The sequence below is a fragment of the Winogradskyella litorisediminis genome, from assembly GCF_042675765.1.
Taxonomy (GTDB): Bacteria; Bacteroidota; Bacteroidia; order Flavobacteriales; family Flavobacteriaceae; genus Winogradskyella; species Winogradskyella litorisediminis.
Genome location: NZ_JBHTJL010000003.1, coordinates 60,578 through 118,248 on the forward strand (window position 1 = coordinate 60,578; position 57,671 = coordinate 118,248).

The window sequence follows — 57,671 nt, forward strand, 5'->3', positions numbered from 1 at the left end:
AGAAACTTATACTTCATTTTAAGGCGAAAACTCTATTGATTGTTGGCGATTTGTTTCATGCCGAAACCAATGTTGACATGACAACGTTTAAAAAGTGGTTGAGTCAGTTTGAAGATTTAAAATTGGTTTTAATAAAAGGCAATCACGACAGACAGTCTAAAAAATTAATGACTGATTTACAAATTGAAGTTGAAAAAGAATTGAATTTAGAACCTTTCACCTTAGTTCACGAACATTTAAAATGCCATTCAGAAGTTTTTACCATTTCTGGACACACACATCCAGGTGTTTTAATCAAAGGAAAAGGCAAGCAAAAATTAAAATTACCTTGTTATCAAATCAGCGCTGATCAAATAATATTACCTGCTTTTAGCTTGTTTACCGGTTTAAATACTGCGAGTCAACCTAAGGATTCGGTTTGCTATGCGTTTACGGATGAATCAATAGTTAAATTTTAGAACAGACTAAAATTATCTTTTCATCCTTTATGTTTGTAGTGTAAAACAAATAGATATTTCCACCATCTTTAATTTTTAGTTTTTTTCGGATATCTCCAACGGATAAAGGAAAATTACGTGTGGTGACGTTAGCTTTTGAGATTTTTTCTTTAGAGAAAGCTTTCTTGTTGAAAGGTATTTGTTTTTCAATCTTAAAGCGTCTTCCGGGAAACTCAACTAAACTATCAGAAGTGTATAAATGCGAGTGTTGATGCAATTTAGGAATATTCAACTCTGTACTAATTACATTAAAAGCTCCAGCTTTTAAAACCGAAACATTCGGCTCGTACAAATAGGCGAGTGGCAAGCTATATTCGGCTTTACATTCGGGTTCTTCATCTATATTAAAGTCGAAAGATTGGTTAGTTTCTTTCTGAAGATTTACAGTTTTTACAAGAGTTTCGCCTTCATAATTTCGCTTTAAAATCCAGAGTAGCTCTTTTACTTCGTTATTCAGGGCTACTATATGAATTTCTTTGACGTGATTTAAATCTGTTAACGTTGCTTTTAAATCTAGTAATGGCGAAGTCTTGACCATTACATTTTCAGCATATTTCAAAAATAAACCTTGAAATGTTTTAATATTTGGCGTACAATCAGATAATAGAAACACTTTTTGTTTGGCGTCATCTCGCCGCGATGGGTCAATATAAATCCAGTTGAATTGTTTATCGATTCTTTTTAAAGCGTCTATACCATTTTCATTTAAACAATCAATATTATCAGCTTTTAATTGTTGGTAATTGTGTTTTACAATTTTAGAAAGCTCTGCATTAATTTCGCAATGTGTAATTTTTTCAAAATGTTTTGAAAAATAAAAGGCATCTATACCAAAACCGCCAGTAAGGTCAATAAGAGATTTGCCTGAAACTAAGTTAGCTTTGTAATTTGCTGTGGCTTCAGAAGACGTTTGTTCAATATTTAACTTGTTCGGAAAGTAGATGTTTTCAGCATTAAACCAAGTCGGCAATTTCTTTTCCGACCGTTTTTTGGCTTCAATTTGTTCTACAATTTCTTGTACGCTAATCCCTTCAAAATCTATTCCTTTTAATAATAATTTAGAAATGTCTGATTTTAAATTAGAAGAAATAAAATCCTGAACTTCATCTGTTAAAACCGCTTTATTAAACTGCACGATTATAAATTTTCAGTTAATTTTTTTACAACCCGATATTCATTAAAAAATTCTTTTGCAATAACCTTAATTGCTGTGTAAATTGGAATGGCCACAATGAGCCCAGGTATACCAAATAACAATCCAAAAATTATGATAACTAGAAAAATTTCAAGCGGATGAGACTTTACACTTTTAGCAAAAATAATAGGTTGGCTGAAAAAATTATCTACCAATTGGGCTATAACAAAACCAATAATTACATAGATTGTTTTTGGAAGTATAACGTTTAAAAAATCTTCGCCAATATTACTACTTATAGTGAGTAAAACGATTAATATTGAACTAATTACTGGTCCTACGTAAGGAATAATATTAAGTAATGCACAAAGTGTTGCAATGACTAATGCGTTTTCTATTCCGAAAATAACAAGCGTAATAGAGTAGATAGTAAAAAGAATTAGTATTTGTAAAATTAAGCCTGAAAAATATCGCGACAATAAATCTTTAATTTTTGCGAAAGAGCGTTTAAGTCGTCCATCTTCTGATTTTGGGAAAAGCGTAATTATAGATTTTGTAAATAACCTGTTGTCTTTTAAAAAGAAAAATAAAATAAATAATACAGAAAAAAGTCCGATTGAAAATGAACCTAATCCAGTAATAATTGAATTTAAGATTGCAGGAATAAAGTCAAAATTTAACTGAGACATGTATTTAGAATCCTTAATTTTTGTCTCAACATCTGAAGGTGTAAGCCCTAAATTTTTAACAACCTCGTTGTAAATAGTTTCAATATTAGATTGTAAAAGTTCTATATCTAAGAGTTGTAAATTTTCGCTTTGCTCTAAAACTAAAGGGATAAATAAGCCAATAACGCCAAAAATAATAAGTACAAAAACAAGCATTGTAATAATGACCGCTAAAGTTTCATTCAATTTTAACCTTAATTTTAAAAATCGCATAATAGGTCTACCCACAAGAGATAAAAATCCTGCTATTAATAAATAGATTATTACAGATTGAATTTTATATAGAAAAAAAAGCAGTACGCAAATACCAACAATAACACCAACTGCTTTTAAAATACCGTTTGAAATAATTTTAGATGTCATTGATTGAAATTTAGTTTATCAAAGATGCTGAAATATATTCAAGGGCGCAAATATAGTCTTATAGCTGTATTCAATTTATAAAAAATAGGCAATGAAATTTTTGCAATTACATATTTTTTGTGAGGTGTTTTACGATTTTATACTCTGATAAAAATTCTTTAGAAACGACTTTTAAAGTTGTATAAACTGGTACTGCCAAAATCATTCCTGGTATTCCTAAAAGAAGACCACCCATAAAAATAACCATAAATATTTCTAGAGGATGAGACTTAACGCTTTGTCCGAATATTACTGGTTGAAAAAACAGATTGTCCATAAGCTGAATTATAGATACACCAATAAAAATTATTATAAATTTAGGCAATAAGTCTGTAGAAAAATTTGCAGCTAAGTTTGTCGAAACAACAATTAGAATTATAAAAACCCCACTTATTAAAGGCCCTAAATAGGGTATAATGTTTAAAAACGCGCATACAATTGCAATTGCTAAAGCATTTTTTATTCCCATAGAAAGTAACAGTATTAAATACAAAATTGCTACAAGTAAGGTTTGTATTGTAACACCAACAAAATACCGTGTTAATAAGTGTCTAGATTTATGCAATACCAAAAGAAATCTTTGTTCTTTGCCTCTGTCTGCAAAAGCTGTAACTGCATTTGGAATTAATTTTTTATCTCTAAGTAAAAAGAATGATATAAATAAAACGGCAAACGAACCAATTATAAAGTTTACAAAATTATCAAATATAGTTTCAGTTACATTTGAAAAAGATTCAGAATTAAGATTCTGAATTGTATCTGTCTCTTTTATAGCTTCAACGAAATTAATTTTATCTACACCTAAATACTCACTAGCTTGGATGTTAAGTTCATTTAAATCAGTTTTTACACTATTAAAATCAATTTCTGATATTGTTTTTCCGTGTTCAATTACAATAGGAAAAAACGTCCAAACCATTAAAACTACAAAAGATATCATTAACAAAAGAGCTAATACAGCTGATAAAGAATTTGATAATTTTAAATAGTTTTTAGCCATGTTTACTAACGGTCTACATATAAGCGTTAAAACACCAGCTATAAATGTAAAAAGAAGTAGAATTCTTATCTTGTAAAGAATAAATAGAAGTATAAAAATTCCTAACAAAACAGCTAAAGTCTGTAAGTTACTTTTGGTTTGTTTTCTGGCTTTTATCATTTAAACATTAATTGGCTGTGTTGCAATATAGTAATTGTTTTGATAGCAATTTTATACGCTTTTAACTGCTTAAGTTTTGAGATTAACTTAATTGATTTGTCACCTCGTATAGGGCGATACTAATGGCCTGGACTACATTCATACTACTATTTTCGCCGTACATATTTATATGAATTGTCTCATCACAAAGACTCAAGACCTCTTGCGAAATACCAAAATTTTCGTGGCCAATAAGTAAAGCAATTGGTGACGAATTTTCAATTTTTAATTTGCTTAAAGCAGTACTGTTCTCAGTAATTTCTAAGGCAATAATTTTATAACCATTAGATTTTAAATCGTTTATGGTTTTTGTTGTATTTTCTTCAAGATGATATTTAACGTATTTTTCAGTAGAACGCGATGTCCGTTTCATACGTTTACCAAGCGGAATGTCTTTACCACAGAAAATGAGCTCTTCGACTCCAAAAGCATCAGCAATACGGAATAAGCTACCAATATTTGGTGCATTATTGACATTATCACAAACAATTGTAATAGGAAAAGTTTTCTTTTGAAAATTTGAATTATAGTGGTTGAGTTGCAAGATTAACGTAGACTTTTACAATAATAAGATAGGTGAGTTTTATCAGCATCTAATGTCTTTAAGCAACTAAAAGCATGTACTTCTACACCACCAATGTTATAAGTGTGCCAATTTATAGAAGCCATAGTTTGAAATGTAAAAGCCAAAGTCAACATGATAGCAACTATTTTAAGTCTCATTTTTTTATTATTTATACCTCTAATTTACAAAAACATATTTCATGATATTTGCGCCCATTTTTAAGGCTTTAAGTCTAACATCTTCTGGGTCATTGTGCACTTCTTGGTCTTCCCAACCGTCACCTAAATCGCTTTCAAAAGTGAATAAAAGTACCAATCTGTTTTCGTGAAAAATTCCTAACGCTTGAGGCGCTTTGGCATCATGTTCGTGTATTTTTGGCAAACCATTTGGGAACTCGTAAGCCACATTAAAAATAGGATGCGTTTTGGGAATTTCTACTAAATCTTTATTCGGAAACACTTTTTTTAGTTCTTTTTTAATAAAAGGTTCCATCCCGTAATTATCATCAATATGAAGAAACCCACCTGATAACAAGTATTTTCTCAAGTTTTCTGCATCATCTTCGCTAAAAAACACGTTGCCATGACCTGTCATGTGCAAAAACGGATATTGAAAAATATCAATACTTCCAGCTTCAACCGTTTCAATACTTTCGTTAATATTGGTTTCAATATTATCGTTACAAAATTTCACCAAATTTGGTAATGCGGTTGGGTTACTATACCAATCTCCACCACCATCATATTTTACAACAGCAACATCCTGCGCAAATACTGTAAAACCAGCAATGAAACAGGCCGTAGTTATAATTGATTTTATATGTAACAGACTATTTTTCATATTTCAAATTTAGCAAAAGAATCCTTTATTAATTTAGGTATTAACACAATTTAGATTGTTAATATTGTTAGCTTTTATATTTATAAAGTTTGTCAAATAAAATGGATACAAATTGCAACTTAAATTTTCTACAGAAAAATGGATGCACTTACCAATGTTTTTTAAAAAGCTTGTAATTATTCGTTAGAAAACACGACAGAATGACAAGCTGCAATTGCCGCAGTTTCAGTTCTTAAGCGAGTTTCCCCCAACGTTACAGGAATAAAACCAGAAGCAATTGCAGTTATTATTTCATTTTCTGAGAAATCACCTTCCGGGCCAATTAAAATTGTAATATCTGTATGAGGTTTAATTTGAGATTTTAGGCTTTTTCTGTCGGTTTCTTCGCAATGTGCTATGAATTTTTGTCCAATAAATTCTTGAGAAATAAAATCTTTAAAAGTTGTTAATGGCTTTAATTCTGGTAAATAAAACTGAAGCGATTGTTTCATTGCTGATTGCAAAATCTTTTCAAAACGCTCTGATTTTATGAATTTGCGTTCGCTATGGTCACAGAGAATTGGTGTAATGGTTTCAATACCTATTTCGGTAGCTTTTTCTAAAAACCATTCAAAACGGTCATTCATTTTTGTAGGTGCTACTGCTAAATGTAATTTGTAATTTCTAGGTGCGTGATGCTTTTTATCAACAATTGCTGCTATGCAATGCTTTTGCTCGGCTGTAATTAGTTTTGCAGTAAATAACCAGCCATTTCCATTGGTAATATGTAAAATATCGTCAACAGATTTGCGTAAAACTTTTATTATATGCCGACTTTCATCTTTATCAAAATTGATGGTAGTGTCGTTTTCAGAAATATTTGGATTGTAAAATAATTGCATTATTTAATCTCTGTAACTTTAAGGATTTTTACGGTTTCCATCGTTTTATTTTCTTCTGTTTTAACAATAATGTAATGCTTTTTTTTTCGATGTTCATCAAAACTAAAAGCTTGTCCTACGCTTTTATCAGCAATTGCCTTCTCAAATCGTGAAGAAAACGTGCCTTGCGCTGTCCATCCTAAATCGCCTCCTGTTTTTGCTGTAGGATGAGATGAATACACACGTGCTAAATTTTCGAATTTATGTTCTTTGTTTTTTAAGCCTTGTAAAATAAAAGCTCGTAAGGAGTTAATTTCTGAAATGGGCAATTTATTACTATCAAATTCCATAATACTAGCTCTGTATTTGCTTGACTTACTTTTTGATTTGTCTAAAACTTTATAGGTAATTTTTCCTGCAATGGAATTTTCAACCTTTGTATCACCAATAGGCGCCTCAGAAAGTTTTAAATTTTTGTAAAGAATATCTGAAGGATTAAGAGATATAATTTCTCCATTTACATCAGCTTGAAAACGTTTTATAAATATTTTGGCTTGACTTTCAGAGTTTACTCTTTCTAGCATGGATTTGTAGTCTCGCTGAGAAAATGCGGTAATTGAGAAGAGAAATATGAATAGGTATGCGAAATTCATAAAGTTTAGTATGTTATAATAACGAACTAATCAATTGTTGTGCCTTTTTTTATAATGTAACACTGAACTGATTATAAGGTTAAATATAAATAGAATTTGTGCGAAAGCGAAAACTGAAATCAGAATAAGAATTAAAAGAGTCAAATTTTCAGAATTATCATAAGCAGTACTTTCAGAATTTATATTTAATTTATAGGTAAAAAATAATTCATAAAATAAAATAGCACCTATGATTATAAAACTATAAAATATGGTTAGCCATTTAATAAGTGGAATGTTAAATTTGAAAAATCCATAATGAATTAATCCAATCAAGGCAAAAATTATACTCAGTACAATTGATACATAGAAATTTGAAATAATGAAATATGTATCATAAACATTAAAATCTACAATAGAACCTTGAAAAATAATAAAACTTAACAAGCTAGAAACTAATTGATAAATCGCAATTATAAAGAACCAAACATGAGCTCGTAATTTCAAAATCTGCTTCATCATTAAATCTTCAATCTCGCAGTAGCCATAACATCAAAACCCGAAAAATCGTTTTCCAAATACTTCAAATACCCAACAATAGCAATCATTGCGGCGTTGTCTGTGGTGTATTCAAATTTTGGGATGTAGGTTGTCCATCCAAATTTTTGCTCTCCATTTTTTAAAGCGGCTCTAATGCCAGAATTTGCAGAAACGCCACCGCCAATAGCAATTTGTTTAATACCGGTTTGTTTTACAGCAAGTTTCAGTTTATCCATTAAAATCCCGATGATTGTATATTGAATAGACGCACAAATGTCTGCCAGATTTTCTTCAACAAAATTTGGATTTTTTTTCACTTCGCGTTGAACAAAATATAATATCCCTGTTTTTAATCCTGAAAAGCTAAAGTTTAGACCAACAACTTTTGGTTTGGTAAATTTGAAAGCTTTCGGGTTTCCAGTTTGAGCCAATTTATCTATTTGTGGGCCAGCAGGATATCCTAATCCAAGTATTTTTCCGCTTTTGTCATAAGCTTCACCAACGGCATCATCGATAGTTTCGCCGATAACTTTCATTTCAAAATAATTTGTCACTTTGACAATTTGCGTATGTCCGCCAGAAATGGTCATTGCCAAAAATGGAAACTTTGGTTTTTTATAACCATCTTCATCAATAAAATGTGCTAGAATGTGTCCTTGCATGTGGTTTACATCAATTAAAGGAATATCTAAACCAAAAGCTAAGGATTTAGCAAAGGAAGTACCAACTAAAAGCGAACCCATTAAACCTGGACCGCGTGTAAAGGCAATAGCATGCAGCTGTTCTTTATTGATTTTTGCTTGTTTAATAGCTTGGTCTACGACAGGTACAATATTACTTTGATGCGCTCTTGAGGCCAACTCTGGTACAACGCCACCATATTCTTTATGTATTTTTTGGCTAGCCACAACATTGCTGAGAATGCGGTCATTACATAGTACTGCAGCCGATGTATCATCACAAGACGACTCAATTGCTAAAATGTATATATTTTCTTTTGTCATTGACTGTAATTGGGCACAATAATTGTTAATTTTGAAGACTAAGTCTAAAAACCTTAAACAAAACGTACAACAAAGTGCAAATATAAAGGTTTTATACGCATCTAATAATCTAAGAACAGTATCAAAAAAGCACTCAAAATATTAGCTAAAATTCTAGGGATTTTCCTTTTGCTGTTCATTATTTTGGTATTGATACTTTCTATTCCGGCAGTTCAGACCAAACTCGGTAAGTATGCCACCAATCGTATTAACGAAGATTACAAAACAAATATTAATATTGGTAAGGTTGGTCTTCAATTTAATGGTGATGTTGAATTGAAAGAAATTCTTATAAAAGATTACAAATTAGACACACTTTTTAGAATCACAGAATTAAATACATCTATATTAAGTGTAAGTAATTTAATGAATGGTAAATTAACTTTTGGTGATATTGATGTACAAGATTTTGTTTTTAATTTAAAAACATACAAGGATGCAACAGATACCAATCTAGATATTTTTGTAGATAAGTTTGAAGACGATAACCCTAGACAAGGACCTAGCCAATTTCTTCTTTCATCTAGTGATATTTCTATTTATAACGGTGCATTTCGATTAATAGATGAAAACAGAGAAACGCCAAAAATTATAGAGTTTACAGATTTATATGCTAACGCCACAAATTTTTTAATAAATGGTCCAGAAGTAAAAGCGCGTTTCAATAAATTTAGATTTAAAGATTCTCGTGGTGTTGCTGTTGAAAATTTAATGGCAAATTTTGAGTATGCGCTTGACCATATGAGTTTTAATCAACTAAATATTAAAACCGAAGCGTCTAATTTGGTAGGAAATCTTAGGTTTGATTATAAACGTGAAGACCTGAAAAATTTTGTAGATAAAGTTAACATCACAGCAGATTTTAAAGAATCTTACATTCAACTCAGTGAGCTTAATGCCTTTTATGACGAATTTGGTCGTAATCAACGTGCCGATTTAGATGTTTCGTTATCAGGAACTTTAAATAACTTACTGGCTAAGGATTTAAAAATCAGTACTACACGCAACACACGAATTTTTGGTGATGTTAATTTTAAAAATATTTTTGATAGTTCAACCACCGGCTTTGCTATAGAAGGTAATTATAGGAGTTTATCTTCTAATTACAATGATTTAACCGCTTTAATGCCAAATATTTTAGGTAATTCTGTGCCTTCTATATTAGCAAAAGTTGGTAATTTTAGAATGAGCGGTACTTCTTTAATCACTAATAAAATAGTTGAGGCAGACTTAAATATTACAACGGATATTGGTGTTGCAAAATCAGATTTAAAACTTACAAATATTAATGATATTGATGATGCAAATTACGTAGGAAATATTATCCTAGAAGATTTCAACATAGGCAAATTACTCAATGACCCATTAGTGCAAAACACCTCACTAAATTTAGACGTTGAAGGTTCTAGTTTTAAATTAGAAAATCTAGAAACTAACGTAAAAGGAACTATCGATTATTTAGAATACAACAATTACAAATACACAAACATTGTAGTTTCTGGAGATGTTGGTAAAAATATATTTAATGGAGAGTTAACAGCAAAAGACCCAAATGTTACTTTAGATTTTAATGGTTTAGCGGATTTCTCTGAGGCAGAACGAAAATTTGATTTTACAGCAGATGTGACTTACGCTAATCTTAGAGCACTAAATTTTATAACCAGAGACGACATTTCAGAATTTAAAGGTTTGGTTAATCTTGCAGTGACAGGTTCTACAATTAATAACCTTGTTGGGAAAATTGATATTAAAAATACTACCTATAAAAATCAAGACCAGCTTTATGAGTTTAAGGATTTCTCCATAATATCTAGTTTTGATGGCGATGTTAGAACTATTAAAGCCAACTCAGAGGATATAATTAGCGGTCAAGTTCAAGGTAAGTTTAAATTTGAAGAAGTTTTAAAACTTGGCGAAAATGCTTTAGGTAGCATTTATACCAATTACAAGCCTTACGAGATTTCAGAAAATCAGTATTTAGATTTCAATTTCATTATTTATAATCAAATTGCTGAGATTATTGATAAAGATTTAAAACTCGCTCCAAATACTCGTATTAAAGGCCGCATAGAAAGCGATTCAAAAGGGTTTGATTTGGAGTTTCAGTCTCCGCAGATTTCTTACAAAAAGTACATTGCGACAAACGTAGATTTAGAGATAGACAATAGTAATCCGGTTTATAACACTTTTATTCAAATTGAAGATTTTGACTCTAGCATATATAACATTTCAGATTTTAATCTTATTAATGTTACCAGACGAGATACGCTGTTTGTAAAAACTGAATTTAAAGGCGGAGAACAGCAAGTAGATAATTACGATTTAAGCTTTTTTTACACCATTAATGAGGCTAACAATTCTGTCGTTGGTTTTAATAAATCAAAATTTAAATTTAAAGGATTTGATTGGTTTATAAATGAAGAAAAAAACAGAAGAAATACGATTGAGTTTGATAAAGAATTTCGAAATTTTACTCTGGATGATATAAAAATTAATCAGGATGATGAAGAAATTTTGTTAGCAGGTGTTTTAAGAGATTCGACTTATAAAAACTTAAACTTAGATTTCAATAATGTACAGCTTAACAAAATAACGCCTCGTATTGATAGTTTAGCTCTCGGTGGACGCGTTAATGGTAAACTTAATTTATTTCAAGAAAACGGTACATATTTGCCAAAATCTGACGTTGTTATTAATCAATTAAAAGTCAACGATTATGATTTAGGAGACTTAAAAGCTGTAGTAAAAGGGAATAATTCTTTAACGGCTTATAATGTAGATTTAAGTCTTAAAAATGACAATATAAAATCTTTAGACGCAAAAGGAAGTATAGATGTTAGTAACACTAATCCTAACATCGATTTAGATGTTATGTTTGAAGATTTTCCACTAGATCCATTAAGTCCTTTAGGCGAAGGTGTTATAAGCAATATAAGAGGTTTAGTTTCTGGAGACGTGCTGGTTAGCGGAAGCTTAAAAAATCCGAGTATTGACGGTGAGTTGCTTTTAGATAAAGCAGGTTTAAAAATACCTTATCTCAATGTAGATTTAAATTTTGATTTTGACTCACGCGTTACGCTTAAAGAACAACGTTTTAGGTTTAATAAAGTAGCCATAACAGACACAAAATATTTTTCAAAAGGTACCATTGACGGAACAATTGACCACAATAATTTTAGCGACTGGAAACTAGATTTAGATTTAGTAACCCAACGCTTACTAGTGTTAGATACAGAAGAGTCAGAAGACCAACCATTTTACGGTACAGGATTTATTTCAGGAAAAGCAGATATTTTTGGATATACAGATAACTTAACCATACGTGTTGATGGAACAACCGAAGACGATACCGAATTTTATATACCATTAAATGATTCTGAAAGTTTTGGTGACAATTCTTATATTAAGTTTTTAAGTCCAGAAGAAAAAGTTAAACGAGCTAAAGGTGAAGCAAATTTGCAAACCGAAATTAAAGGTCTCAATCTCGAATTTGACCTTAACGTAACCCCAGAAGCTCTTATAGAAATTGTAATCGATAAAAATTCTGGAAGTACAATTCGTGGGCGAGGAGAAGGAATTCTTGGTATTTTTATAAATACAAATGGTAAGTTTGAAATGTTTGGTGATTTTGCCATCTATGAAGGACTATATAATTTTAAATACCGCGGTTTGGCAGAGAAAAAATTTACAGTAGCTCCAGGCGGAAGTTTAGTTTGGTCAGGTGACCCATTAGGAGCAGAAATTAATCTTAAAGCGCTTTACCGTACAACTACAAATCCATCAGTATTATTAGACGCACCAATTAATAGGTCAATTCCTGTAAATCTCGAAATTAATTTAACAGGAAAGTTAGAACGTCCAGAACCCGATTTTAGATTTGAGTTTCCAACAGTAGGTTCAACCATAAAATCAGAATTAGATTATAGATTGTCATCAAAAGAAGATAGAGACAACCAAGCATTATACTTGTTGGCAACTGGTGGTTTTGCTGGTGGTATAGCAGATGTAAATGTCTCTGGTACAATTTCAGAAAGATTAAATGGTATTATAGGAAGTATTTTTGGAGATGGTAGCGAAAACTTTAAGGTTGGTGTAGATTTAGATTTAGCACAAAACAATGCTAATTTCGATACTGAAAATAGAGTAGGTGTTACGCTTCAAACCAAATTGTCTGAAAAAGTGCTTATCAACGGAAAAGTAGGTGTCCCGTTTGGTGGCGCTAGGCAAACAACCATTACTGGTAATGTACAAATTGATTGGTTGTTAAATGAAGACGGAACGCTACGTGCAACGGTTTTCAACAGAGAAAATAATATTCAGAATTTTGGAGACCGAATTGGTTTTACACAAGGTATAGGTTTAACTTATAATGTCGAGTTCGATAATTTTAAAGAGCTGATACGTAAAATCTTCTCAAAAAAAGAAAAAGACGAAAAAACAGAAAAGCCGATGGAGAAAAAAGAAAATGAAGACGTAACTCCAGAATTCATTTCTATTAAGAAAAAACAAAATTAATCAGGTAAAATTTGCTGAATTTTCAATAGATAGCATAAATATTTATTAACTATAACGTTTGAGATGCTTTTAGCATCTTTTTTTTATGATTTTAGTTATATTATTGTGTTCTCTGTTTCATAATTTTACTGTAAACAAAATTATAAATGCAAAAAACGATTAAAAAAATTGGTGTTTTTACGTCTGGTGGAGATTCTCCAGGCATGAATGCAGCTGTGCGTGCTGTTGTAAGAGCATGTGCCTATCATAATATTCAATGTTTCGGAATTTACCGAGGTTATGAAGGAATGATTGAAGGCGATTTTGTAGAAATGGATGCCCGAAGTGTAAAAGGTATCATTAACAAAGGCGGTACAATTTTAAAATCTGCAAGATCTAAAGAATTTAGAACTGTCGAAGGTCGAAAAAAAGCACATGAGCAATTAATTAAAGCAGGTATTGATGCGTTGGTAGTTATAGGTGGTGATGGAAGTTTTACTGGTGCTATGATTTTCAATCAAGAATTTAATTTTCCAGTTATGGGAATACCTGGTACTATTGATAATGATATTTATGGCACAACGCACACTTTGGGTTACGATACCGCACTAAATACAGCTGTTGAAGCTATAGATAAAATTAGAGATACCGCAAGTTCTCATAACCGTTTATTTTTTATTGAAGTAATGGGTCGAGATGTTGGGCATATAGCGCTTAATGTTGGCGTTGGCGCTGGAGCAGAAGAAATTCTTATTCCTGAAGAAGATTTAGGTTTAGATAGACTTTTAGAATCTTTAAGACGAAGTAAAAAATCAGGTAAATCATCGAGCATTGTTGTAGTAGCAGAAGGTGACCGAATCGGCAAAAATGTTTTTGAATTGGCAGATTATGTTGAAGAAAATAAAACAGAATATGAAGTACGTGTTTCTGTATTAGGACACATGCAGCGTGGCGGTTCGCCATCATGTTTTGATAGAGTTTTAGCAAGCCGAATGGGTGTTAAAGCTGTAGAATCTTTACTTGATGGAAAAAGTAATTATATGGTTGGTCTTAAAAATGACGTTATGAATTTAACGCCATTTGACCAAGCCGTAAAAGGAAAATCAAAAATAAATATGGAACTTATTAGAGTTTCAGATATACTAACAGTTTAATACAATTAAAAAAAGAAGATAAAATGGCAAATTTAAAATTAGGAATTAACGGTTTTGGAAGAATAGGAAGAATCGTTTTTAGAGCTACTGTAAAGAGAAATGATGTAGACGTTGTAGCAATTAACGATTTATTGGATGTTGATCACCTAGCATATTTATTAAAATACGATTCCGTTCACGGACGTTTTGACGGAACAATTGAAGTAAAAGATGGAAATTTAGTTGTAGATGGTAAAACCATTAGAGTTACTGCAGAGCGCGACCCAAAAAATTTGAAATGGAACGAAGCTGGAGCAGACGTTGTAGCTGAGTGTACAGGTATTTTTACAACTTTAGAAACAGCGCAATACCATATCGATGGAGGTGCAAAAAAAGTAGTTATTTCTGCACCTAGTAAAGATGCTCCAATGTTTGTTATGGGAGTTAATGATGACACTTTACAATCTAGTGATGTAATTGTGTCTAACGCATCTTGTACAACCAATTGCTTAGCGCCTTTAGCTAAAGTAATTGAAGATAATTTTGGTATTGAAGAAGCATTAATGACAACAATACACGCTGCAACATCTACACAATTTACAGTAGATGCACCGTCTAGAAAAAATTACCGATTAGGACGTTCGGCATTGAATAATATTATTCCAACTTCAACTGGTGCAGCAAAAGCTGTAGGTAAAGTAATTCCAGAATTAGACGGAAAGTTAACAGGTATGGCATTTAGAGTACCAACTGTAGATGTTTCTGTAGTTGATTTAACTGTTCGTACTAAAAAAGAAACGTCTTTAGAAGAAATTAAGGCAGCTGTTAAAAAAGTATCAGAAGGTAGCATGAAAGGTGTTATGGGATATACTGAAGATGCTGTAGTATCTCAAGATTTTGTGAGTGAAGTACAAACTAGTGTTTTTGACGCGGATTCTGCAATTGAGCTTAATTCAAAATTCTTCAAATTGGTATCTTGGTACGATAATGAGTTTGGTTATTCAAACAAATTAGTTGATTTAGCACAAAAAATTAATTCACTTTAATTTTTAAATATTAAAATTTTAAAATTCCGTAGTAATGTTTTTTTAATATTCTGCGGAATTTTTGTTTAAATTCAAGATTATGATTTTAATTACCGACGGTGGCTCTACCAAATGCGATTGGATTGCAATTGATAAAAACGGACAACAAGCTGCAGAAAAAATAAGAACTAAAGGCCTAAACCCTGCTATTATTGAAGAAAAAAAGCTCAATAAGATAATAAGCAAGAAAAAAGCACTCAAAAAAATAGCTTCCGAAGTCACTCATATTTTCTTTTATGGTGCAGGTTGCGGCACCGAGAAACCAAGACAATTACTTAAAAATATACTTCAATTAAATTTTCCAAATGCATTAGTTGAAGTAAGAGAAGATACTTACGCTGCCGTGAGAGCAACAATAAATACAACAGATGAAGCAGCTGTAGTTTGTATACTAGGAACGGGTTCTAACTGTAGTTATTTTGATGGTAAGCAATTACATCAACGTGTAGATAGTCTTGGATACACGCTTATGGATGACGCCAGCGGCAATTATTTTGGTAAGCAATTGATACGCGATTACTATTTTAATAAAATGCCAGAAACTATTAAGCTAGCATTTGCACATAAGCACAATCTTGAAGCTGATTTTATAAAATACAATCTGTACAAACAAGCAAATCCAAGTGCGTACTTGGCAAGCCATGCAGAATTTATGTTTTTAAATAAAGATTCTGAATACATTCTTGAGGTGATTAAACAAGGCATTCGCGTGTTTTCAGAAAATATGATTCTTCAATTTAAGGACGAATTAAAATCTGTTCCGGTTCATTTTGCAGGATCGATAGCATTTTTTGCTAAAAAAGAAATTAAAGAAGTTGCCGAAGAATACGGTTATAAAGTCGGAAATTTTGTGCGCAGACCAATTGAAGGTTTAGTAGACTACCACGTTAATAATCTTTAAAATGGAAATTGCCTTAATTGCACACGATGGAAAAAAAGCTGAAATGGTTCAGTTTTTAAATAAGCACATTGAAATTTTACAGCAAAAAAATGTAACCTTAGTTTCAACAGGTACAACAGGAAAACGTGTTAGGGATGCTGGTTTAGAGGTTGAAGCATTGTTGTCTGGTCCACTTGGTGGCGATGCGCAAATTGCAGCGCGTGTTGCCGAAGGCCAATGCAAAATGGTATTATTTTTTAGAGACCCACTGGATAAGCATCCGCATGAGCCAGACATTTTAATGCTAATGCGTTTATGCGATGTTCATGATATTCCATTAGCCACAAATCCTGCAACGGCAGAGTTATTAATTAAGGCATTATAGAAATGTTCATTTTCTGTTAATAAAACTAATATTTGCTATTGTAAAACACATATTTTGGTTTTATCTTTGCAATGCATAAAAATTAAAAACAACACTTATGTTCGAATTTGACCAGTATTTAGGATTTTTAGCATTCTTAACCATTCTTACAATTGGATTTTGGTTAATGATATTCCTTTTAACTTTTGTAATTCCTTATTGGGTATTCGGTTCGGCAATGGAGCGTTTTAAAGAAATTAGAGAAGAAAAAAAGGCTAAACGCGAAGCTTCCCAAGGCTAATAGTCATTTTAGATAATAAAAAAGAGTTCCATCACGGAACTCTTTTTTTATGCAATATACCTACTATTGGGTATTGAATAAGACCTTGATTGGCCATAGTTTTACTAATATTTCTAAATCAGTTTAATTATGAAAAAAATTACTATCGTATTTCTCTTTTTATGTCTAACATTTTCTTCGTTTGGGCAACAACTTTTATCCACTAGAGACCAATTATTTAATTTTGGGACAAACACTTGGGAAGATAACTCGGGCGAAAATTATATATACGATAGTAATGGTCGTCTAATTTCTAGAACAGAATTATTCTTTTTTAATAATGTTTGGGAGCCGACAAATAGAGATGTTTATACATACAATACAAGTAATACTATTGAAACATTTCAAAGCTATGATTCTAATTCACAGACTTTTATAAATGATTTTCGTACCATTTACAATTATGATAGCAATGGTGTTATACAAAATTTAGTAGATGAAAATTGGAATGGCACAAGCTGGGAAAATGATGCGATATTTATTTTTAATTATGTAAATAACAGGTTAGATACAGCAATTTTTCAGTTTTGGAATGGCACAACTTATGTAAATGAAGAAAGAAACCGTTTAGAATACGATGTCAATAACCGTTTAGAAAACTTAATTTTTGATGATTGGACAGGCAACTCATGGTCCCTTGGTGGTAGAGAGCGTGTAGAATATGATGCCAATGGATTTATTAATTTATCTGTTGTTGAAGATTGGAATGGAACCGCATATGTTGAAGACGAACGAGAGACATTTACTTATAGTGCTTCTGGAAATCGCTTAACTGAAGCTATAACATTTAATAATATAACTACGACTTATGATTATACCTATGATAATAATGAGCAAATAAGTAATATAGACAATCCTTTTATAGACTTAGACGGACTCACATATCAGGTGCAAAGCTTCCCATTTTTTAATAAAGTTCTTATGAGAGAGAATATCTCTTTTGGTAACGAAAGAACTCTTTATGATTATCAAAATAGTATAGCATTGAATACTGAATTATTTCAAGATGAATCAAATTTAATAGTACATCCAAATCCAGTATATTCGACATTAAATATCTCTTCAAACTCTATTATATCTGAAGTTAAAATATTTGATTTGCTAGGCAAACTCGTTATAGAAACTAATGAAACAACTATCGATGTTAGTAATCTGTATGAGGGAGTTTATCTATTAAAAATTTCCGGTGATAATAAATCATCTATAAGAAAATTTATAAAAAAATAAATTATATAATCTTTCTAAAAAGGGCTTCTTTATTGAAGCTTTTTTTATGCAGTCTATTTAAGTAAATTAGTAGTCTTAAATAAGTTATTATGAAATTCATTTACATATTTCTTTTTTGCTTTACTTTAGGTCTTCATGCCCAGCAAATCTTACCAGAACGGCAACGCGCTGAAGTTGTAGATAATATTCTAAAGGATAGATTCGATAACTTACTACCACAGCTAATGGATGACACAGGCTTTGACATGTGGATTCTGATTTCTAGAGAATATAACGAAGACCCAGTGCTTAAAACGATGTTGCCCGCTACATGGTTAAACGCCAGACGTAGAACAATTTTAGTGTTTTATAGGAATAAAGCTCAAAACACAATTGAAAAATTAGCTGTAGCGCGTTATAATTTTGGAGAAAATATAATTTCTGCATGGGATAAAGAAAAAGAACCCAATCAATGGAAACGTTTAATACAGATTATTGAAGAAAGAAAACCAAAATCAATTGGACTTAATTATTCAGACAATTTCAATATTTGTGATGGCATTGTAAAAACAGATTACGAAGCGTTTATGGCTAATTTGCCAAACGCCTATAGTAATAAAGTAAAATCTGCTGAAAAATTAGCCATTGGCTGGATTGAAACTAGAACAGAAACTGAAATGGTTATTTACAACCAACTGGTGGATATTACGCACGACATTATTGCAAAGGCATTCTCGGAAAAAGTGATTACGCCAGGCGTAACCACCACAACTGATGTAGAGTGGTGGATGCGAGATAAAGTGACAGCTCTCGGCTTAGAAACTTGGTTTCATCCTACAGTAGATGTGCAACGCACTGCCGAAAAACTCGGAAATCACTTGTATGCGTTTTCAAATCGCCCTGAGGACATGGTAATTCTTCCAGGAGATTTACTGCATTGCGATTTTGGAATTACCTATTTAAGACTCAATACCGATTGCCAAGAATTAGCTTATGTTTTAAAGCCAAATGAAACTGAGCCTCCTAAATTTTTACAAAACGCTCTTAAAGATGGTAATCGCGTTCAGGATATTTTTACCAGTAATTTTAAAACAGGAAAAACTGGAAACCAAATCTTAGCAGAGTCACTAAATGAAGCAAAATCAGAAGGATTAAGACCTGCAATATATACGCATCCATTAGGTACTTATGGCCATTCGTCTGGTACAACATTAGGAATGTGGGATTCTCAGGAAGGCATTCCCGTAAATGGGGATTATCCGTTGCACGAAAATACGGTTTATGCTATCGAGTTAAATACAACAGTTAAAATACCAGAGTGGAAACGGGATATTAGAATAATGTTAGAAGAAGCAGGCTTTTGGGAAGAAAATGGGTTTAGATATGTTAATGGGCGGCAAACAAAACTACTGACAGTTCCAAGAGTTAAAGCGCATCAAGGCAATTAATAGATGTATATTCGCTAAATGAGCCACCATTTTTATAAAAATATTAAAGCAGTTACTTCATCTTTACAGTCAGTTCTTCAAAAAGAATCAAAGTTTAAAGATGTTCCTAATTCATGGTTTGTTGTTGTGACTGATATTGAGAATTCTTCAAAGGCTGTTATAGACAATAGGCATAATGATGTCAACCTTGCAGCCACTGGTTGTATTGTTGCCGTTTTAAATAAAATAAAAATAATTAAGGAGGCTACAAAAATACCTTACTTTTTTGGTGGTGATGGCGTTACTTTTATTGTACCTCCAAAATTGATAGATAAAGTTTATGAAGTGGTCGAGAATTATAAAATTCATGTTTTAAAACAGTTTCAGCTAAACCTTAAAATTGGAAAAGTAAGCGTAAAATCTATATACGAAAATGGTTACAAGCTAAAAATCACAAAGCTTCGGCAGAATGAGTTAATGACAATTCCAGTAGTTTTAGGAAATGGTTTAAAATATGCTGAAGCACTAGTGAAAAGTAAAAATGCGACGTTTGAAGATGAGCAACTAATAGTACCTATAAATTTAAAAGGTATGGAGTGTAGATGGGATGAAATTAAACCGATTAAAGAAACTTTAAAAGTATTTTGTTTAATTGTGGTCTGTGAAAATGAACAAATTCAGGCAAAAATATATGCTAGTATTATTTCTAATATTGATAAAGTTTTTGGAAATCTAGAAAGCCGAAGACCAATTAATCCTTTTAACCTAAAATTAAAACCCACATTAAAAAAAATTAAAGTGGAAATGTATAAAAAGATAGGCAAATACAACATATTTTATTTAGTCCAAAATTGGCTCCTTACCTCAATTGGTGTTTATTATTTTAGATTTTTTCCATCTGGAAAAAAATACTTATCACAAGTTACACAACTGTCTGATACAATAATGGTTGATGGCTCATTAACTACAGTTCTTTCTGGAACACAAAAACAAATGAATATTTTGAAAAAATATCTAGAAAGTATTGAAAAGAAGGGAAATATTCTTTTTGGTTTACATACTACCTACGCTTCAATAATGTCTTGTTATGTTGAAGACATGGAAAAAAAACATATTCATTTTGTGGACGGTACAGAAGGTGGTTATACAAGTGCGGCTACCATTTTAAAGATGAAGATAAAAGCTTCTAAACCTAGTTAAGTTTTTTTGGAAAAATTGTAAAATTTAAATGCAGCAACACATCCAATTAGCGAAAAAATACCCATGACTCCAAATACGATTTGATGACCAACAACTTGATTGTAATTATCTAAAAAATAGCCATTGATTAGTCCTATAAAAATATCTGGTGTGTAACCAATCACAGATATGAAACCAACAGCAGTGCCTGTAACAGCTATTGGAATCTTTGCTTCTTCTAATGTGGCGAAATATAAAACTCTTGCTGAATATACGCCAATAGCCATTAGGCCAATGGAAAGGACAAATAATAAATTTGTTGAGTTAGTAATAATTCCGGATGCAAATAGTAGACTTGTTATTGCCATTAAAAAGAAACCAACAATTATCCATAAACTTGCTCTAGTTCTATCAGCTAAAAGTCCAATAACAACTCCAATAATTGGACGAAGATATAGCAAATAAGTTCCGACCTCTGCAGCCTCAATTTTATCATAATACATGACTTGTTCTGCATACTGACTAAAAAGATTGGTCATTTTATATCCGGAATAGGCGCATAAAATGATTATCATTAATAGCCAAACTGCTTTGTATTTGATAACGGTTTTAAAATTTTGAAGTGTAATGAGTTTGGCATTAGACTCTGTTTTGTTAGAATCTTCTATATTAAGTTTTAAAAATAAGTAAACAATAATTCCTACTTCGATTACCGCATAGGATGTATAGGTTATTACTTTTTCAAAAGCAATACGGCGTTCTTCAATAGTTGTCAATTCAATATCTTTTGTTATAAATAGTGAAAAAATTACAACACCGACTGAGCTAAACAGAGCAGCAACTAAACCACGACCACCATCTAAAAACCCAAAGGCAATCCCTTGTTTGTTTTTTCCACCCCAAATTCTTGTTGCCTTAATCATCGCTGCCCAAAATAAAAATATGGTTGTAAATCCCCAAAATCCATAAAGTATCTGTAGTTTGTAAAGACTTGGATATGTGGCTAAATACAATCCACCTAATCCTGTAAGAATAAGTGCTACAGACATTATTTCGTTTGGCTTAAACTTATCAGCGAGTGGACCACCAAACAAATAAGAAAACAAGGCGACAATACCATAAACCGAAAAACAAACACCGAGTTGTGTTTGTGTGATATTAAACGATTCTAAAAACGTTGTTCTAAAAATACGTTGTAGAACAAATGGTAAAATAAAAATAGCCTCTGCGGCAAATATTAATAATAATATAATGTACAGAGGCTGTTTTTTTTCGGTTTGAATATTTGTCATTTTAAACTTGTAAAACCCCTAAGTTAAAAGGTTTTTTAATAGGAGCGTGGTTTGCAGCCTCAATTCCCATACTTATCCACGTTCTTGTATCTAATGGGTCTATTACGGCATCTGTCCACAAACGCGCTGCCGCATAATAGGGTGATACTTGTTTATCGTATCTATCTTTAATTTTATTAAATAACTCTTCTTCTTTTTCTTTGGTTATTTCTTCGCCTTTCTTCTTCAATGATGCTTTTTCAATTTGTAAAAGCACTTTAGCCGCCGATTTTCCGCTCATTACAGCTAATTCAGCACTTGGCCAGGCAACAATGAGATTTGGGTCGTACGCTTTTCCGCACATAGCATAATTACCAGCGCCGTAACTATTGCCAATAACAATTGTAAACTTCGGAACGACCGAATTGCTTACTGCATTAACCATTTTTGCACCATCTTTAATAATTCCACCATGCTCGGATTTACTTCCAACCATAAAACCGGTAACGTCTTGTAAGAATACTAACGGAATTTTTTTCTGATTACAATTGGCAATAAAACGTGTAGCCTTATCTGCAGAATCGTTATAAATCACACCACCAAATTGCATTTCAGCAGGTTTGGTTTTTGCACCTTTTGTTTTAACAATTTGTCTTTGGTTGGCAACTATACCAACTGCCCAACCATCTATACGAGCATAACCCGTAATAATAGTCTGTCCGTAACCTTTTTTATACTCCTCAAATTCAGAATTATCCACTAAACGACTTATAATATCATTCATATCGTATTGGTCAGAGCGACTTTTTGGTAAAATACCATATATGTCATCTTGATTTTTAGAAGGTTTTACACTGTCAATTCTATTGAAACCAGCTTTATCAAAGTCACCAATTTTATCGACGATATTTTTAATTTTATCTAAAGCATCTTTGTCATCTTTGGCTTTGTAATCGGTAACTCCAGAAATTTCGCAATGTGTGGTCGCACCACCAAGCGTTTCATTATCAATGGTTTCGCCAATTGCTGCTTTAACTAAATAACTTCCTGCGAGAAAAATACTTCCTGTTTTGTCTACTATTAAAGCTTCATCGCTCATAATAGGTAAGTAGGCGCCACCAGCAACACAACTACCCATAACAGCAGCAATTTGTGTAATTCCCATACTACTCATCACCGCATTATTTCTAAAAATGCGACCAAAATGTTCTTTATCAGGAAAAATTTCATCTTGCATAGGTAAAAACACACCAGCACTATCAACTAAATATATTATGGGTAATCTGTTTTCTATCGCAATTTCTTGTGCGCGTAAGTTCTTTTTTCCAGTTATAGGAAACCATGCTCCAGCTTTTACAGTAGCATCATTTGCAACAACAATACATTGCTTTCCTTTGACATAACCAATCTTTACAACAACGCCGCCAGAAGGACATCCGCCGTATTCTTCGTACATATCTTCGCCCGCAAAAGCTCCAACTTCAATGGATTTTGCTTTTGGGTCTAGTAAATGATTAATACGCTCACGAGCGGTTAGTTTTCCATTGCTATGGTGCTTTTCAATACTCTTCTCGCCACCGCCAAGTTTCACTTTAGATAAGCGTTTTTTTAAATCTGAAACTAAAAGTTTATTATGGTCTTCGTTTTTATTGAATTTTAAATCCATCAGTGCTTTTTCTTTTGCACGAATTTACAAAACAATATGCTTTTGTTTTAATTGTTAATTCTTAATGAAAGGTTAAATAATAATTACATGGAAATATATTCCTTGGAACATAAATATTTTTTAATTACTTTTGAACTATCAAATTATAACAACTATGAAAAAAATAATAGTACTTGCTGGAAGTTTAAGTAAAACTTCAATAAATCAACAATTAGCAATATACGCGTCAACTTTAGTCAATAACGTAGAAATAAAACTTCTAGATTTAAACGATTACGAAATGCCACTTTATAGTCCTGAACGTGAAAACGAAAACGGAAAGCCAGAAGAGGCCTACAATTTTGTAAATGAAATTAAGAATGCAGATGGAATAATTATATCACTTGCCGAATATAATGGTTCTTACACAGGGGCTTTTAAAAATACTTTTGATTGGGCATCTCGCGTAGAAGGAAAGACCTTTCAAGATAAACCAATGCTATTAATGGCAACATCTCCAGGTGCTAGAGGCGGACAAAATGTTTTAGCGGCTGCAACCAATCGTTTTCCTATTCATGCTGCTAACATTGTAGCTAAGTTTTCTTTGCCATCTTTTGGGGATAATTTTGAGGACGGAAAAATTACGAATGAAGAACTAAATAATGATTTAAGTAAGCAAGTACAAACTTTTGAAAAATCTCTATAAAATGGAAATAAAACACCAAAATTTTGAAACTAAAGGACGTTTTTTTATAGAATATCAATCAAAAGTTTTAGCAGAAATGACTTATAGTAACGCAGGGAAAGATAGAATCATAATAGACCATACAGAGGTTAATGAGTCTTTACAAGGACGAGGTGTTGGTTACAAATTGGTTGGTGAAGCTGTTGCTCATGCAAGAAAGAATAATCTTAAAATTATACCTCTTTGTCCATTTGCTAATGCTGTATTTAAGAAAAAGTCAGAATTTAAAGATGTATTACAATAAACAGTTATGGGTGATTTTGCAAAAGATATCAATTCAAAATTTGACAATCAGCGCATAAAAGCATTACTCAATATTATTTATACGGCAAATTGGGTAAGTAGTTGTCAAACAGAGTTTTTTAAACCTTACGGTATTTCTCCGCAACAATACAATATTTTACGAATTTTACGAGGAGCCGGAGAAGCTTTAAAAGTGCAAACCATTAAAGAGCGAATGATAGAACGTTCACCCAATGCTACTCGGTTGATGGACAAATTATGCACCAAAGGTTGTATAGAACGTTTACCATCAGAGCATGATAGACGAGTGGTTAAAATAGCGATTACGAAACAAGGTTTAGAACTACTAGACGCTATTCCACATAATTTTAATAAAAATCTTTTAAAGAATTTAACCGAAGCTGAAGCAGAACAATTAAGCCAATTATTAGATAAAATTAGATAAAAATTTGCACAATTATATTCCATGGAATATATAAAATTCAATAAAATGAAACTTAACTCCGTAAAAACAATAGGGCAGAGTAATTTTGTAAATATGGGACCAATTAGGTTAAGACAGCCTTTGCCTACTCGTCAAATTGAAATGATTGACCCATTTATATTGCTTCATCATTACGGGCCATATAAAATCGATGAAACCAATAATCCGTTTGATTTGGGTCCGCATCCGCATCGTGGTTTTGAGCCCGTAACATTTTTGTTTCAAGGAGAACAGTTACATCGCGATTCTTTAGGCAACGAGAGTATCGTTAAAGCAGGCGATGTACAATGGACGACTGCTGGTCGTGGTATTATTCACGCAGAAAAACCAACAAAAGAGTTTGTAAAAAAAGGTGGTTATATAGAAGGTATTCAATTATGGTTAAACTTGCCAGCTGAAAAAAAGATGATTCAACCTAATTATCAGCATGCAAAGCACGAAGATTTTAACATCGTTTATTCTGAAGATAAGAAAATAGAAACTCGCATAGTAGCAGGTGAGTTTAAAGGTAGTGCTGGTAAAATTGCAACTCAAACTTCTGTTAATGCATACATAATCACAGCTAAAGATGGAGGTTTAGATTACTTTAATATTTCTAATCAACACCAGAGTTTGTTGTATTTGCTAAAGGGAAAAGTAACTATTAATGATTCCGAAATATTAGAACTTAACGCCAATCAATTGATTCAGTTTAATCAAGATGGTGAAGGTTTTAAACTCGAAGCGAATAAAGATAGCTTGCTATTGTTTCTTTCAGGTGAGCCTTTTAATGAACCTGTTGCAACATATGGACCTTATGTTATGAATAATCAAACAGAGCTTATGGAAGCTATGCGAGATTATCAAATGGGAAAAATGGGATTTCTTCCCGCTAATTAAAAATAAAAAAAATTATGAAAACTATAATTCACAAAGCAAATACTCGTGGATACGCTGACCACGGCTGGTTAAAATCTTATCATACATTTAGTTTTGCAGGTTATCAAAATCCGGATCGAATGAATTTTGGTATGCTTCGCGTACTAAACGATGATGTTGTACAGCCTAATATGGGTTTTGGCACACATCCACACCAAAATATGGAAATCATTTCTATTCCACTTAAAGGAGCATTATCTCACAAAGATAACATGGGTAATAAACGTGCTATTGAAGTTGGAGAAGTACAAGTAATGAGTGCAGGAACAGGTTTAACACATTCAGAATTTAACGATAGTAAAACAGATGAAGTTAATTTTCTTCAATTATGGATTATTCCAGAAGAAATGAGTGTAAAACCAAATTATGAGCAACGAAAATTTCCAATTCAAGAACGATTAAATCAACTGCAAACTGTAGTAGCTCCAAAAGATAAACTTATAGGTACTGCTTTGCCCATAAGTCAACAAGCCTATATATACAGAAGCACTTTAGATACAAATAAAAAGATTGAATTAAAACCACGAGACCAAAACAATGGCTTTTATATTTTTAATCTAAAGGGAAGCTTATCGGTAGCAGATTTTACTTTAGAAAATCGAGATGCTTTAGGTGTTTATGATTTAGATTCAGTTACAATTAAAGCATTACAACCTTCAGATTTAATTATTATTGAAGTGCCAATGTCTCAATAATAATATTATTTTTTGGTTCAAAAAGCGTTCTTTCTAAGGATGCTTTTTTCGTTTAAAAATACGATATTTGTTTTCCCTTAAAATTGAAATTATGGCAATGAATAAAAACACAGTGTTAGCTTGGGCTACCACTATAATGATAATTGTAGGATTAAGTTTAATAGCTCTTGGTGCTTTTAGATATGACGATGTAGCTGGTTGGGGATTTGCTGCCGTAGGTGGCGGATTCTTTTGTATTGCATGGGTCTTTAATGCTTTAAAAGGGCGTGTTTAAAGATTTTAGATTTATAAATGAATCTAAGTTTTCAAACAGAATCATATATCAACTAATCAAAAATCGTATATCATATGAGTGACGATAAAAAAATAATTTTCTCAATGTCTGGTGTTACTAAGACATTTCAGTCTGCAAATACGCCAGTTTTAAAAAATATTTATCTCAGCTTCTTTTATGGAGCAAAGATTGGAATTTTAGGTCTCAATGGTTCAGGTAAATCTACATTACTAAAAATTATTGCTGGTGTAGATAATAATTACCAAGGTGATGTGGTCTTTTCTCAAGACTACTCTGTTGGATATCTCGAGCAAGAACCTCAGTTAGACGAAAATAAAACTGTACTCGAAGTTGTTAAAGAAGGAGCTGCAGAAACAGTTGCAATCTTAGATGAATACAACAGTATAAATGACCAATTTGGTTTAGAGGAAGTCTATAGCGATCCGGATAAAATGGAAAAACTCATGAATCGTCAAGCGGTATTACAAGACCAAATTGATGCTTCAAACGCTTGGGAGCTTGATACTAAGCTAGAAATAGCTATGGATGCCTTAAGAACTCCAGAAGGTGATAAAAAAATTGCGGTACTTTCTGGTGGTGAAAGACGTCGAGTTGCTTTGTGTCGCTTGCTACTTAAAGAGCCAGATGTGTTATTATTGGATGAGCCTACAAACCACTTGGATGCAGAGTCTGTACACTGGTTAGAGCATCATTTAGCACAATACAAAGGAACAGTAATTGCCGTAACACACGATAGATACTTTTTAGATAACGTTGCGGGTTGGATTTTAGAACTCGATAGAGGTGAAGGTATTCCTTGGAAAGGTAATTACTCATCTTGGTTAGACCAAAAATCAAAGCGTTTAGCACAAGAAAGTAAGTCTGCATCAAAACGTCAAAAGACTTTAGAGCGTGAGTTAGAATGGGTTCGTCAAGGAGCTAAAGGCCGTCAAACCAAACAAAAAGCACGTTTAAAGAACTACGATAAATTAATGAGTCAAGATCAAAAGCAATTAGATGAAAAGCTCGAAATTTATATTCCTAATGGACCTAGATTAGGAACAAATGTTATTGAAGCTAAAGGTGTAAGTAAAGCTTATGGCGATAAGTTATTATACGAAGACTTAAACTTTAATCTCCCACAAGCAGGTATTGTTGGTATTATTGGGCCAAATGGTGCTGGTAAAACCACAATCTTCAGAATGATTATGGGCGAAGAAACTCCAGATAAAGGCGAATTTATTGTCGGTGAAACTGCTAAAATTGCATATGTTGATCAAAAGCATTCTAATATAGACCCAAATAAAACAATTTGGCAAAATTTTAGTGACGAACAGGAATTAGTAATGATGGGCGGAAAACAAGTTAACTCTCGTGCATATTTAAGTCGTTTTAATTTCTCTGGAAGTGAACAAAACAAAAAAGTAGATTTATTATCTGGTGGAGAGCGTAACCGTTTACATTTAGCAATGACATTAAAAGAAGAAGGTAATGTATTACTTTTAGATGAGCCAACTAACGATTTAGATGTCAATACATTAAGAGCGCTAGAAGAAGGCTTGGAAAACTTTGCAGGATGTGCTGTAGTTATATCTCACGACCGTTGGTTTTTAGACCGAATTTGCACACATATTTTAGCGTTTGAGGGCGACTCTCAAGTTTATTTCTTTGAAGGTGGCTTCTCTGAATATGAAGAAAATAAGAAGAAACGTTTGGGCGGAGATTTAATGCCAAAACGTATTAAATATAAAAAGTTGGTTAGATAATTACACTAATTAATAAAAAAAAGCAGCCCTTAGGCTGCTTTTTTTGTAATGTATTTTTATTCGTCATAAAGGTGACTACTCGTAAAATCTTTATAAGATTCATCTACATCCTTAAATGCATTGGTCTCCATTAATTTTTTATTCTGAGCCTTAAGTTTATACATTTTAATTATAGCAATGCCAATTAAAACAATAAAAACAAAACAAACAGTTAATAAAATTAAGGTTAATTGATGCGTACTTATAGCAGATGATAAAAGAAAATTCCCCAACATTTTCAGTCAATTTAGATTTGGATATAGTGCGAATATAGTAAAAAACTCTAATTCTTAACTGTTTCATAATAAATAATTTAAGAAATAATTATGAACAATATTACGATTAAGTGTTAAAAAACTTAGACGAAACACGAGATTTACTAGAGTTTATAGGCTTTTACTTTCAATTGAATTAGAGTGTAACAAATTTAGAAAAACTTATACTTATATTTTATAAGAACCTTTTTTATACTCATAAAAAATACCGAAATTGCTTAACCAATATTGTTCAACCAAAAAACACCATCAAACATATGTCTGACGATTTTGACTTATTAGAAACTAACTCACAAGAAAAGCCTGAAAAAGTAGATGTCAATTGGGGCAAAGCCATAGACCAAATGAAATCTAAATTAGCACAAGAAGATGACCCAGAAAGTCGTCAAAAAATATTAAATGCTACCTTAGACAATGTCGTAGATATGGCAGAAAAGGATAGAACTACACTTCTTGATGCTATTAAAGATTTAACCGATTACCAAGACGAAGTTGGTATTATGTTCGAAGGTTTTTCTGCTTTAAACAAGGCAGAACAAAAAATCATCGATGATGCTGTTAAACGTTTAGAGCGCGCCAAGGTAGAGCTTGAAGATGCTAAAAATAAACCAGATACATGGTGGAATAATCTTTGGGGAAGAAAAAGTAAAATCAAAAATGCCGAAGATGAACTTGCTTTAGCTCAAAAAGAACGCGACGCATCCGATAATAAGGCAAAAGCTATGTTTCAAGAACGTATCGAAACTGCAGATGTGCAAACTTTGTTAAATGAATTATCATTTAAAAGTCAAGCAGCAATCAAACGTCTTAAAGACCGTGAAGTTGAAATTAAAGAAGTTGAAGATAAACTTCAAGACGCTATTGTAGAAGCAAGTAAAAATCATACCAAAGCTTTAGAGAAAAAAGCTGAAGTAGAAGATAAGTTGGAAGCTGAATATGCTCTATTAAAGCAAGCGCGTCAAGCATTGACAGATGTTGCAGATAAGCAATCAACAGAATATTCTGAAGCTTTATCTAAAGTCACAAAACTTGAGCAATCGGTCGAAGAGCTTGAAGGTTTAAAGAACGCATATACCACTTTAGCTGCGTCTAAAGACAGTTTCGTTCACAAGCACAACCTTACCATAAAAGTCTTGACCTCTTTACGTAGCAACTTGCAAACGCACCGCGCTAAATTAAAGAGTGATACAGACGAAAGATTAAAGTATTATGATGGTTACGTTGTGGCTTTAAAAGCACGTACAGACCAAGAATTCGCTGCAATCTTAGAGCATTTAGGAGTTAAAACAGATGAGCATATTGGCGAAACATTGGCGGCTATGCATACGGCTAGTGCTAGAGCACGTCAAGAAATGATGGATAATATTCCGGTTCATGAAAAAGTGATGCAAGGTGTTTATGGCAGCTATGCTGAAGCTTTGAAGGAAATCCGTAATAAGGATATCGAAATTCAGAAAAACTTTGCAGACCGTTACGGCATAGATATGAAAGCTATTTTCGACGAATATTATAATTCTGACAATACCGTACCAAATAATCCTGAAGGTGATAATGCTGGCGGCAACGATGCGCCAAAACCTCAAGCAGAAGACGATTTGTTAGGGTAAAAATTAAGTTAGCAGTACTCAGTTAGCAGTTTTATAGACTACTAACTGGGACTGTATACTGCATACTAAATTTATGATAGTAACACCTTTAGATTCCGCACAATTAGACTCCAAGCAGCAGTACGAGTTTTATCATCGTATGGTAGACTTTACGGTGAAAGAGCTAATCGTAAAAATGCAACAGCAACAATTGTGTAGCGAGCAGGAATTGGTGTTTTTTAAACAATACTGTGATTTGCTATTGTATTCTATCGAAGCCATGCGTGTTAAATACATGTACGACGATGAGGATAACATGAAAATTGACCTCACAGATTCAGGCTTTCCTAATTATTTAGAGTTTCGTTATTTATTTAACGATTTAGCATTACGTGAGGAATATCTAAATCGTTTAACACCTATAGAAACGCTTCAAGACGAGTTCTTAGATACGTTAATGCGAAAAAAAGAACCAATTAAAAAATCGAAACTTTTTCAAGCTGCATCCATAGTCTATTATACCAATGTAAAGCAGCAATTTATTTTTAATCGGTTTGTACAAGGAAAAATTTTAAAATCTCCACAGCCAGAAATCGCAGAATATATGACAAGTTGGAGTTTTTATGATGTGTCATATAATAGACCATTTGTTTGCTTTTTGTATTTCAATTACGATGGACGTGACCCAATAAAAGATAAAGCAGAAATTTACCAAGCTATAAAACAAGCTGCAGACCGAAAAATGAATTTGGATGCCATGGCTTATGCCATTGACCGCAAACAAGAAAATGTATTACCTAAACTTCTAAAATTAATTGATTTAGGACCATTACACAATGTATTTGCTAAGGACGAGAATAAAATTACACATGCCATTTTAGATGCGATTTCAAAAAAAGATATCCCTCTTGAAAGTTATGCATTCTCCTTGAAAATTGATGAAGTTAAGTCAACTTCAGAATTTAAGGAAGGTAGTTTTTTTAGTAAACAAACTTTTCAAAAATGGGGAAATATTAAAAAAGAAAAATTTGTATTAGCGCCACACCGTATCATACAATTATTATATAATAAAACACCCAAAGTCATTGATAAATTGGCAAAGCCACCAATTCAAGTGAGTGATTTATAATATTTTCAACTTGAAACTTTAGAACTTAAAACTTTAAACTACTTTGGAACACAATTCAACATTCCCTATAAAACAAACCGAGCTCGACATGCTTCGTGATGAAGCCACATCCTATATAAAAAGTATACAATGGGAGCAAGGCGAGCGCGCACGAAATAAAGATAAAGATGCACAGGACGAATCTATTTTACTTTACTTATCGCGAGCAAAAGGCAATGGCGGTACAGAATTGACGTCGGTTTCTAAAACGATTTTAGAACTTAAAAAACGATTGTTGCCAGAGTCAGTTGCACTTCCAATTCATTTGAATAATACGTTATATGCCGTACAAGAAGGTATTGGTTTAGGCTTATGGATTCGAGATAGTTATTACGACGCATCAGGATTATCGTCTTTAATAGAAAACAAATCGGCTTTAGACAATAACGGGAAAAGAGAATACGAAAGTAAAATGCTTACGGCGACAGCATTTATGTTGTTCTCGATTGCTTATAAAATTTTACACGACTTAAAACCTAAAGCTTCTGATGATTTAAGCGTCATGAAACAGAAGTTTGCTGGTATTCCTGAGGTGTCTTTTTTAACGCCTTTAAAAGGAATTTCTTGCAGTTTGTTTTACTACGATAAATATTTAGGACATCCTGAAATCATTAAAACAGACAAAGATGTTATCGATTTTACAGTTGTTTATTTTGAAGCTTTAATTGGAGAAATCCAACTCAGAAAAAGCACTTTAGAATATACCGAAACTATCGTCGATAGAGCTTACAAGTTAGAAAATAGCGACTTTGATATCGATGGTTGGAGTAATACGTTTGAGGGTACAGCCAAAAGCGTAGAATTCAATAAAATACAGTTTGAACAAATTGTAGGTAACCGAGATGCTAAGCATTTTGCACGTCGTTTAACAGAACGTATGCTGAGCTATGATTTCGAATCTCAAAAAAATCCTTTTCAAGAATTAGGTGGATTTATGCCAGTTTTTATGGGCTATGGAATTCCCGGAACAGGTAAAAGTATGCTTATTGCAGCTATTGCTACGCGACTAAAAGAGCATTGCGATAATTTAGATATTCCGTTCTTATTTCATCCTATGCCAGATACCTTGATTAGTACATTTCAAGGAGGTTCAGCTGAAAAAATGGTAGAGTGGATGAAACCCTTGCAAGACCCAACAAAATTAATTTTTGCACCAATTGATGATGCCGAAAATAATTTGCAAGAACGTACCGCTCAAGGCGTTTCTGCTGGTGTTAAAGAAGTCATTGGTGTATTTTTAAGATATACTGAAGGTGCTTACGCGGTAAACTATGGTAACAGTTCTATAGGATTATTCACAAACCTTCCAGAAATGTTGGATAAGGCCGTAATTTCTCGTGTGCAAGGCAGATTTAAGATAGATGGCGCACGAACTGAGCACGATTTCTTAGATCAAGACCATATTTGGTGGCGTAAATTACAAGATACAATGCCGGATTTTGTTAATATGAATGACCCTGAAGGCTACAAATATTTAGCAGACCAAGGCTTAGCAAAAAGCATGGGAGACATCCTTAATGCAGTAGAAAAGCCAACAGAGGAAAGAGTTCATGATACTTTTAATAAGGTGGAAAAATTGCATCAACCAAAAGACCATATGTTTTATGCATCATTGTTTAAAGAAATACAAAAGATATTTCCATTCTTTTCCTCACGCGATGTGCGTAATATACAATCAGCAATATCATTACGTTTAACTGATTTTGATTTGGAAAAAGATTGGTTTGATAATCCAGATAAGTATTTTAAGAAGGATTATGAGACTAAATTCAATATGCTTCAAGAATTGATGAAGGCCAATATGAAAGGTTTAAACTTCTCAGACATTCGTCGTCAAGAGGTTATTCGCTATTTAGATAATGTGGCAACCATTGCCGATACAGACTTTAAGCGTAAAGTTGACGCTAGAATTAATCAATTAAATATTGAAACTGAAGCGAGAGCACAATTTGGGAATAGAGAATAGTAATGCAAAAACTAAAACAAGCAAATCTATATAGAAGTGAACTCATTCCCGTAAGTGGAAAATTAGTTGAGCGTTACAACAAATGCCTTTTAAAATTAGGCTTTACAGAAACAAAGCTCAAAAAGTTTTCAATTGATGGTGTGGGTTGGAGTCCAGAAATTGCCGAAGAAAAAAATGATACCAATTACCTATGTAATGGGCCTTCAAATCCGCATGGTATTATAATATCACCCTTACAAAACCGTAAGCCGGTGTATTCGCCATACCATTCGTTTGACCGCGATATGATGCAGCTGATTTTTAAAAGCTATTCAAAAAAAATCAATGATATTACACGTGATTCGGCGATTATTATAGACTTTGACCAAAAAATAGATACGTTTTATGAACCGCTAGATGTCCTAAAATACGGTACAATAACGATTAACTTCCATTTAATGGATAATCTGTATCATCAGCAGCAAGAACAATTTCAACTTATTGAAAAGTTTAAAACTGGTCATAATTTTATAGATGAAACGCTGCAAGCTCAAATTTTAGAATCAGCTAAAGCTTATGGTGATTTGCGCGGTAGAGATTTAACATTGCCACATCTTAAGTTTGAAACTAATTCCTTTTACACAAAGGCTTTTGGTGGTGTTTATGTTTTGAGGGATTTTATAAAACCTATCGTGGTTTTTGAAGATATGGCATCATATAAAGAAGCGATAAAAGACACGCACTACGATGTTTTAATGTATCATGTATCGCATTCTGAATTAGTAGAAAAACTACGAGACCATTTAATTATTGAATGTAATTTAGAAGATATAGTAAATACACCAAAATACGAACGCATTAAAAAATATGAATTTGCTCAAATCCTAAAGGATATACAACATCCAATTAATGATATTTTATCGGATTCAATGCTTTTTAAAAGTTATTTGAATAAGATTGATATAAAATCGCGTAAACAAGTGATGAGTGTTGAGTTATATTTAGAAAAACTCGAAAGAAGCAATGCTTATAAACTTGAAGATTTGGTAGATAAACAAATGTATTTTGCATTGCATAAGCCACATTCATCGTTAGATGTTAAGCATCAAGACTTAATCTGGAAATTACTTATTAACATAGCACCAAAGGACGTTTTATTTTTGTATTGGTATGATAAAGACCAATTTTACGAGAATTATGCAACTTGGGACGAATCTTTTAAAGATTGGGTAATTAAAACTATTAGTAACAATATTTAGTTTTTATAGACTAATTTTATAGAACATCAAAACTCTAAAACCATGGGATTAGAACTTGTCATTTTTATAGTAGCCATATTATTCGGAATTTTCTTGTATTGGAGAGAATCTAATGGTAATGGTGCATACAGAGCGCTCAATAAAATTGTAAATAGTAAAGAATTACAAATGTCACTAGATAACCCTAAGGGTTTTGTTTACAAACAAGCTTTTATACCGAGGTTGATTTTTGTTGTGACTTTAGTTTTAATTGCAGCATTAATTGTTGAATTTTTAACACCGATTACTGTGTTCTCTAGCTATAATGGTATTTCTGCATTTTCTTCGTTTGCAGCAGGAACTTTATTAGGAACATACCTCGCAAGCTTCGTCTTAAAATCTTCAGAAGTTATTGAAGAAAAAAGTCATTCTGTTTCTGAACTTGTTGACGATGCAGTTGAAAAAGGCAAAGACCTCATTGATGATTTAAAAAACAGAGATTACAAAGTTGTTGAAGTCGCTAAAGACGAAATTAAAACTAGGCCTTCAAAAGATTTAGATTCTGATGGTAAATCAGCTAGAGAACGTTTAAAGGATAAGGGATTGATGTAAAATGCCCATCCCAATCCTTCCCAACGGGAATAAAACTCAAAATCCCTATTTTACCCTTTGGGGAAATGTTCGCAGAATAACGGGACCAAAATATTCGAAATGATTAAAAACTACTGGAAAAAAGGACGAAAGCAAAAAGTTATCACTGTATTACTCAGTTTGATTTTACTTGTTTTATTATTCGTTTTACGTGACGATTATCAACCAGCATTACTTTTTTTACGAAAATTTATATTCGTGATTTTAATTTGTGCACTTATACTTTTTCTTGGATTGCGCAAATTTAGAAAAACAGCTAGTACCGTATCTCGCTTGGGTATTTTAGGACTAATGATTTTATTTTTCGGGATTTTATATGTCTTCGGTTGGCATTACGGTATGTATGATTATATGAAAACTTATAACGTATTTAACCATTTAAACAAAGTTGAAATTAACGAATTACCACTAACACAAAATGAACGCATTCAACCATTACGCAACATTTTTTCTATGGCGAATGAAAGTGTAGGCGAAACCAAAGACGTTTCACTTCCTCATTTAGTGAGAGTCGATGATGAAAATAAATGGACAATGGCTATTCAACCGAGTCAGAAATATGTAATGCAACGTATTAGTGACAATTCCGAAGAAGTATTTTCTGTAAGCAGTACAACACCATTTCCTAGATTTTCTAACGAAAGCCGAATTCCGGTAACATTTTCTATTGGTGAAACCTTAAAATTTAGCCGAAACACGTATAATGCTGTGGTACAGCGATTTAATCCATGGATGCTTTTTAATTACGAGCCAAGTGATACGTTTTACATGAAAAACGATAGTGACCAATGGGTACAAGTTGTTAGTTTAATTAAGTGGAAAGGCTTCTTTTTTCCGTATCCAACATTTGGTGGTGTAATGATTATTGACAACGGAGAACATGATTTTAATGATTATCTGGAAAGGATTACTATCGGAAAAGGAACTTTTGTTGCTCCTGAAGACATTAAAAAATATCCATTTTTAACAAAACAAAACACATTGTCCGAAAAAGTGTCTCAGCTTCAAGCAGAGTCTTTAAAATTTTTAGGTGGATTTAGTGATCCTTTGCCATGGAATATGGAAACCGCTGTAAAAATTCCAGAAATGCCTGAGGACCAAAATCAACAACCTTATGTAACAGATTTCGATTTTGCAGGTCATAATTCTGATGCATACAGCGGTTTGTACCATTGGTTTGGTTTAGAGCCAGTAGGTGATGAGCGTACGAGCTTAAGCTACAGTGTATTTATTCCTGCAGACGGAACAGATAAATTATATTATTATGACCACGCAAGTAAAAAACAAGGTTATGCAGGCGTATCGGCAATGCCATTAAAAATTGTAGAATCACGTAAGGAGTTTGATTGGGATGCCAACAAACCTGTGGAATTTAGACCATACATTAAAGATATTGCGGGTAGAAAGCGAATGTTTTTTCTAGGTACAGTTTCTGCAATAAATAAAAAAGGACAGTTTGATGGTTCTGCAACACCAGATTTGGCTTTGGTAGATAGCGAATACCGCGATGTTATTTGGATAGATGTAAAACACCCAAGTACTTGGGATGAAAAAATTTATAACCAACTCAATGAAGCATGGCGTGCTGAAGAAGGTATTGGCTATTATTTTAAAGAAAAAGAAGTGGATGATAAAGATATTCAGCAAACTTTAGATTCGTTAAATGTAATGCCAAAAATCAATGATAATTCTCAACAAATTGAAGCTTTACAACGCAAACTAGATTCTTTAAAGGCTTTGGGAAATTAATTCAATTTTTTTGTGCTGAACTCGTTTTTAGCATCATATAATTTTACAAATTTCTCACCTTAAATTTGTAACAAACCTATGTAATTACAGACTTATACTATAAAGTCTTAAGTATGAGTTTCATGGGTTTTGGTATGCAGAAATGGATTTATACGATGCAACCGCGCCGGCCATATTCTGTGGAGCGAAAAGGCTCTTTTACCAAAATACCAACACATAAAAATAAGTTTCAATTTCAGCCTTCAAAATCTTCAAATAGTTATTTGTTTGCAATAGTATTGTTAGTAATTTTTATTTCGATAGTCGCTCTAAAAATTCCTGCTTGGAAAAAATACGAAACTGAACATTCCCAATACGTTAGACAACTAAAAGTCACTAAAAATACAAACGAGTTTAATTTTTTAATGAATTCTGGAAAACGCCGATTACAAAATAATAATCTTAAAGGTGCATATTCAGAATTTAAATTAGCTAAGGCTATTTTTCCAGAGAATAAAGAAGCCAATGAGCTTTTTTTACAAACCCTTTCTATTTTGTGTTTTGAAGAAAATGTATTTTGTAATGAACTTTATTAAGCTAAATTGTAATTAAAGACATTTAATTTCTAATTTTCTTAAAAAGCAATTACTATCTTAGTTTTTTAAATAAAAATTATGATATCAAAATTTTACAACGCAAAATATCTTAAAGGAGATTTAATGGGTGGACTTGTCGCAGGTATTGTGGCATTACCATTGGCTTTGGCTTTTGGAGTTCAGTCTGGTTTAGGCGCAATTTCAGGACTTTATGGAGCAATTGCTGTTGGTATTTTTGCAGCTTTATTTGGTGGTACGGCTACTCAAGCAAGTGGACCAACTGGACCAATGACAGTTGTTTCGGCTGCTTTAGTAGCTGGCGCAATTGAATTAACTGGAAGTTTAGAAGCTGCAATGCCCATAATTGTACTCACATTTCTTTTAGGCGGAATTTTTCAAATTGTTTTTGGTTTTCTAAATATTGCGGGTTATGTAAAATATTTTCCGTATCCGGTTGTATCTGGTTTTATGAGCGGTGTCGGATTAATTATCATCATATTACAGTTGTTTCCTTTTGCAGGATTGTCATCTGCAAAATCAACATGGTTGGTTATACAAGATTTTCCTAGGCTATTCTCAGACTTTAATGTCTATGCTCTTATTCTTGGAGCAATTACTGTGGTTGTATATTATGTTTTTCCATACATTACTAAAACAATTCCAAGTGCATTGGTTGCTTTAATCACAGCAACTTTAGTTGGATATTTTACAGGTTGGGATGTGCCAATTATTGGAGAAATTCCTTCAGGATTACCTTCACTGCAAATTGGAGGTATATTTTCTGTTGATGCAAATGCCTACGGTCTTATTGCGGAATATGCATTAGTTTTAGCTGTTTTAGGCTCCATAGATTCATTATTAACTTCTGTAATTGCCGATAACATGACAAAGACCAAACATAACAGTAATCGAGAGCTGATAGGTCAAGGTATAGGAAATAGTTTAGCGGCTATAATTGGAGGTATTCCAGGTGCTGGCGCTACTAAAGGAACAGTTGTAAATATTAATTCTGGTGGTCGTACACGCCTTTCGGGTACTATTCATGGATTGTTTTTGCTAACCGTATTATTAGGACTTGGGGCATTAGCAGCATATATTCCGTTATCAGTTCTAGCTGGTCTTTTAATCCCAATTGGTTTTAAAATTATTGATGTTAAAGGTCTTAAACATCTAATCCGTGTACCAAAAGCTGATGCTGTCGTACTTGTAATCGTTTTATTAATTACAACATTTGGTAGTCTTATACAAGCTGTAGGTATTGGTTTATTGTTGGCTTCATTACTATTTATGAAACGCTCTAGCGATATTGGTGAAAAAGGATTAGAAGTTGGCACCTTAGCTGGTTTTGATGGTGAAAAACCTTGGCAAGACGAAAAAGATTTTTATGAGCGATATAAAGATAAAGTCTATATAAAACATTTATATGGACCATTATTTTTTGGGTTTACCTCTCATTTTCAAGATGAAATAAATAATATTCCAGAACAGATTGAAGCTTTAATTATACGAATGGACCGTGTGCCATACATAGACCAATCTGGCTTGTATGCTTTAGAAAATGCTGTTTTAGACTTAGAGAAAAAAGGTATCAACGTGTTATTAACAGCAGTACAGGAGCAGCCTAAAGATAAATTAATATCTATTGATATTATTCCAGATTTAATATCAGAAGAGCATATTTTTGATGATATCAGCGCCGCATTTGCTTATATTAAAACTACTTATAATGTATAATTAAAAATTGAGAAGCATCTTAATATCTGCGCGTTCATAAGGATTATCTTCTTCAAGTTGAAGTTCAATAAATCCATATTTTTTATACAAATAAATGGCGTTTTCTAACTTGGTATTAGAGTAAAGCATAAGTGCTTTAAACTTATTTTTTTTAGAAAATTCAATACAGCATTGTAATAATTTTTGCCCTATTTTTTGACCACGAGTTTCGGGCAAAACAGCCATTTTTGTCAATTCGAATATTCCTTCATCTTCAGTTGGCATTAGCGCAACGGTTCCAAGAATTTGATTTTTATATTTGGCGAAAAATATGTGACCGCCTTTTTTGATAATGTATTTCTCAGGTTTGCTTAAAACTTCTTCGTCATAAGGCTCAACATAGAAGTATGTTTGTAGCCATTCGATATTAAAATCGTAAAAGTATTTTGCGTATTCAGGTTTATAATTAACTATTTCTATTTGCATGGGCTTTTAAAAAATCGGTGATGAGATAGGAGATGAGCTTTCCGACTTGGGTTTCGGTTTTCTTTTTTGGTACGGCTTCACAAATGTGTAAATACGTAGCGTTTTTGTGAGAACCAAAAGCGTGAATAAATCGTCTCGTTTTTGTTACTGAAAATCCGCTGGGCGTTTTGGCACTACTGGGTATGTTTTTAATAGCGTCGCAATCAATTTCAATACCAAATTCAGAGTCAGATATATGTTTTAAAGCCTTTTTAATTTCAGATTTAAATTTTAATTCTTTTCTAATTTCTAGTGCTTCAAACGTATTAAAATTTACACCTTCAGTAGTATTTAAAGTTTCTAAACTGTTTTGCGAAATATAATTTTCATGCAATCCAAAGATGAAATAGTTTTGTAAAAAACCTTCATGATGTGCATAATTGAAACCATTACCACTGTGTCTGCCTTCTAGCATTCTAAAATCGTGATGCGCATCAAAATTAATAACATTTAAAGTTTTATTTAAAGCGAGAGATGAGCCTTTTATGTTGCCGTATGCATTGTTGTGTCCACCTCCAATAATTATGGGTTTTTTTCCTGCTTTAATAATATTATGTACTAAATACGTCACGTCTTTATCAATGGCTTCAACCATTTTTCGGGCTAAATCAATCTTTTCTTTTTCTGACAGACTACTTTTCCTAAGCTCTTTTTGTTTTTCAGAATAATTTAAATTTCCTAAAACTAAAATTTTTTCAGCTTCTATAAATGCATTAGTTTGTGTATTTAACAAAACTTTTATTGCAGCTTCAAATGCACGATAAGTTCCTGGTTTACCGTGGTTTGCATAAACACCAATATCTTCAGAAATACCAAATATTACATAGTCGACGTCCAAACTTGAAATGTTTTCGTAAATGTTAGTGAGGTTGTCAATCAACCGAATACGTTCTCCAAATTTGGTTTCACCTTTTCGCATTGCCACGATAGCGTCGCGTTTTTTAGACGTTAAAAGTTTTAAATTATGCATGGCATCGTAATTTGATATCGAATTTAAATAATAGAAATTACAATTAATAGAATTAAAGATTGAGATGTTGAAATTTTTTCGACATATCAAGTTCAACAAAAATTAAAATAACTTAGAACATTAATTATGAGTAACACAAACAACAGCATCGGTTTAAAGGTCGGTTTAGGAATTTTACTTGCCTTATTTTTAGCAACAGGTTTTTACGCTTCTAAATTATACAGTGACAAAAAGGAGACAGAAGCCGTTTTAGTAAAGGAAAAGCAACAGGTCATGAACGACCTTACTGCAATGGCAAAACAGTACGATGAAGCCATTGGAGAAAACGAGATTGCAAACAAAGATTTAGTTGCTGCACGTGAAAGAATACAAGGTTTAATGGATTCTTTAAAAGTGTCTCAAACAAGCGTAAATAGCCTTTGGAGATATAAAAAGAAATATTTAGCATTACAAAAGGAGATGGATGTTTTGTTAGAAGAAAACGACCGTCTTAAAGTAGAAAATGAATTATTAGCAACCTCATTAGATAGTACACAAATTCAGTTAGCTGAACGTTCGGCTTTTACAGATTCTTTATTAGTACAAAATACAGAATTAGCTGATGTGGTAAGAGATGCAGGCGCTTTGCAAACTATTGGACTTAAGGGTTTTGGAGTCATTGAAAGAAGTAGCGGGAAACTTATTCCTACAGAGCGCGCGAGACGTAGTGACAAAATTAGAGTTTGTTATACCGTAGCTAGAAATACACTCGCAGATGCCGGAGATAAAGAATTATATATACAGGTTATTGACCCAAATGATAATGTTTTGGGTGCAAATAATCAAGTAGAGTTTGAAGATAAAGTATTAAACTACACTTTGATAAGTAGGTTTAATTACGAAAATAGAAATCTTAACGTTTGTGAGTTTGTAGCTCCAAGCGGCGACGAAAAGTTTGAAAAAGGACGTTACATCGTAAACGTATTTAACGAAAAAGATTTAATCTCTACATCAGAGTTTACTCTAAAATAGAGATTTAATATTGGTTGGTTAGTTTAAAAAGCCTGAAGTCAGACGAACAGCTTCAGGTTTTTTTATACCCAAACCTGTCCATTAATAATCACTTGGTCGATTGGATTTGTACCAAATGCATACGGAATTTCCGCATAACTATCCATTGGCTTTGTAATAATAAGATTGGCTTTTTTACCTCTCGTAATACTGCCATACATATTGCTAAAACCCATAGCGTATGCACCATTTACAGTAGCAGCATTAATGGCTTCTTCTGGTGTCATTTTTAATTTTATACAAGCTGTGCTAACCACAAAATTCATATTACCGCTAGGTGTTGAGCCTGGATTGTAATCTGTGGCAATGGCTAGTGGCAAACCAGCATCAATAATTTGTCTCGCTGGTGTGTATGGAATACCCAAAAAGTAAGAACAAGCAGGCAAAGCAACTGGCATTGTGTTGGTATTTTTTAAAGCTTCAATGTCTTTATTATTCAATTCTTCTAAATGATCGACAGAAAGGGCGTTATTATCGACTCCCAATTTTACACCACCAAGAATATTAAATTGATTGACATGAATTTTTGGTCTGAAGTTATATTTTTTTCCAGCTTCAAGAATTCTCTTGGTATCTTCAACAGAAAAATAACCTTCTTCACAAAACACATCGATAAATTTTGCAATTCGTAGAGCAGACGCTTTTGGTATTAATTCATTAATAATTTTATCGACATAGGCTTTTTTATTGTTTCTAAATTCTGAAGGAATCGCATGCGCAGCTAGTAATGTAGGAGCAATTTTAGCCAAGCTATCTTGCTTAATACGTTTAATGACTTTTAACATTTTTAATTCGGCTTCAACAGTTAAACCGTATCCTGTTTTTATTTCAACAGCACCTGTTCCCAGAGCAATCATTTCGTTTAATCGCTTTGTTGCCTGCTTATATAAATCATCTTCAGATGTATTTTGAAGTTGTTTTGCCGAATTTAAAATTCCGCCGCCATTATTTGCAATTTCAGCATAACTCAACCCATTTATTCTATCAACAAATTCCGAAACTCTATTACCTGCATAAACAATGTGTGTATGAGAATCGCACCAAGATGGTAAAACAATTTTTCCTGTAGCATCAATTTCTGTTTCAGCTTCGACGCCACTAAAATTCTCCATCTTACCAAATTCTACAATCGTATCGTCTTTAATATAGAGATACGCATTTTCTATTAAAGGCAATTTTTTCATGGCTGGACCTTTAATAATCTTCACGCTATTTTCATGAACTTGAAGGAGTTGCTTTATATTTTTTATAAGAATGGACAAAAGTTGATTTGGTTTTGGTTGTGTATTTCAAGTTACGAAAAATAATAATAAAATTTGCTGTAAATGAAAACGAGCGGTAGTCGAGATACATATTTAACGTATTTCTCGGTTACCACTCGAAATTATTTTTTATGATATTATGAATTACTTCAAACTACCAACCATGTTTTCTGGTTTTACCCATTCGTCATAATCTTCAGCAGAAACATACCCTAAATAAATAGCCTCTTCTTTTAAAGTTGTTCCGTTTTTATGCGCTGTATTTGCTATTTCAGCAGCTTTGTAGTAACCAATTTTTGTATTTAAAGCAGTTACAAGCATTAAAGAGTTATTTAATAATTCTTTAATTACCGAATGGTTAGGTTCAATACCAGAAGCACAATGCTCATCGAAACTTACACAAGCATCACCAATTAATTGCGCAGACTGCAAAAAGTTGGCTGCCATCATTGGCTTAAAAACGTTAAGCTCGTAATGCCCTTGAGTTCCACCAACAGTGATTGCAACATCATTGCCCATAACTTGTGCGCAGACCATTGTCAATGCCTCGCACTGAGTTGGGTTTACTTTTCCTGGCATGATTGAACTTCCTGGTTCGTTTGCTGGAATGATGATTTCGCCAATACCAGAACGTGGTCCAGATGCCATCATTCTAATATCATTGGCAATTTTATTTAAAGATACCGCAATTTGCTTTAATGCACCATGAGTTTCGACTATAGCGTCGTGAGCTGCTAACGCTTCAAATTTATTTTTTGCAGTTATAAAAGGATGATTTGTAAAATCTGCGATATATTTTGCGACTAAGACGTCATAACCTTCGGGTGTATTTAAGCCTGTTCCTACTGCAGTTCCGCCTAGTGCAAGTTCACTTAAGTGTTTTAAAGTATTTTCTAAAGCAATTAATCCGTGGTCTAGTTGAGATACATAGCCTGAAAATTCTTGGCCTAATGTTAATGGTGTTGCATCCATTAAATGCGTACGACCAATCTTTACGACATCCTTAAATTCTATAGATTTTTTGTGAAGTGTATTTCTTAATTGAATAATTCCAGGAATCGTAGTTTCAACTACTTTTTTATAGCCTGCAATATGCATTCCGGTTGGAAATGTATCGTTTGATGACTGCGATTTATTTACATCATCATTAGGCTGAATGGTTTTTTCGCCTTCGCCAATAACTTTACCAGCTATTTGGTGTGCTCGGTTGGCAATTACTTCGTTAACATTCATGTTACTTTGTGTACCAGAACCAGTTTGCCAAATGACTAAAGGAAATTGGTCATCATGTTTTCCCTCTAAAATTTCATCACATACCTGCGCAATTAAATCGCGTTTTTCTTCAGTTAAAACTCCAAGCTCGCAATTGGTGTAAGCAGCAGCTTTTTTTAAATAGGCAAATCCATAAACAACTTCTAAAGGCATTGATGCAGGTGCACCGATTTTAAAATTATTTCTAGAACGTTCTGTTTGCGCACCCCAAAGTTTGTCTGATGGTACTTTAACTTCGCCCATTGTGTCTTTTTCTATTCTGTATGTCATGATTATTCTAGATTTTTAATGATGCGCAAATTTACAATTTATGAGACTTTTGTAATAGCAATTTGACATCAAATTAACGTTAACTAGATTATTGAATTAAGAAAATTATGAGTTAATTTTTACGAAATCTACATTGATATTCAAACCGATAAATCCTAATTTGCTAGCGTTTAAAAAACCAACCAATTATATTTATTTCTGTCATGGGAAAAAAAATCAACTTCATTGCATTAACACTTATTGTTATATTTTGTGCATTTACAGCATCGAGTTACCAAGAATTATCGTCAACAATAGATAAAGCTGATACAGCTTGGATGCTTGTTGCTAGTGCATTTGTATTATTAATGACACCAGGATTATCTTTCTTTTACGGCGGAATGATTAATAAGAAGAATGTCATTTCTACAATGCTTCAAAGTTTCGTAGCACTTGGAGTTATAAGTGTGCTTTGGGTTATAGTAGGTTTTAGTTTGGCATTTGGAGAAAGTATTAGCGGAATTATTGGCAACCCGCTAACTTTTTTAAACTTTAAAAATGTTGGTATTGAACCGAATCCAGATTTCTCTGAAACGATTCCCTTTTTATTATATGCATTATTTCAACTAAAATTCGCTATAATCACTCCAGCGTTAATCACGGGAAGCTTTGCAGGTCGCATCCGTTTTAGAAGCTATATTTTATTTATGGTTTTGTTTAGTTTGTTAATTTATAGTCCTTTAGCTCACATGACATGGCATCCTGATGGATTATTAAGAAATTGGGGCGTTTTAGATTTTGCAGGTGGAACTGTAGTTCATATGTCCGCAGGTTTTGCAGCTTTAGCTGGAGCTCTTTACTTAGGAAAACGAAAAAAAGCAGAAGAGAGTCACGCCAACGTGCCTTATGTAATTTTAGGAACGGGATTACTCTGGTTTGGTTGGTTTGGTTTTAATGCTGGTTCCGCACTTGGCGCTAATGGTGATGCTGTGATTGCCTTTGCAAATACCAATGTAGCATCTGCAACCGCAATGATAGCCTGGTTATTTTATGAACGTTTTATGGGACGCAAAATGTCAGCAATTGGCGCTTGTATAGGTGCGGTTGTTGGTTTGGTAGCCATAACACCAGCAGCAGGTTTTGTAAATATCGGACAGTCTGTTTTAATAGGTTTTGTAGCTGCAATCATATCTAATTGGATGATTCACTTAAAAAATAAAACAAGTATTGACGACACTTTAGATGTCTTTCCTTCACACGGAATAGGTGGTGTTGTTGGTATGATTTTAACAGCTGTTTTTGCTAAAGAAGTGGGATTGGTTTATGGCGAAACAGAAACGTTTTATTATCATATCATCGCATTAGTCTTAACTGCGATTTTTACATTTGGCGGTAGTTATTTATTATTCTTTTTGGTAGATAAACTATTGAAAATGCGCGTGCGAGAAGACCAAGAAGAACGTGGATTAGACCTAAGTCAACACGGTGAAACCGTAGAGTAAAATCTACAAAATCAATTGTTTGCTTTTAATAATAAAAGCCTAAATTAGCCTAGCATTCTTTATTTAATTAGAATGAAAACGCATGGCAAACAATCAAGATATTATTTTAAAGCTGATAGAAAAATTAGAGCACCTTTATAAAAAACAAGCAGATTTTACTTCAGAAATTGACAGATTAAAAGAAGAATTGTATCGATTGAAGACTTCTGGTATCCGAGAAAAAACTCAAACTTCGATAATTCCTGAGTCAGAAAAGCTTACGGAACAAATTGAAACTCCAGATTCAGAAATTAAAACACCTGAAATAATTGAACAGATTGAAACTCCCAAGGTTGAGATAGAACCAGAATCAATTGTTGAAGAAATTAAAGAAGTAACTAAAGCTGAAAAACCGTCATATTCTGAACCAATTCGTCAAAAACCACCAAAGTCAAAATCTAACTTAGAAAAGTTTGTTGGTGAAAATCTGTTAAATAAAATCGGAATAGTTATAACCGTTATAGGTGTTGCTATTGGTGCAAAATACTCCATTGAAAATGATTTAATAAGTCCCTTAACACGAATTATTTTAGGTTATCTATCTGCTATTGCATTATTAGGTTTTGGAATAAGATTAAAGAAAAATTACGAATCCTACAGTGCAGTTTTAGTAAGTGGAGCTACAGTTATCCTTTACTTTATCACCTTTTTTGCCTATAGTTTTTATGATTTAATTCCACAAGTTTTTGCTTTTGCTTTAATGGTGTTGTTTACCATTTTTACGGTAGTTGCTGCTATTAATTACAACCGTCAAATTATTTCGCATTTAGGTTTGGTTGGTGCATACGCTGTTCCTTTTTTATTGAGTAATGATTCTGGTCGTGTCGAAATTTTATTTAGTTACATAGCAATTATCAACGTTGGTATTTTAATTACTTCATTTAAAAAATATTGGAAATCTCTATACTATTCGGCCTTTTGTTTTACTTGGCTCATTTTTTCGAGTTGGTTTATATTTGATTATGAAACTGATATGCATTTTGCATTAGGTTTATCCTTTTTGACACTTTTCTTTATCATTTTTTATGTCACATTTTTAGCTTATAAAATGGTTAAAAAAGAGACTTATGGTTTTGGTGATATCATTTTACTTTTAGCAAACTCATTTATTTTTTATTCGTTTGGTTACGCAATTTTAAGTATTAGCAAAATCGGCGAGGATTATTTGGGATTATTTACACTTGGTAATGCTATTATTCATTTTATAGTTGCTACTCTCATATATAAGCAAAAATTGGGAGACAAGGGTTTGTTTTACTTGGCTTCAGGTTTAGTTCTTGTTTTTATAACAATTGCTATTCCTGTACAATTAGATGGCAATTGGGTAACATTACTATGGTCGGCATTAGCGGCATTATTATTTTGGATTGGACGTTCAAAATCTGTTCCAGTATATGAGAAATTATCTTATCCTTTGATGTTTTTAGCGTTTTTTAGTCTATTACAAGATTGGTCAATGACGTATGGCTCTTATTTTTATTCGTCAAAAGAAATTCATTTACCGCTATTAAATATTAACTTTTTAAGTTCTATATTATTTATTTTGTCAATCGCTTTCGTCGTTTATATTGGGCAAAAGAAAATATATAAACCTGCTTTAAATAATGGTTTTTGGAAAACTATAATGAATTTTGCTATCCCGTCGATTTTATTATTTTCAGTTTATATGGCATTTCGTTTAGAATTAGCGGATTATTTTAATCAATTAGTAGCAAAGTCTAAACTAAATTTTGAAGGTGGAATTCTTTCAAATAGAACCATTAGAGATTACGATTTAAACGACTTTAAAAGCATTTGGATAATAAATTATTCCTTATTATTTGTATCGCTTTTATTTATATTCAATAGTAAATTTATTAAAAATCAAACACTCAAATTTGTTACTTTGGGCTTAACTGTTTTAAGTGTTTTTGTTTTTTTAGTTCAAGGATTATATAGTATTAGCGAGCTTAGAGAGAGTTATTTAAATCCTTCAGAATATTACAATAGCGGTATGTTTTATATTCTCATTCGCTACATTTCATTTTTATTTTTAGCACTTGGTCTATATACTTGCTATCGATTTATAAAGGAGAAAAGTACTACATTAGGTTTTAAAATTTCTTATGATTTGCTTCTTCATATATCTATCGTTTGGGTATTAAGTAGTGAGCTTATACACTGGATGGATATGGGTAATTCCGAACAATCTTACAAATTGGGCTTAAGTATTCTTTGGGGCGTGTATTCTTTCTTATTAATTGCTTTTGGCATTTGGAAAAACAAAAAATATCTTCGAATTGGCGGCATTGGATTATTTGGCATTACTTTATTAAAACTTTTTTTCTACGATATTGTTCATTTAAACACCATTTCAAAAACGATAGTTTTTGTTTCGTTAGGTATCTTATTATTAGTCATTTCATTTTTGTATAACAAATACAAACACCTTATTATCGATGAAGTTAAAGCATAATATATTTAGATTTTTAGTGTGTTTTGTATGTTTTTCATTTGCTCAAATGAAAGACTACAATTACAAACAAGATTTGCAAAAACCAACTGAAACTTGGCATACTATTATCTTACCAAATTCTGTGTTTGGAAAAGCAAAATCTAATTTGGCAGATTTAAGAATATACGGAATAACTGCGGAGAGTGACACTATTGAAGCGCCATATATTTTAAAAGTCAATTCAAAAAAAGTAGAAAATAAATCAATACCGTTTAAGATTTTTAATCAGTCTAAAACGGATGAAGGGTTTTATTATACATTTCAGACGGATGGAGAAGATTTAATCAATCAAATTAAATTAAAATTTGGTATTGAAAATTTTGATTGGCGCGTTAAGTTAGAAGGTAGTCAAAACCAAAACGAATGGTTCAATATTTTAGATGATTATCGTATTCTATCAATTAAAACGGTAAATACTGATTATAGTTTTACCACCTTATCATTCAATTCTGCAAAATATCGTTATTACCGTCTCTTTATTAATTCTGCAAAAAAACCAAAATTAATAAGAGCATCTATCTCTAAAAATCAAATTTTAGAAGGAGTTTATGATAATCATACTATTGCAAAATCTTCAAATCAAATTAATAAAAAAAACAAAACATCAGTATTAGATATAAGTCTCGATGCAAGATTGCCAATTAGTAGCATGGAGATTTCTGTAGCCAATGATTTTGACTATTATCGACCATTTAAATTAGAATACATATCAGATAGTTTAAAGACTGAAAAAGGTGTTAAATATACTTACAGAACTTTAGCTCGAGGCACTTTAAATTCTATTGAAAAGAATAATTTTAATTTTGAAACGGTTTTGTCAAAAGCGCTCAGGCTTACTATTTATAATACAGATAATCAACCGTTAAATATTCAATCAGTCAAGGTAAAGGGTTACAAACACCAATTGGTTTCGAGATTTACTGAAGATGCCAATTATAGTCTAGTATATGGAAACTCAAAAGCAAGATTGCCGCGATACGACATTAAAACATTTGAAAATAACATTCCAAAACAATTGTCTAATTTAACTTTAGGCAATATTAAAGTCATTAAAAAATCAGATACAGAAAATAGTTCTTCACTTTTTGAAAGCAAATATTGGCTTTGGGCTATTATGCTTATTGTAATCTTAATTTTAGGTGGTTTTACACTAAAAATGATTTCAAAAAAATAAAACGTATATACTGTAACAATTCGGTTTTACATTATACTGATTGAGATATACATTTCAACCAACCACAGAAATATTATGAGAAAAGCTACTATTTTACTTACAGTTTTATGCATATCATTATTGACGTTTTCACAAACGGATAAACGTTTAAAAGGCGTCGAAAAACAGCTCAATTCTATTTTAGAGACAAGTAAAGCGCCAGGTTTTGCAGTCGCAGTTGTAGAAGGTGATAAGATAATTTATGCTAAAGGATTTGGATATAGCGATTTTGAAAATAAAGTACCAGCAGATGCCAATACACTTTATGCTATTGGTTCATCAACAAAGGCATTTACATCGTCTTTACTTGGTTTGCTTAGAGAAGATAAAAAACTATCGTTTGATGATAGTCCTCTAAAACATGTTCCTGAACTTCGTTTTTTTAATGATGAAATGAACAATACAATTATTATCAAAGATTTAATGCGCCATACTACAGGTTTGCCCAGGCATGATGCAGCTTGGTATTATTTTCCAAGCCAAAATAAAGACAGCTTAGTGATGCGTATAGCACATCAAGAACCATTTACTGGCGTACGTCAACAATGGTATTACAATAATTTTGGATTTTTATTACAAGGCGTAATTACGGAGCGTTTAACAAATAAAACTTGGGAAGAAAATATTGAGGAAAAATTCTTTAAGCCTTTAGAAATGAATCGTTCTAAGACTAAAATCAGCGGAATGAAATCGAGTAGCAACGCAGCGTTTGGATATGGATTAGATTCAGATAGAAATATAGAGAAAAGTGATTATTATGATATTGCTGGTATGTCGCCAGCAGGAAGTATTAATAGTAGCGTTAATGATGTAAGCAATTGGTTAATTACATGGATAAACAACGGAAAATTTAAGGGCAAACAAATTATTCCAGAAGATTATATACAAGAAGCTATTAGCTCTCAAGCAGTTGTATCTAGCGGTAAACCGAGCGAAAAATTACCAGACATACATTTTTCTAACTATGGCTACGGATGGTTTTTAAAATCATACAAAGGTCATTATATGGTTGAGCATGGCGGAAACATTAACGGTTTCTCGGCTAGTGTTGGTTTTTATCCTTCAGACAAAATAGGTATTGTGGTTTTGGTAAATCAAGACGCATCGGCTGTACCTGGTTTGGTAAGAAATACTATTGCAGACTATATCTTAGAGGTCGAAAAGACACCTTGGGCTGATAACTATAAAGAAGATTTAGAAAAAGCTTTAAAAGCTCAAAAGGAAGTGATGGAAGACTCAGAACTTTCTAATGTAAAAAATACAAAACCTTCTCATGCAAGTGTTGATTACACCGGGTTATATGAAAATAAAGGCTATGGAAAATTTGAGATTATTTTAGATAACGACTCTTTAGTAACAACATTAAATAACGAAAAACTTTTCTTGCATCATGTTCATTATGACACGTTTGAATTGGTAGATTATTCTGAAGGAAAGATTGATGAAGATGAGTTTGGAAAATCTTTGAAAGTTAATTTTAAAATCAACGAAACTGGAGATGTTGAGTCGTTAACCGCATCTATTGAGCCAACGACAGATGCAATAGTATTTAAGCGCACACCAAATACACTAGATGTTGATTCTGAAACTTTAGGACAATACGTTGGAACTTATGATTTAGGTGGTATGGAAGCTAAATTTTATATCAAAAACGAGAATATTTTATACGCTTTTATTAAAGGTCAACCAGAATATGAATTGGTGCCAGTGGCTAAAAATATGTTTAATCTTAAGATTTTAGATGGTTATAAAGTAGAATTTGTTGAAACTGAAGGAAAAATCTCAGGAGTAAAGTTTATTCAACCAAATGGAGTGTTTAAGGCAAAACGAAAAGACGATTAGTAAAAGAGCAAACCTTTTATCTATTACCGATAACCTTACCCAAATTTAAATAGCATATTGAAGTAAATTAACCATTAATACTTTAAATATGCCATTTATAACAAATAAGTCAGGTAAAGAATCTGTAGATATTTTTTACGAAGATTACGGAAAAGGACAACCAGTAATATTAATACATGGTTGGCCATTAAGCTCAAAAGCTTGGGAACAACAGCGCTGGAAGCTAGTTGAAGAAGATTACCGTTGCATTGCTTACGACAGGCGAGGATTTGGACGTTCATCTGCTCCATGGAACAGTTACGACTATTCTTCATTAGCATCAGATTTAAACGAATTAATTAACCAACTAGATTTAGAAGATGTCGTCATTGTTGGTTTTTCAATGGGTGGAGGAGAAGTAGTTCGTTATTTAACCAATTACGGATCAAATAAAATTTCTAAGGCAGCACTTGTAAGCTCAATTATTCCTCTTGTAAAACAAAAAGATGATAATCCTAATGGTGTACCAGAAGAAGACATTCAAGGTATACTGGATGCTTTGCAAAGTAACCGAGTATCTTTTTTAAAAGATTTTCATAAAAATTTCTACAATTACGAAGACAATAAAGATAAAATCACAGAGCAAAATTTACACTACGATTGGCAAATTGCCTCCAATGCTTCGCCACGAGCAACCATACAAGCAGCCATTGCTTGGGCAGATACAGATTTTAGACCAGAGTTAGAAAATGTAGATGTACCAACTTTAATTGTACATGGAGATGCAGATAATATTGTACCGATTGAAACGTCAGGAAATCAAGCAGCAAAAAGTATTGCTAATAATCGATTTGAAATTATTAAAAATGGACCTCATGGATTAAATTTGACTCACGCGGACGAATTAAATACGATTTTAATTGACTTTTTGAAATCATAAAAATTTACTGAATATTTTGTCACATTGAGAACTTCGAAATCACTTCGACTGCGCTCAGTGTGACATTTTCATTTCAATTTCTAAGAAACGATATTCCCATCAACCATAGACAGTTTTCTGTCTGCCATATTTGCTAATTCTTGGTTGTGGGTCACAATAACAAAAGTTTGATTAAACTCATCTCGAAGTTTAAAAAATAAATTATGAAGTTGTTCTGCAGATTCACTATCTAAATTACCCGAAGGTTCGTCTGCAAAAATGATTTTAGGATTGTTAATTAATGCTCTAGCTACTGCTACCCGTTGTTGCTCGCCTCCAGACATTGCATTTGGTTTATGGTCTATTCTGTCACTCAATCCTAAATAGGCTAACAATTCTTTAGCACGTTTTTCGGCTTCTGCTTTTGGAGTATTTGCTATAAAAGCAGGGATGCATACATTTTCTAAAGCCGTAAATTCAGGAAGTAATTGGTGAAACTGAAATATAAATCCAATATTAGTATTTCTAAATTTCGCCAATTCCTTATCATTTAAATCAGCAATATTTACGCCGTTTATATTTAAGGTAGTTTCTGCTGTAAAATCTGGTTTATCTAAAGTGCCTAAAATTTGTAAAAGCGTTGTTTTTCCTGCTCCAGAGCTTCCAACAATAGAAATGACTTCGCTCTCTTCAATAGTTAAATTAACTCCTTTTAGAACTTTTAGGTCGTTATATGCTTTAAAAATGTTCTTAGCTGATATAATTGCTGCCATAGACCGTGAAAATAATATTTAAAGTCTAGCCAAACAATTAGCTTTGGCTATTATTTTTTGTAAAAATAGATTTTATACCATTGAAGTCTATAAAGTATTGCAATCTTAATGATACTTGATGTAAAGCAGGTTGCTCAAATAATGTATTAAAACTCGTAGAAAATGTATCAAAAGAGTTGTTATCTACATTAAATAATTGATTTCTGTATAATGCAGTTAAAAAACTACCTGGTGCAAATTGCCATGAGTAGCTTAAATCCACGTTCCATGTGCTAAAATTTACGTTTGGATTAGTACTTACATTGTCTAAATTGTAACCAGAATTGGTAGTTAGCCTTCCGTTGTCTAATAATGTAAATAATTCATAATCATAATCTACAGTATCCCAATAATGACGAAGATTTAAAGACAGCGTGTGTAATGGATTAAAAGTGTAGTTGGCCGTTATGGTATTTGTTAATCTGCGTCTGTCTCGCTCACCAAATATGGTTTCATTGTTTTCGCGAGTTGCAAATCCACGTTCGCCTTTACGTTTGTCGTATTCTATTTCATAGATTAAAAGAAAATTATCATTAAATCTATAACGAGGTTCTATCTCTACACCAATTGATGTAAAATCCCTACCTTCTTCAAAAATGGCTCCAGCTGACAAACGGATATCATACGCAAATGGTCTATTGTAATTGGTTGAAATAAATCCGCCGATACGTGCAAAATTTTCAAATATAAAAAAGCGTCCATCACGACTTTCAAAATAGTCAAATTGTTTTCCTGGGTTTGCTCTAATGTTAAAACCATAAGCGTCTAAAGACTTTTTAGCCACAGCAAAATAATTTGCTCCCAAACTAAATCCCGTAAAAACGCCTGGATTAGCTAAACGCTCATAATTAACGAAGCCATTAATCCGATATCGGTTCAATTTTTCAGTAGGTTCAAAAATTTCATAAGACCAATCCGCACCAAAATTGTTTCTATTATTTCTTAGGTTTAAACCAATATCATTAATATTAAATTTGGTGTCGGCAAATCTATGGTCAAAACTGTAGCGCCAATTACCACTTGTCTTTCCAATAAAAAAGAAACTACTAAAACCTGTTTCTGCCTCAATAGTTTGGTAATTTACGTGGCTTACACGTGCTTCGGTATCAATCCTATATGTGTTTCTTTTATTTTGAAAATTACTTACCAGCGCTGTAGCATTGGCGTCTCTAAAACTGCCTTCGCGCATTACGTTAGTATTTATTAAGCTTATCGATGAATTTCCATTGTACTGTTGGTCTACAACTAATACGTTATAATTTGCAAATGGTTCTATAACCTCACTTCGCAAAACCACATCATTATCATCTGTAACCGCAACTTCAGTTTTCTCTGTTAAGGCATTTAAAATTCCAATGCCTAATCCGCTTTTGGTTCGTCCTGAAACTTTAATTGCATTTAAAACCTTTGTAGTACTTGGACGGTTTATATTTTCGCCATCCGCTAAGTTTACTAAACCAACTGGTGCATTTCCGATTCTTCTCGAAAAAAACAATCCACCTTTTGAAAATAAATCCACACCTTCGGTAAAAAACTGTCTTTGCTCTCTAAAAGTTTGTTCAAAAGGCCCGAGATTAAGCTCTAAATTATCAAACCCAACTTGACTAAAATCGGGGATAAGCGTTGCATCTAAAGTAATATTATCGGTAATTCCGTATTTTAAGTCGAGTCCAAACTTTAAATCAGTTTCTGTAGTGCCATCAAAATCTGTAACGATTCCTGTGGTAAAAGGATAAAGATTAAGTCTTACAGGTGGTTTTAAATTTTCTAATCCTATCAATTCGCCATGATATAATCCAGGATTTCCTTTTGTTGGGTCTAGTGGATTCCATGTGTATCGAGCTCTATCTCGTCTAAATTCTCTATGAAATTGAATGCCCCAAGTTGGTGTGTCTTGTTCAGGAAAACGAAGTGCTCGATATGGAATTTTCATCTCTAATGTCCAACCGTCATCATGCATTTTTACTGCACTTTGCCAAACAGCATTCCATCCAAAATCTTCTCCAATTGTAGGATTTGCTATGGCATCGGCTTGTTGACCAGAAGCAAACACAAAAAATAGAGTATCGTTTTGAGCATCGTTATTTGGATTTAAAACAAGTAGAAAAAAATCGGATTGACCAAAATCATCTCTATTGGTCAATTGTTTCATAATATCATTTGGGTTGTCAAACATATAAGCAGAAACATAAATGGCCTGATTATCATAAGTCATTCTAACTTCTGTGCGCGTATTTTTTGTGGATTTTAATCCAATTTCTGGTTGAAACGAAATAAAATCAGTAGCTATTTCTGCAGTTTGCCAGATGGCGTCATCTAATATACCATCTATTTTAGGTGCGTTTTCCGTTCTATTGATTTCTAAAACTTTTTTAGTCTGTGCATTAGATGTTTGTAGAACAAAACTAGCTACTACTAAAAACAGAAAAATGGAGATATGTTTTGTGAGTAAATTGATGACTTAGTTTTTTGCTTATATATTTCCGCAAATCTACTGCGAGCAATAGAGTATCGCTCTTAATTAAAAGTTAAAAATAGCAGTGAAAATGCCACAATGACGTTCATTAATTTTTGGAATACTTCTTGATTTAATACAACTAAAACTATTTAATGAATAAATTTTTAAAATTATTATTATGCTTATTGCTTGATGCAATGGGTTACATCTCTTTTGTAATTCCAGGAATTGGCGAATTCTCTGATATTATTTGGGCACCTGTTTCTGGATTTATAATGACAAAGCTTTTTAAAGGAAAAGCAGGGAAAATAGGAGGAATTATAGCTTTTGCAGAAGAAGCTTTACCATTTACAGATGTAATACCAACGTTTACTATAATGTGGGTTTACACTTATTTAATTAAGGCTAAACCAACGACTAAAAAGCTAAAGTAATTTTCTGAAAGCTATGAATGCCAAAATTAATATAGAAGTACTTATAAAGTAGAGGATAATGTAATCTTTAAGACCTAAAACTAGAAGTACAGCAATCATTAAAAGTTGAAAACCAAGTCCAAAAACAGACAATAAGGTCATCATATAACTTGGTAATGTTTTACCCGTAGCTGCTTTTTCATCTAAAAAGTAAATAGCCTTATCAAAAGCACCATATAATATTTTATATATTCTGAATAAGATATTGACACTTCCTTGTGTTTCACCCTTTAAAGCTGTTGGTGTATTCTCCTCAAAAACGCGACTTGTAGTGTCACCATTATGTCTATTTCTTAGAATAACATAATAGTAATTGTAAAGTGTACCTTGTAATTGTATGGCGATAAACGCTAATAAAACCAACCAAATACTTGTTGGTGTAATTTGAAAAATAGCTAATAAGAAAATAGCATTCAAAATGATATCAGAGACCGAATCGAGATAACGACCAGTATATGACGGTGTGTTTTTTACGCGCGCCAATTCGCCATCGGCAGCATCTAAAATAGATTTCAAAATCAAGAAAAAGGCTGCAAACACATACTGTTGTTGAATAATACAAAACGCAGCAATTAAGCCAGAAACCACAAACGCTATGGTAACGTGGATAGGCGTAAATCTAGTATGTTGTAACGAAATGGCTATTTGTTTGGCTATTGGTCTGCCATAATCCGACAAATCAATAAACTTATGGGCTTTGGGTAATTTGGACATTTTAATTGTAAACAGATAATGTTTTGCTGAAATATATCAATATTCAAAGTCTGTTTTATGCGCCGCAATATACGGAATTAATAGTGTGATAATATCTTCTTTACTCGCAATTAGTAAATCGTCTAATTGAGACCATTTTTTAGTAAGTTGGTCTTTGGATTCAAAAATAAATTTTCGTCGTAATAATATATCCTTCGGTATAGGAAGCACCTTGAAAGCTCTTATAGATTTGTTAATGATTTCAGCCGTTTCAAATGCATTTATAGTTTGAAAAGCTTGTAGAACTTCATGTGCATATTCTCCTGAAGAATTGTAAAAAAAACCAAAAAGTCCGTTTCTGTTAATTTCACTTTCAAATATATCGATTAAA

The 57,671-nt window shown here is 32.6% G+C and carries 51 protein-coding genes (2 of these 51 running past the window's edge); 32 read left to right on the forward strand and 19 right to left on the reverse strand.

The window, feature by feature from the left end; all coding sequences use genetic code 11:
- Nucleotides 1-458 carry the 3' portion of a ligase-associated DNA damage response endonuclease PdeM gene (gene pdeM, locus ACFQ1Q_RS00365; protein ID WP_386126810.1) on the forward strand. The gene continues 190 nt to the left of window position 1, outside the view, so only the last 458 of its 648 coding nucleotides appear in the window; its start codon lies beyond the left edge, outside the window; the stop codon is at nt 456-458.
- Here pdeM and ACFQ1Q_RS00370 read toward each other — a convergent pair.
- From ACFQ1Q_RS00370 to tsaD, 8 genes are all read right to left on the reverse strand, one after another.
- Entirely contained in the window at nt 448-1,632 is a 1,185-nt protein-coding gene (locus ACFQ1Q_RS00370) for a THUMP-like domain-containing protein (protein ID WP_386126812.1), read from the reverse strand. The two genes, pdeM and ACFQ1Q_RS00370, sit on opposite strands and share 11 nt — an antisense overlap.
- Before the next feature lie 2 nt (nt 1,633-1,634).
- On the reverse strand, nt 1,635-2,723 hold the full coding sequence (locus tag ACFQ1Q_RS00375; protein WP_386126814.1) for an AI-2E family transporter: 1,089 nt from the start codon (nt 2,721-2,723) through the stop codon (nt 1,635-1,637).
- Between the two features lie 106 nt (nt 2,724-2,829).
- Nucleotides 2,830-3,921, reverse strand: a complete 1,092-nt coding sequence (locus ACFQ1Q_RS00380; RefSeq protein WP_386126816.1) for an AI-2E family transporter — start codon at nt 3,919-3,921, stop codon at nt 2,830-2,832.
- A gap of 82 nt (nt 3,922-4,003) precedes the next feature.
- Nucleotides 4,004-4,504, reverse strand: a complete 501-nt coding sequence (locus tag ACFQ1Q_RS00385; protein WP_386126818.1) for a TrmH family RNA methyltransferase — start codon at nt 4,502-4,504, stop codon at nt 4,004-4,006.
- A 198-nt stretch (nt 4,505-4,702) separates the two neighbouring features.
- Complete coding sequence (locus ACFQ1Q_RS00390; protein ID WP_386126820.1) at nt 4,703-5,365, reverse strand: DUF4159 domain-containing protein; 663 nt, start codon at nt 5,363-5,365, stop codon at nt 4,703-4,705.
- Nucleotides 5,366-5,541: 176 nt separating this feature from the next.
- Nucleotides 5,542-6,246, reverse strand: coding sequence for a 16S rRNA (uracil(1498)-N(3))-methyltransferase (locus ACFQ1Q_RS00395; RefSeq protein ID WP_386126822.1), 705 nt, complete (start codon nt 6,244-6,246; stop codon nt 5,542-5,544).
- Nucleotides 6,246-6,878 (reverse strand): peptidylprolyl isomerase, encoded by a 633-nt coding sequence (locus ACFQ1Q_RS00400; protein WP_386126824.1) that lies wholly within the window; start codon nt 6,876-6,878, stop codon nt 6,246-6,248. The genes ACFQ1Q_RS00395 and ACFQ1Q_RS00400 overlap by 1 nt, the downstream gene beginning before the upstream one ends.
- A 500-nt stretch (nt 6,879-7,378) precedes the next feature.
- Nucleotides 7,379-8,401 (reverse strand): tRNA (adenosine(37)-N6)-threonylcarbamoyltransferase complex transferase subunit TsaD, encoded by a 1,023-nt coding sequence (tsaD, locus tag ACFQ1Q_RS00405; protein ID WP_386126826.1) that lies wholly within the window; start codon nt 8,399-8,401, stop codon nt 7,379-7,381.
- Between the two features lie 189 nt (nt 8,402-8,590).
- On the opposite strand from tsaD, the gene ACFQ1Q_RS00410 reads away from it, so the two are divergent.
- The 9 genes from ACFQ1Q_RS00410 to ACFQ1Q_RS00450 all read left to right on the forward strand — a co-directional run bounded on the left by ACFQ1Q_RS00410 (nt 8,591) and on the right by ACFQ1Q_RS00450 (nt 20,569).
- Nucleotides 8,591-12,955: a translocation/assembly module TamB domain-containing protein gene (locus ACFQ1Q_RS00410; RefSeq protein WP_386126828.1), complete on the forward strand. Its 4,365-nt coding sequence runs from the start codon at nt 8,591-8,593 to the stop codon at nt 12,953-12,955.
- 146 nt (nt 12,956-13,101) lie between these two features.
- Nucleotides 13,102-14,088, forward strand: a complete 987-nt coding sequence (gene pfkA, locus ACFQ1Q_RS00415) for a 6-phosphofructokinase (protein ID WP_386126830.1) — start codon at nt 13,102-13,104, stop codon at nt 14,086-14,088.
- Nucleotides 14,089-14,111: 23 nt separating this feature from the next.
- Nucleotides 14,112-15,113: a type I glyceraldehyde-3-phosphate dehydrogenase gene (gene gap, locus ACFQ1Q_RS00420; RefSeq protein ID WP_386126832.1), complete on the forward strand. Its 1,002-nt coding sequence runs from the start codon at nt 14,112-14,114 to the stop codon at nt 15,111-15,113.
- A gap of 79 nt (nt 15,114-15,192) precedes the next feature.
- Nucleotides 15,193-16,053 (forward strand): N-acetylglucosamine kinase, encoded by an 861-nt coding sequence (locus ACFQ1Q_RS00425; RefSeq protein ID WP_386126834.1) that lies wholly within the window; start codon nt 15,193-15,195, stop codon nt 16,051-16,053.
- Nucleotide 16,054: 1 nt separating this feature from the next.
- On the forward strand, nt 16,055-16,417 hold the full coding sequence (locus tag ACFQ1Q_RS00430; protein WP_386126836.1) for a methylglyoxal synthase: 363 nt from the start codon (nt 16,055-16,057) through the stop codon (nt 16,415-16,417).
- A gap of 97 nt (nt 16,418-16,514) precedes the next feature.
- Nucleotides 16,515-16,697, forward strand: a complete 183-nt coding sequence (locus ACFQ1Q_RS00435) for a hypothetical protein (RefSeq protein WP_386126838.1) — start codon at nt 16,515-16,517, stop codon at nt 16,695-16,697.
- A gap of 129 nt (nt 16,698-16,826) precedes the next feature.
- Entirely contained in the window at nt 16,827-17,963 is a 1,137-nt protein-coding gene (locus ACFQ1Q_RS00440) for a T9SS type A sorting domain-containing protein (RefSeq protein ID WP_386126840.1), read from the forward strand.
- A gap of 89 nt (nt 17,964-18,052) precedes the next feature.
- Nucleotides 18,053-19,390, forward strand: coding sequence for a M24 family metallopeptidase (locus tag ACFQ1Q_RS00445; RefSeq protein WP_386126842.1), 1,338 nt, complete (start codon nt 18,053-18,055; stop codon nt 19,388-19,390).
- 18 nt (nt 19,391-19,408) lie between these two features.
- Nucleotides 19,409-20,569 carry a DUF3095 family protein gene (locus ACFQ1Q_RS00450; protein WP_386126844.1) on the forward strand — a complete coding sequence of 387 codons (1,161 nt, stop codon included), beginning with the start codon at nt 19,409-19,411 and terminating at the stop codon, nt 20,567-20,569.
- On the opposite strand, the gene ACFQ1Q_RS00455 is transcribed toward ACFQ1Q_RS00450, so the two are convergent.
- Both ACFQ1Q_RS00455 and ACFQ1Q_RS00460 read right to left on the reverse strand, forming a co-directional pair.
- On the reverse strand, nt 20,566-21,840 hold the full coding sequence (locus ACFQ1Q_RS00455) for an MFS transporter (protein WP_386126846.1): 1,275 nt from the start codon (nt 21,838-21,840) through the stop codon (nt 20,566-20,568). The two genes, ACFQ1Q_RS00450 and ACFQ1Q_RS00455, sit on opposite strands and share 4 nt — an antisense overlap.
- 1 nt (nt 21,841) lies before the next feature.
- A complete protein-coding gene (locus ACFQ1Q_RS00460) occupies nt 21,842-23,485 on the reverse strand; it encodes an acyl-CoA carboxylase subunit beta (protein ID WP_386126848.1) in 1,644 nt (547 codons plus the stop codon).
- Between the two features lie 154 nt (nt 23,486-23,639).
- On the opposite strand from ACFQ1Q_RS00460, the gene ACFQ1Q_RS00465 reads away from it, so the two are divergent.
- The 7 genes from ACFQ1Q_RS00465 to ettA all read left to right on the forward strand — a co-directional run bounded on the left by ACFQ1Q_RS00465 (nt 23,640) and on the right by ettA (nt 28,589).
- Entirely contained in the window at nt 23,640-24,170 is a 531-nt protein-coding gene (locus tag ACFQ1Q_RS00465) for an NADPH-dependent FMN reductase (protein ID WP_386126850.1), read from the forward strand.
- Nucleotide 24,171: 1 nt separating this feature from the next.
- A complete protein-coding gene (locus ACFQ1Q_RS00470) occupies nt 24,172-24,453 on the forward strand; it encodes a GNAT family N-acetyltransferase (protein WP_386126852.1) in 282 nt (93 codons plus the stop codon).
- A 6-nt stretch (nt 24,454-24,459) separates the two neighbouring features.
- Nucleotides 24,460-24,897, forward strand: a complete 438-nt coding sequence (locus tag ACFQ1Q_RS00475) for a MarR family winged helix-turn-helix transcriptional regulator (protein WP_386126854.1) — start codon at nt 24,460-24,462, stop codon at nt 24,895-24,897.
- A 45-nt stretch (nt 24,898-24,942) separates the two neighbouring features.
- Nucleotides 24,943-25,815, forward strand: a complete 873-nt coding sequence (locus tag ACFQ1Q_RS00480) for a pirin family protein (protein ID WP_386126856.1) — start codon at nt 24,943-24,945, stop codon at nt 25,813-25,815.
- Nucleotides 25,816-25,829: 14 nt separating this feature from the next.
- Nucleotides 25,830-26,549: a pirin family protein gene (locus ACFQ1Q_RS00485; protein ID WP_386126858.1), complete on the forward strand. Its 720-nt coding sequence runs from the start codon at nt 25,830-25,832 to the stop codon at nt 26,547-26,549.
- A gap of 91 nt (nt 26,550-26,640) precedes the next feature.
- Entirely contained in the window at nt 26,641-26,823 is a 183-nt protein-coding gene (locus tag ACFQ1Q_RS00490; RefSeq protein ID WP_028871231.1) for a CAL67264 family membrane protein, read from the forward strand.
- 74 nt (nt 26,824-26,897) lie between these two features.
- Nucleotides 26,898-28,589 carry an energy-dependent translational throttle protein EttA gene (gene ettA / locus ACFQ1Q_RS00495; RefSeq protein ID WP_386126861.1) on the forward strand — a complete coding sequence of 564 codons (1,692 nt, stop codon included), beginning with the start codon at nt 26,898-26,900 and terminating at the stop codon, nt 28,587-28,589.
- Nucleotides 28,590-28,645: 56 nt separating this feature from the next.
- Here ettA and ACFQ1Q_RS00500 read toward each other — a convergent pair whose 3' ends face one another.
- A complete protein-coding gene (locus ACFQ1Q_RS00500) occupies nt 28,646-28,864 on the reverse strand; it encodes a hypothetical protein (RefSeq protein ID WP_386126862.1) in 219 nt (72 codons plus the stop codon).
- 296 nt (nt 28,865-29,160) lie between these two features.
- Between ACFQ1Q_RS00500 and ACFQ1Q_RS00505 the strand changes: the two genes are divergently transcribed.
- The 8 genes from ACFQ1Q_RS00505 (at nt 29,161) to ACFQ1Q_RS00540 (ending at nt 39,549) form a co-directional block, all read left to right on the forward strand.
- Nucleotides 29,161-30,510, forward strand: a complete 1,350-nt coding sequence (locus ACFQ1Q_RS00505) for a microtubule-binding protein (RefSeq protein ID WP_386126864.1) — start codon at nt 29,161-29,163, stop codon at nt 30,508-30,510.
- A gap of 73 nt (nt 30,511-30,583) precedes the next feature.
- The gene (locus ACFQ1Q_RS00510) at nt 30,584-31,618 is read left to right on the forward strand and encodes a hypothetical protein (RefSeq protein ID WP_386126866.1); all 1,035 of its coding nucleotides are present in this window, start codon (nt 30,584-30,586) and stop codon (nt 31,616-31,618) included.
- Nucleotides 31,619-31,661: 43 nt separating this feature from the next.
- The gene (locus ACFQ1Q_RS00515) at nt 31,662-33,623 is read left to right on the forward strand and encodes an AAA family ATPase (RefSeq protein WP_386126868.1); all 1,962 of its coding nucleotides are present in this window, start codon (nt 31,662-31,664) and stop codon (nt 33,621-33,623) included.
- Between the two features lie 2 nt (nt 33,624-33,625).
- Nucleotides 33,626-34,861 carry a DUF6638 family protein gene (locus ACFQ1Q_RS00520; RefSeq protein ID WP_386126870.1) on the forward strand — a complete coding sequence of 412 codons (1,236 nt, stop codon included), beginning with the start codon at nt 33,626-33,628 and terminating at the stop codon, nt 34,859-34,861.
- A gap of 42 nt (nt 34,862-34,903) precedes the next feature.
- Nucleotides 34,904-35,452 (forward strand): hypothetical protein, encoded by a 549-nt coding sequence (locus tag ACFQ1Q_RS00525; protein ID WP_386126872.1) that lies wholly within the window; start codon nt 34,904-34,906, stop codon nt 35,450-35,452.
- 99 nt (nt 35,453-35,551) lie between these two features.
- Nucleotides 35,552-37,240 (forward strand): hypothetical protein, encoded by a 1,689-nt coding sequence (locus tag ACFQ1Q_RS00530; RefSeq protein WP_386126874.1) that lies wholly within the window; start codon nt 35,552-35,554, stop codon nt 37,238-37,240.
- A gap of 113 nt (nt 37,241-37,353) precedes the next feature.
- Complete coding sequence (locus ACFQ1Q_RS00535) at nt 37,354-37,815, forward strand: hypothetical protein (RefSeq protein WP_386126876.1); 462 nt, start codon at nt 37,354-37,356, stop codon at nt 37,813-37,815.
- Between the two features lie 78 nt (nt 37,816-37,893).
- Entirely contained in the window at nt 37,894-39,549 is a 1,656-nt protein-coding gene (locus ACFQ1Q_RS00540) for a SulP family inorganic anion transporter (RefSeq protein ID WP_386126878.1), read from the forward strand.
- On the opposite strand, the gene ACFQ1Q_RS00545 is transcribed toward ACFQ1Q_RS00540, so the two are convergent.
- A complete protein-coding gene (locus ACFQ1Q_RS00545) occupies nt 39,550-40,014 on the reverse strand; it encodes a GNAT family N-acetyltransferase (protein ID WP_386126880.1) in 465 nt (154 codons plus the stop codon).
- Nucleotides 39,995-41,023: a formimidoylglutamase gene (locus ACFQ1Q_RS00550; protein ID WP_386126882.1), complete on the reverse strand. Its 1,029-nt coding sequence runs from the start codon at nt 41,021-41,023 to the stop codon at nt 39,995-39,997. Before ACFQ1Q_RS00550 ends, ACFQ1Q_RS00545 begins: the two co-directional genes overlap by 20 nt.
- A 126-nt stretch (nt 41,024-41,149) precedes the next feature.
- On the opposite strand from ACFQ1Q_RS00550, the gene ACFQ1Q_RS00555 reads away from it, so the two are divergent.
- Nucleotides 41,150-42,034, forward strand: a complete 885-nt coding sequence (locus ACFQ1Q_RS00555; RefSeq protein ID WP_386126884.1) for a chromosome partitioning protein ParA — start codon at nt 41,150-41,152, stop codon at nt 42,032-42,034.
- Nucleotides 42,035-42,096: 62 nt separating this feature from the next.
- On the opposite strand, the gene hutI is transcribed toward ACFQ1Q_RS00555, so the two are convergent.
- On the reverse strand, nt 42,097-43,335 hold the full coding sequence (gene hutI, locus ACFQ1Q_RS00560) for an imidazolonepropionase (protein WP_386126886.1): 1,239 nt from the start codon (nt 43,333-43,335) through the stop codon (nt 42,097-42,099).
- Nucleotides 43,336-43,479: 144 nt separating this feature from the next.
- Nucleotides 43,480-44,877: a class II fumarate hydratase gene (gene fumC / locus ACFQ1Q_RS00565; RefSeq protein ID WP_386126888.1), complete on the reverse strand. Its 1,398-nt coding sequence runs from the start codon at nt 44,875-44,877 to the stop codon at nt 43,480-43,482.
- A gap of 203 nt (nt 44,878-45,080) precedes the next feature.
- On the opposite strand from fumC, the gene ACFQ1Q_RS00570 reads away from it, so the two are divergent.
- From ACFQ1Q_RS00570 to ACFQ1Q_RS00590, 5 genes are all read left to right on the forward strand, one after another.
- Nucleotides 45,081-46,358 carry an ammonium transporter gene (locus tag ACFQ1Q_RS00570; protein WP_386126890.1) on the forward strand — a complete coding sequence of 426 codons (1,278 nt, stop codon included), beginning with the start codon at nt 45,081-45,083 and terminating at the stop codon, nt 46,356-46,358.
- A gap of 82 nt (nt 46,359-46,440) precedes the next feature.
- Nucleotides 46,441-48,852 (forward strand): DUF2339 domain-containing protein, encoded by a 2,412-nt coding sequence (locus tag ACFQ1Q_RS00575; RefSeq protein ID WP_386126892.1) that lies wholly within the window; start codon nt 46,441-46,443, stop codon nt 48,850-48,852.
- Nucleotides 48,853-48,898: 46 nt separating this feature from the next.
- A complete protein-coding gene (locus ACFQ1Q_RS00580) occupies nt 48,899-50,065 on the forward strand; it encodes a DUF3999 family protein (protein WP_386126894.1) in 1,167 nt (388 codons plus the stop codon).
- 75 nt (nt 50,066-50,140) lie between these two features.
- A complete protein-coding gene (locus ACFQ1Q_RS00585) occupies nt 50,141-51,946 on the forward strand; it encodes a serine hydrolase (RefSeq protein ID WP_386126896.1) in 1,806 nt (601 codons plus the stop codon).
- Nucleotides 51,947-52,034: 88 nt separating this feature from the next.
- A complete protein-coding gene (locus tag ACFQ1Q_RS00590; protein WP_386126898.1) occupies nt 52,035-52,865 on the forward strand; it encodes an alpha/beta fold hydrolase in 831 nt (276 codons plus the stop codon).
- Between the two features lie 80 nt (nt 52,866-52,945).
- Here the strand turns inward: ACFQ1Q_RS00590 and ACFQ1Q_RS00595 are convergent, their stop codons facing one another.
- Together ACFQ1Q_RS00595 and ACFQ1Q_RS00600 are read right to left on the reverse strand one after the other, a co-directional pair.
- On the reverse strand, nt 52,946-53,608 hold the full coding sequence (locus tag ACFQ1Q_RS00595; protein WP_386127509.1) for an ABC transporter ATP-binding protein: 663 nt from the start codon (nt 53,606-53,608) through the stop codon (nt 52,946-52,948).
- A 46-nt stretch (nt 53,609-53,654) separates the two neighbouring features.
- Nucleotides 53,655-56,114, reverse strand: a complete 2,460-nt coding sequence (locus ACFQ1Q_RS00600) for a DUF5916 domain-containing protein (RefSeq protein ID WP_386127511.1) — start codon at nt 56,112-56,114, stop codon at nt 53,655-53,657.
- A 152-nt stretch (nt 56,115-56,266) separates the two neighbouring features.
- Between ACFQ1Q_RS00600 and ACFQ1Q_RS00605 the strand changes: the two genes are divergently transcribed.
- On the forward strand, nt 56,267-56,548 hold the full coding sequence (locus tag ACFQ1Q_RS00605) for a hypothetical protein (RefSeq protein ID WP_386126900.1): 282 nt from the start codon (nt 56,267-56,269) through the stop codon (nt 56,546-56,548).
- Here the strand turns inward: ACFQ1Q_RS00605 and ACFQ1Q_RS00610 are convergent.
- Together ACFQ1Q_RS00610 and ACFQ1Q_RS00615 are read right to left on the reverse strand one after the other, a co-directional pair.
- A complete protein-coding gene (locus ACFQ1Q_RS00610) occupies nt 56,540-57,301 on the reverse strand; it encodes a CDP-alcohol phosphatidyltransferase family protein (protein WP_386126902.1) in 762 nt (253 codons plus the stop codon). The two genes, ACFQ1Q_RS00605 and ACFQ1Q_RS00610, sit on opposite strands and share 9 nt — an antisense overlap.
- Before the next feature lie 36 nt (nt 57,302-57,337).
- Nucleotides 57,338-57,671, reverse strand: partial view of a DMP19 family protein gene (locus ACFQ1Q_RS00615; protein WP_386126904.1) — the 3' portion only. Its footprint extends 134 nt past the window's final position; the window shows 334 of its 468 coding nt (coding positions 135-468); its start codon lies beyond the right edge, outside the window; its stop codon occupies nt 57,338-57,340.

Coding starts and splice junctions, on each gene's coding strand:
- ACFQ1Q_RS00375 (WP_386126814.1), bottom strand. CDS start 2,723: ATGACATCTAAAATTATTTCAAACGGTATTTTAAAAGCAGTTGGTGTT.
- ACFQ1Q_RS00380 (WP_386126816.1), bottom strand. CDS start 3,921: ATGATAAAAGCCAGAAAACAAACCAAAAGTAACTTACAGACTTTAGCT.
- ACFQ1Q_RS00390 (WP_386126820.1), bottom strand. CDS start 5,365: ATGAAAAATAGTCTGTTACATATAAAATCAATTATAACTACGGCCTGT.
- ACFQ1Q_RS00395 (WP_386126822.1), bottom strand. CDS start 6,246: ATGCAATTATTTTACAATCCAAATATTTCTGAAAACGACACTACCATC.
- ACFQ1Q_RS00400 (WP_386126824.1), bottom strand. CDS start 6,878: ATGAATTTCGCATACCTATTCATATTTCTCTTCTCAATTACCGCATTT.
- tsaD (WP_386126826.1), bottom strand. CDS start 8,401: ATGACAAAAGAAAATATATACATTTTAGCAATTGAGTCGTCTTGTGAT.
- pfkA (WP_386126830.1), top strand. CDS start 13,102: ATGCAAAAAACGATTAAAAAAATTGGTGTTTTTACGTCTGGTGGAGAT.
- gap (WP_386126832.1), top strand. CDS start 14,112: ATGGCAAATTTAAAATTAGGAATTAACGGTTTTGGAAGAATAGGAAGA.
- ACFQ1Q_RS00425 (WP_386126834.1), top strand. CDS start 15,193: ATGATTTTAATTACCGACGGTGGCTCTACCAAATGCGATTGGATTGCA.
- ACFQ1Q_RS00430 (WP_386126836.1), top strand. CDS start 16,055: ATGGAAATTGCCTTAATTGCACACGATGGAAAAAAAGCTGAAATGGTT.
- ACFQ1Q_RS00435 (WP_386126838.1), top strand. CDS start 16,515: ATGTTCGAATTTGACCAGTATTTAGGATTTTTAGCATTCTTAACCATT.
- ACFQ1Q_RS00440 (WP_386126840.1), top strand. CDS start 16,827: ATGAAAAAAATTACTATCGTATTTCTCTTTTTATGTCTAACATTTTCT.
- ACFQ1Q_RS00445 (WP_386126842.1), top strand. CDS start 18,053: ATGAAATTCATTTACATATTTCTTTTTTGCTTTACTTTAGGTCTTCAT.
- ACFQ1Q_RS00450 (WP_386126844.1), top strand. CDS start 19,409: ATGAGCCACCATTTTTATAAAAATATTAAAGCAGTTACTTCATCTTTA.
- ACFQ1Q_RS00455 (WP_386126846.1), bottom strand. CDS start 21,840: ATGACAAATATTCAAACCGAAAAAAAACAGCCTCTGTACATTATATTA.
- ACFQ1Q_RS00460 (WP_386126848.1), bottom strand. CDS start 23,485: ATGGATTTAAAATTCAATAAAAACGAAGACCATAATAAACTTTTAGTT.
- ACFQ1Q_RS00465 (WP_386126850.1), top strand. CDS start 23,640: ATGAAAAAAATAATAGTACTTGCTGGAAGTTTAAGTAAAACTTCAATA.
- ACFQ1Q_RS00470 (WP_386126852.1), top strand. CDS start 24,172: ATGGAAATAAAACACCAAAATTTTGAAACTAAAGGACGTTTTTTTATA.
- ACFQ1Q_RS00475 (WP_386126854.1), top strand. CDS start 24,460: ATGGGTGATTTTGCAAAAGATATCAATTCAAAATTTGACAATCAGCGC.
- ACFQ1Q_RS00480 (WP_386126856.1), top strand. CDS start 24,943: ATGAAACTTAACTCCGTAAAAACAATAGGGCAGAGTAATTTTGTAAAT.
- ACFQ1Q_RS00485 (WP_386126858.1), top strand. CDS start 25,830: ATGAAAACTATAATTCACAAAGCAAATACTCGTGGATACGCTGACCAC.
- ACFQ1Q_RS00490 (WP_028871231.1), top strand. CDS start 26,641: ATGGCAATGAATAAAAACACAGTGTTAGCTTGGGCTACCACTATAATG.
- ettA (WP_386126861.1), top strand. CDS start 26,898: ATGAGTGACGATAAAAAAATAATTTTCTCAATGTCTGGTGTTACTAAG.
- ACFQ1Q_RS00500 (WP_386126862.1), bottom strand. CDS start 28,864: ATGTTGGGGAATTTTCTTTTATCATCTGCTATAAGTACGCATCAATTA.
- ACFQ1Q_RS00505 (WP_386126864.1), top strand. CDS start 29,161: ATGTCTGACGATTTTGACTTATTAGAAACTAACTCACAAGAAAAGCCT.
- ACFQ1Q_RS00510 (WP_386126866.1), top strand. CDS start 30,584: ATGATAGTAACACCTTTAGATTCCGCACAATTAGACTCCAAGCAGCAG.
- ACFQ1Q_RS00520 (WP_386126870.1), top strand. CDS start 33,626: ATGCAAAAACTAAAACAAGCAAATCTATATAGAAGTGAACTCATTCCC.
- ACFQ1Q_RS00525 (WP_386126872.1), top strand. CDS start 34,904: ATGGGATTAGAACTTGTCATTTTTATAGTAGCCATATTATTCGGAATT.
- ACFQ1Q_RS00530 (WP_386126874.1), top strand. CDS start 35,552: ATGATTAAAAACTACTGGAAAAAAGGACGAAAGCAAAAAGTTATCACT.
- ACFQ1Q_RS00535 (WP_386126876.1), top strand. CDS start 37,354: ATGAGTTTCATGGGTTTTGGTATGCAGAAATGGATTTATACGATGCAA.
- ACFQ1Q_RS00540 (WP_386126878.1), top strand. CDS start 37,894: ATGATATCAAAATTTTACAACGCAAAATATCTTAAAGGAGATTTAATG.
- ACFQ1Q_RS00545 (WP_386126880.1), bottom strand. CDS start 40,014: ATGCAAATAGAAATAGTTAATTATAAACCTGAATACGCAAAATACTTT.
- ACFQ1Q_RS00550 (WP_386126882.1), bottom strand. CDS start 41,023: ATGCATAATTTAAAACTTTTAACGTCTAAAAAACGCGACGCTATCGTG.
- ACFQ1Q_RS00555 (WP_386126884.1), top strand. CDS start 41,150: ATGAGTAACACAAACAACAGCATCGGTTTAAAGGTCGGTTTAGGAATT.
- fumC (WP_386126888.1), bottom strand. CDS start 44,877: ATGACATACAGAATAGAAAAAGACACAATGGGCGAAGTTAAAGTACCA.
- ACFQ1Q_RS00570 (WP_386126890.1), top strand. CDS start 45,081: ATGGGAAAAAAAATCAACTTCATTGCATTAACACTTATTGTTATATTT.
- ACFQ1Q_RS00575 (WP_386126892.1), top strand. CDS start 46,441: ATGGCAAACAATCAAGATATTATTTTAAAGCTGATAGAAAAATTAGAG.
- ACFQ1Q_RS00580 (WP_386126894.1), top strand. CDS start 48,899: ATGAAAGACTACAATTACAAACAAGATTTGCAAAAACCAACTGAAACT.
- ACFQ1Q_RS00585 (WP_386126896.1), top strand. CDS start 50,141: ATGAGAAAAGCTACTATTTTACTTACAGTTTTATGCATATCATTATTG.
- ACFQ1Q_RS00590 (WP_386126898.1), top strand. CDS start 52,035: ATGCCATTTATAACAAATAAGTCAGGTAAAGAATCTGTAGATATTTTT.
- ACFQ1Q_RS00605 (WP_386126900.1), top strand. CDS start 56,267: ATGAATAAATTTTTAAAATTATTATTATGCTTATTGCTTGATGCAATG.
- ACFQ1Q_RS00610 (WP_386126902.1), bottom strand. CDS start 57,301: ATGTCCAAATTACCCAAAGCCCATAAGTTTATTGATTTGTCGGATTAT.